Raw genomic sequence first — 57,671 nt, 5'->3', positions numbered from 1 at the left:
TACCATCTAAAATATGAAATCTGTCATTTGTCCAAGTTTCATCAGCTGTAATAAAACCAGAATGTGTTTCGTCTGCTTGTGGGCTATCAACAGTCCAAGTTGGATTGTCGTAAGATAAACCATCAATAGCAGCTGCCATTTGGCTCGCTGTGTACGTCCATCCAAATACATTTAAATCAGCACCTGTAGTTTGTGCACCTTGTGCAACTGCAGAAGACCAAGCATCTGCATCGTCAGAGAAACTAATAGTTGGTGATACATCGTCATCACTACCTGAGTTATCATCATCACTACTACAGTTAAATGCGATAAGCGAAAATGTAAGTAAGAAAAATAAGTTTTTAATTGTTTTCATTTTGTTTTTGTTCATTAAATGTTATGCTGCAAAGAAACTCTGATTATGGTTTTTTAAGGTTATTTGAAAATTAAAGATTCGTGACTAAAAGGTTAGGTGATTGTTAGCTTAGTATTAAGCGATTTCATATTTAGGATACAATTACATAACATTACAATTTCTAATATCTATATAAGCTTTATGCAATCAATTGTATAGCAATTTATATATCTTGCATCTTCTAATAATTAAATTATGAACTGGGAACAATTACTCTCTTTAAAACGCTTTGGTGATACCAATAAAAGATTAAGAAAAGAACAAGATGAAACTCGTTTGGGTTTTGAAGTTGACTATGACCGTATCATATTTTCTTCAGAATTTAGAGGGCTTCAAGATAAAACCCAAGTGGTGCCTTTGTCTAAAACCGATTTTGTGCATACGCGGCTAACACATAGTTTAGAGGTGAGTGTTGTAGGACGGTCTTTAGGACGTAGAGTTGGACAGTTGTTATTAAAAAAACATCCACAATTAGAAAATGTTCATGGTTATAAGATGAATGACTTTGGTGCAATTGTAGCAGCAGCAGCTTTGGCACACGATATCGGAAATCCACCTTTTGGTCATTCGGGCGAAAAAGCAATAGGCTCGTATTTTAGTGAAGGTAGTGGTGCTGCTTTTAAATCGCATTTAACTGAAAAAGAATATCAAGATTTATGTGATTTTGAAGGTAATGCCAATGGTTTTAAAATATTAACGGAAAGCCGAGAGGGAAGAGAAGGTGGTTTAAGATTAAGTTATGCCACACTTGGTGCTTTTACAAAGTATCCTAAAGAGTCACTACCTAAGAAACCAACCTCTCATATTGTAGATAAGAAATATGGCTTTTTTCAGAGTGAAAAGCGAATGTTTGAGAGCATCGCGTCGGAGTTAGGTTTAAAAAAACGAAGTGATGAATATTTAAGCTACCATAGACACCCTTTAGCATTTTTAGTTGAAGCAGCTGATGATATTTGTTACACTATTATTGATTTTGAAGATGGTATTAATCTAGGTTTAATTGATGAAGATTACGCGTTAGAATATTTAATAAATTTAGTAAGAGGTAGTATTAAAACGGAAAACTATCATGCATTAAAAACTACCGAAGATCGTGTAAGTTATTTACGTGCTTTAGCTATTGGAAGATTAATTGATGAGGCGGCAACTTTATTTATGACACATGAAGAGGATATTTTGGCTGGTAAATTTGAAACAGCCTTATTAGATGTTAGTCAGTATAAAGCACAAATTAAAGATATTATCAATATTAGTATTAAAAACGTGTACTGCTCTAAAGAAGTTATAAATAAGGAGATTGCAGGTTATAAAATATTAAATCAATTGTTAGAGTCATTTGGTAAAATGGCACAACATTATTTTGAAGATAAGATGTCTAATTACGATAATTTACTACTTAGTATTCTGCCAGAGACAGTGAAATTAGGTAATGAATCTTTGTATAAGAATCTATTAGCAGTGTGTCTTTATATATCTAAACTTTCGGATACTAATGCTATGCTATTGCATAAAAAATTACAAGGCCAAATATTGTAGATGTGCATTTCGTCGAATAAATTTGTTTTTCAGCGGTTTTTTGATTTAATTTACCTCATAATCAACCCCTTAAAAAACCTACTTATGAAAAATAATATACTTGGAGGGCTTGTCATTTTCTTAGTGGTAGTGACTTGTTTATTGATGTTAGACGATATTTCAAGCAAAAAAATGGAGCAAACGACTTACGAGGCTGTTAAAAATGAGAAGGTAGAAACTCATACGGATTTAGCCATTGTTGATAAGGAAAAATAAATCTTCAATTTCCTTTGTAATAGATGCAGCATCTAGTTTTTGCAATTGCATTAATTGGTTTGTCGAGCCATGTTCTATAAATTGATCTTCAATACCTAAGGTTACAATCTTGTGCTTGTAGTCGTGTTTATTTGCAAATGCCAAAATAGCACTACCAAAGCCACCAACGATGGTGCCATCTTCAACTGTAATAACAGCTCTATGGTTTTTAAATACCTTATGCAAAAGGACTTCATCTAAGGGTTTTACAAATTGCATATCGTAATGACTAATAGCATCTGCGATATCTAAACCAACAATGGCATCTTCAATAGTTTTAGCAATAGTACCTATAGATAAAACAGCAATTTGAGTGCCTATTTTTAAACCATTGCCTTTTCCTATTTCAATAGCTTTAAATGGTTTTTTCCAATTAAGTAAGTGACCACGACCTCTTGGATAACGTATAGCAATTGGGAAATCTATGCCTAATTGCACAGTGTACATTATATTTCTTAGGGCTATGGCATCTTTTGGTGCAAAAATTACCAAATTAGGAATGCAATTAAGATAAGCTAAATCGAAAATACCATGATGTGTAGCACCATCTTCACCGACTAATCCTGCACGATCCAAACAAAAAATTACGGGTAGATTTTGTAAAGCGACATCATGTATAACTTGGTCGTATGCACGTTGTAAAAACGTAGAGTAAATATTGCAAAACGGGATAAGACCTTGTGTCGCCATACCAGCAGCCATCGTTACAGCATGTTGTTCTGCAATACCAACATCGAATGCACGATTTGGAATCCTGGACATCATATACTTTAAGGAACTGCCAGTTGGCATCGCAGGAGTAATACCAACAATGCTTTCATTTTGTAAAGCCAGTTCTACAATAGTTTCTCCAAATACATCTTGAAATTTAGGTGGTTGTTTTTCCTTAGATTTTAAAGGTAACTCACCAGTTTTAGCATCAAATTTACCAGGAGCATGGTATTTTACTTGGTCTAATTCTGCTTGTTTTAAACCTTTTCCTTTAGTCGTAATGATGTGTAAAAACTTAGGGCCTTTTACCGTTTTAAGTCGTTTTAACTCGGATAGAAGTGTAGGTAAATCATGGCCATCAATAGGACCTGAATAATTAAAGTTTAAGGCTTCAAATATATTGTCTTGTTTTTCAGTGCCCTTTTTTACGTTGGTTAAGTATTGTTTTAAAGCACCAACACTCGGATCAATTCCGATAGCATTATCGTTAAGAATAACGAGTAAGTTAGCATTAGTTACTCCAGCATGATTTAAGCCTTCAAAAGCCATTCCGCTTGCAATTGAAGCATCACCAATAACGGCAATGTGGTGCTTGTCTTCCCCTTTTAATTGTGAGGCAATCGCCATTCCTAATGCAGCGGAAATTGAGGTGGATGAATGTCCAACGCCAAAAGTATCATACACGCTTTCACTTCGTTTTGGGAAACCGCTAATACCTCCTAGTTGTCTATTGGTATCAAAAACAGCTTTTCTACCAGTAAGAATTTTGTGTCCATACGCTTGGTGGCCTACATCCCAAATAAGTTGATCTTCTGGAGTGTTAAATACATAATGTAAGGCAATTGTTAATTCTACAACACCTAAACTAGCTCCTAAATGGCCTTCTTTTGTAGCCACGATATTTATTATAAAATTGCGTAACTCTTTTGCCAGTTGCGGTAAAGCTTTTTGTGGTAATTGACGTAAATCCTCTGGCAGATTAATATGGTTAAGAAGTTTTTTCATTTAAATACAAATGTACTATAAGCAATTTATTTTATTATTGATTTAGAATCGTATTTTTACAACTATGATAAACCCATTTGACGACACTTACTTTATGAAAAAAGCACTTCAGGAGGCTGAGATGGCTTTTGAAAAAGGTGAAATACCAGTTGGAGCAGTAGTTGTAGTAGAAGATAGAATCATTGCGCGAACGCATAACCTCACCGAATTACTAAACGATGTTACCGCACATGCCGAAATGCAGGCCATTACTTCTGCAGCAAACTTTTTAGGAGGGAAGTATCTTGCAAAATGTACATTATACGTTACTTTAGAGCCGTGTCAAATGTGTGCGGGAGCGTTGTATTGGAGTCAGGTTGCTAAAATTGTCTATGGCGCAGCAGACCACCAACGTGGCTTTAAAACCATGGGAACACAGTTGCACCCTAAGACTGAAGTAGTTGGTGGTATTTTAGCAAATGAAGCTGCTGCATTAATGAAACGATTTTTTATTGAAAAACGCAATTTGAATTAATAGTTATTAGGATTTAAAATAAAGATATACAATGAAAACACATACCATAATAATATTATCTTTAGTATTTGTTTTGGGTTGTAAAAGCAATCAAAATAATGCTAAAATGAAAACGATAGAACCAATTGTAATTGCTAAAGGAAATTTGCATGGAGCAGGATCTGAAGGAATAGATAAGCAAAATATAATTATAGATAACCAAGCCGATTGGGAAAATTTAATATCTAAAATGGATAAGGTAAACAAGGTCTCTGAACAGTTTACAGAGACTAAGATTGACTTTTCTAGTTATACTGTTATCGCTGTATTTAATGATGTAAAGGGGAGTGGAGGACATCGTATAACATTAGATATTTTGGCAAATTCGGAAAGCACCTTAGTGGTTACAAAATTTCATAGTCCTTCAGGAAATGCTACAAGTGTAATGACACAACCTTATTATATTGCTAAAATATCTAAAACAGAACGTCCTATAATTTTTCAGTAGATTATAAAAATCTAAGAACCCATAGTTAAAATTTAGGCAAAAAAAACGCCCAACCATAGGTTGAGCGTTGAAACTTTTAAGATATATGCTTATAGTACTTGCACGTTAGCAGCTACTAATCCTTTTCTTCCTTCTTCTTCATCGTACTCTACATTGTCACCTTCGCGTAATTCTACGCCATTAAGGTTTGATACATGTACGAAGATGTCTTTTCCTGTTTCTTCGTTGGTAATGAATCCAAATCCTTTTGAATCATTAAAAAATTTAACTGTTCCAGTCATTATAATATAAATAAAAATTAAAGTACAAAGATAAAATAAAAATCCATTGGTGAAAAATTGTTTCTTGTTTTATGATTTTTTTGTTGAATTGTTGGTTATTCTGTTATTTTTTTGAATGACCTTGATTATCACGCATTTTCTCAAGATTTTCTTTAGTGAGCATATAGTCTTTAACGTCTTTATCCTTCCATCTATAGTATGAAAACAATGGGAAAACAACGAAAAATAAGCCCATCACTCCAAAACCTATTAGTTTCTGATCGTAATCAAGATCTAAAATTAAGCCACAAACGATACTTGTAAACGAAGCTAAAAAGGCAATAAATGTGATTATTTTTATGGGTTTCATGGTGTTAAATTTATCTATAATCTATTGTGATTTTAGGATGTAAAATTAATTAATTCGGTACGATATGCCGTTAATAACTTTGATTTAGACACAAAACCGTAGTATTTATTGTCTTTTATAACCGGAAGATTCCATGCTTTTGAAGTATGAAATTTTTTCATAACCTTATGCATATCATCTTTTTCATATATAATATAATCTGGAGCTTGATGCATAAAGGTTTCAACGGTTGTTGATTCGTATAAACTTTGATCAAACATAACAGAGCGGATATCATCAAGGAGAATTATACCTACAAACATGCCTTTAGAATCCGTAACAGGAAATAAGTTTCTACTCGACTTTGAAACGGCATGTTTTAACATATCTCCAAGACTCATGGTTGGATGCAACGCTATAAAATCTTTCTCTATCACCGAATCTAAGGTCATGACGGTAAGAACCGTTTGATCTTTATCGTGAGTTAATAAATCGCCGCGTTCTGCTAACTCTCGTGTGTAAATAGTATGTTCCATATAGGTTTTTGTAATCATATATGAAATTGCAACTGTAATCATTAATGGTAAAAAGAGAATATATCCTCCGGTAATTTCGGCGATTAAGAATATCGCTGTTAATGGTGCGTGTATAACGCCAGCGATTAATCCTGCCATACCAATTAAAGTAAAGTTGGCTTCAGATATTTGGTGTCCTAGACCAATGTTGTTTATAATTTTGGCAACTACATTTCCTAGGGCGCTTCCCATCACCATGGTGGGTACGATAACTCCACCAACACCACCAGCGGCAAATGTGGTAGTCATAGCAATGGCTTTAAATATGGTGAAACCAATAAGAAGTACGATAACGATCCAAATATTATCTGCATAATTGTCAAACGGATTTGACCCTAAGGCATGTAGATAATTACCTTCAAATAGATCTTTGGTAAAACTTAAACCTTCACCATATAAAGGTGGAATAAAATATAGCATTATACCAATTGCGATACCACCAACGATTAACTTGGTAAATCGTGAGTTAAAACGATCAAAAAACGCATATATGGCAAAATACATTTTGGTAAAATATATAGAGGCTATTCCTGTTGCTAAACCTAATATCATATAAAAAGCTGTATCTCTTGGGTTAAACTTTTCCGTAACATTGAAGTTAAAAAGTAATTCATCACCCAAGAAAAAGTAGGATGTTAAAACAGAAGATATAGACGCAATTAATAAAGGAAGCAGCGATGCAAATGTAAGGTCTAAACTAAAAATTTCTACGGCTAATACTATAGCAGCAATAGGTGATTTAAACATAGAGGCCACAGCTGCTGCAGTAGCACAAGCAATAAGTAAGGTGCGTGTTTTTTTATCAACGTGCAGAATACGACTTAAGTTGGAACTTAGCGAAGAACCAGAAGTTATTGCAGGTCCTAATAATCCAACGGATCCACCAAAACCAACAGTAATAGGAGCCATTATTAAAGGATGATAAATAAGTTTGTAAGATAAAAGTCCCTTTTGTCTTAGTAAAGCATAAAGTAATGATGGTATAGCTCGTTTTATATATGGTGGAATAGAGGGTGTCATACTTTTATGAAACATATATTTTGCTAAAAGATAGACCAGAAATAAACCAATTACAGGAAGTATAAAATAGAGCTGATTTTTAGAAAATATGATCCCTTCTTCTAAACCAGATTGAATGGCATAAGTAATGTTTTTTAACGTGACCGCAGCAACACCAGTTAATAAGCCAACAGCAGTACTTAATATATAAACAAAGTTTTTTTGCGATATATATTTGTACCGCAATAAAAGCAATTGTCTTATGAATGATTTTGTTGGCATCGTTTAAAAAAGACCTGTTAGGTTGTACATTTTAGCATTGCTAAATACACAACCTACAGGTCTACCTATTTATTTTATTGAGTATGTAAACTCATATACCAAATATACAATTTTGAGAAAGCATTTCCCAATAGGTATATTATGGTTTCAAATTAAGCTTTAAATTAAGCTCGTCTAGTTGTTCTTTATCGATTGGAGCCGGAGCATCAATCATTACATCACGTCCAGAGTTGTTTTTAGGAAAAGCGATAAAATCTCTAATGGTTTCTTGTCCACCTAAGATTGCAACTAATCGGTCTAAACCAAAAGCTAAACCACCATGTGGAGGTGCTCCATATTCAAAAGCATCCATTAAAAATCCAAATTGCGCTCTAGCTTCATCTTCAGAAAACCCTAAGTGTTTTAGCATTATAGCCTGTGTTGCTTTATCGTGTATTCTAATAGAACCTCCTCCGATTTCGTTTCCGTTTAACACTAAATCGTAGGCGTTTGCTTTCACTTCTCCAGGATTGGTGTCTAATAATTCTAATTGTCCAGGTTTTGGTGAAGTAAATGGATGGTGCATCGCATGGTAATGCCCTGTCTCTTCATCTAATTCTAATAAAGGAAAATCAATAACCCACAATGGAGCAAATGTTTTAGGATCTCTTAAGCCTAAACGTTCTGCTAATTCCATACGTAGAGCACTTAATTGAGCTCTTACTTTATTGGTCTCGCCAGATAATACACAAACTAAATCTCCGGGTTTTGCTCCTGTAATTTCAGCCCATTTAGCTAAATCGTCTTGGTCATAAAATTTATCTACAGAAGATTTAAACGTACCGTCATCATTACAGCGTGAATAAATCATACCCATAGCGCCAACTTGCGGGCGTTTTACCCACTTAATTAAGTTGTCTATTTCTTTTCGTGTAAAGGCATTTCCGCCAGGAACAGCAATACCAACTACTAATTCTGCTGAATTAAATACTCCAAAATCTTTGTGCTGAGTGACTTCGTTTAATTCGCCAAACTCCATTCCAAATCTAATGTCTGGTTTGTCGTTTCCGTATAAACGCATGGCATCATCATATAGCATTCTTGGAAATTTGTCAACCTCAACACCATTAACTTCTTTTAGTAAATGACGAGTTAAGCCTTCAAAAACGTTAAGTATATCTTCTTGCTCAACAAACGCCATTTCACAATCTATCTGTGTAAATTCTGGTTGTCTGTCTGCTCGTAAATCTTCATCTCTAAAACACTTAACAATCTGAAAGTATTTATCCATGCCACCAACCATCAATAATTGTTTGAAGGTTTGTGGTGATTGAGGAAGTGCGTAAAATTGTCCTTCGTTCATACGAGAAGGGACTACAAAATCACGTGCTCCTTCTGGTGTAGATTTAATTAAATATGGTGTTTCAACTTCAATAAATCCATCGTTGGATAAATAGTTTCTAACCTCTTGAGCCACTTTAGCTCTAAAAATTAAGCTGTTTTTTACAGGATTACGACGAATATCGATATAACGATACTTCATGCGCAAATCATCACCTCCATCTGTTTTGTCTTCAATAGTAAAAGGAGGCACTAAAGAACTGTTTAAAATTGTTAATTCTGAAACAACGACTTCAATATCACCAGTTGGTATATTAGGATTTTTTGAAGCACGCTCAATAACATTACCTTTAACTTGGATTACAAACTCGCGTCCTAACTTTGACGCCTTGTCCATAATGGCTTTTGGTGTGCGTTCTTCATCAAAATAGAGTTGGGTGATACCATAGCGATCGCGAAGATCTACATAAATCATAAAACCTTTATCTCGGACACCTTGAACCCAACCGGCAAGTGTAACTTCTGTATTGCTGTGTGATGCTCTTAATTCACCACAATTGTGACTTCTGTACATAGATTTTTATTAGAATTGCAAAAGTAAAAAATCCGAAGTAAAGACTTCGGATTTTTCTGTTTAAATAATGGATTTCAATTAATCTTCAATGCCAAGTTGAGAAGCTTCTTCTATTTGAGGATTTTGATGAGCTTCAAACGTCCTTAAGGGTTGTGAGGTTAGTTTTCTTCGTCCCCACATTTTAAGCTTCACACTTAAAAAGAATAATATTGGTACTACAATTAAAGTTAAAAAGGTAGCTACAAGTAAACCATAAATAACAGTCCAAGCTAAAGGTCCCCAAAAAACCACATTGTCACCACCCATATAAATGTTGGCATCAAAATCTGCGAACAATGTAAAGAAGTTTATGTTTAGGCCAATGGCTAATGGAATTAATCCTAAAATAGTTGTTATAGCAGTTAATAATACAGGTCTTAACCTTGCTTTACCAGCTTTAACAATGCTTTCAAAAAGATCTTCGGTTTTTAAATAATCATCTTCTTTGAGGTTTAATTCATTCTTTTTACGGTCAATTAATAGTTGGGCATAATCTAATAGTACCACACCATTGTTAACCACAATTCCCGCTAATGAAATAATACCTACCATGGTCATCATAATTACAAAGGCACTACCAGAAATTACAATACCACCAAAGACACCAATAAAACTTAAGAAAATAGCAATCATAATGATTGTAGGTTTCGATATGGAGTTAAATTGAAATATTAAAATGAAGAAAATTAATCCAAGACCTGTAAAAAAGGCTCCCATTAAAAAGGCCATTTGCTTGTTTTGCTCTTCAATCTGCCCAGTATAATCAATATGAATATCATCGGACAAACCTTCATAACTTTTCATTTCATTTTGAATTTGAGCTACAATGGCTCCTGCATCTGTATAACCAGGAGATAATGCGGAATAGACTGTAACCACACGTTTGGTATCTTTGTGCTTTATGGCACTAAAACCAGAGTTGTTTTTTTGTTTTGCTACTGTAGATAACGGAATTTCTTTAATCTGACCTGTATTATCTCTAAAGGTAATATTCTGATTAAAAAGTGCACTTTTATCATAACGATTTGCCTCATTAAAACGCACATAGATATCAAAGTCATCACCATCTTCTTTGTAAATACCAGCTTTAGATCCGAAGATGGAATTACGTAATTGATCACCAATCTGTTTGGCTGACACTCCTAATTCACCTGCTTTTTTTCTGTCAATTTCAACCAACATTGTTGGTTTGTCTTTATTTACATCGATTTTAAGTTCGTCTATACCTGGAATGTTTTTTGAATTGATAAACGAACGCATTTGTTCTGCTGTAGCAATTAATTCATTGTAATCGTTGCCTTGCAGTTCAATGTTAATAGGAGATCCTGCGGGAGGTCCATCTGCATTTTTCTCTACTGAGATTAAGACACCAGGATAAATGCCAACAAGTGCTTCTTGTACTTTTTGGCGTAGTAATTCACTATCCTCTCCACGTCTATACTTATATTCTCGCATAGAAGCCGTAATCTTAGCCTTATGTGGCATTTCTGCTCCAGAGCCCATGTCTGTTTGTGGGTTTCCTGCTCCTTCACCTACTTGAGATACAGCACTTTCTACTAAAAAGTTTCTGCCATCGTCCATAAAGCGATCAGCATTGATGACTTCATAGACGCGTTTCTCAATTTGTTTGGTGATCGCATTTGTTTTTTCTATAGCTGTACCTTGAGGATATTCTATATAGACAATAATTTGATTCGGTTTATTATCTGGAAAAAATTCTACACTAGTACGTTGTGTGGATAGTGAAATACCAAAAGCGATAAATGCAGCTATCAACAACAAAAATGTACTGATGGTTAAAATGTAAGGTTGTTTTTTAGATAACGCATTTCGTAAACGACGCTCGTACCAATTTTCTAACCGCACTAAGGCTTTAGTCTGAAATTTGTTAGCCCATCCTCTAATAAAAAGTCGGTATGCCCAAAGCATAATTGCTGTAAACACCATAATGGTTCCCATACCACGGTAAGGACCTCCCATGATGAGAATTAAGATTCCAAGACCGGCTACAATGATAGAAATTTTAATAATTTGCTTCAACGGCATATCCTTGTCCTCAGTGGTCATATAGCGCGATACAAGTACTGAATTAAAAAATATAGCAACCGCTAATGACGAGCCTAAAACAATGGATAAGGTTATAGGTAGAATCTTCATAAATTCGCCCATAATTCCTGGCCAAAGTCCTAATGGTACAAAGGCAGCGACCGTTGTTGCTGTTGAAATGATGATAGGAAAGGCAATTTCTCCAATACCTTTTTTAGCCGCTTCCACACGATTCATACCTTCATCTTCCATTAAACGATAGACGTTTTCAACCACCACAATACCATTATCCACTAACATACCAAGTCCCATGATAAGTCCAAAAAGTACCATAGTATTTAAACTATAGCCAATCATGCCTAAAATCATAAGCGACATAAACATAGACATAGGTATAGCAAACCCAACAAATAGGGCATTTTTAAAACCTAAAAAGAACATTAGTACGGTGACCACCAAGATTACCCCAAAGATGATATTATTTACTAAGTCATCTACCTGTCCGATAGTTACAGACGATTGGTCGTTGGTTATGGATACTACAACATCTTGTGGAAATTCATTTTCAATAGCATCTTGTACAATAACTTGAATTTGTTCTGCTGCAGCCACCATGTTTTTACCAGCACGCTTTTTTACATCTAGCATAACTACTGGTTTTCCAGATTTTCTGGCATACGTGGTTTTGTCCTCTTCTTTAAAAGATACAGAAGCTACATCTTTTAAATAGATAGGATTGTTATTATCCGATTTTACTACAAAATTTTCAAGTTCCGAAGGGGTTTCAATTTCACCAATAATTCTTATAGTTCGTCTTTGTCCACTGGCTTTTAAGTTTCCTGCCGATTGTGTAATATTTCCATTACCAATAGCACCAAGAATATCATTAAATGTAACTTTGGCTGCCATCATTTTATAAATATCAACAGCAACTTCTACTTCTTTTTCTTGAGCACCTCTAATGTCTGCCTTTTTAATTTCTTGTAAATCTTCTATTTCATCTTGAAGATATTCGGCATAATCCTTTAATTTTTCAATTGGATAATCACCCGAAATATTAATGTTTAAGATGGGCATTTCTTCCGAAAGACTCAATTCAAAAACATCGGGTTCTACTTTTGCTCCGTTAAAGGTTGGCCAATCTTCACTGGCAGTTTCTGAATCTATTTCGTCCTTAACCTTTTGTTTGGCTTGTTCTACCGTGATGTTTTCGTCAAATTCTATGACTACCATAGAGTAATCTTCTTGTGATGTTGATGTAATTTCTACAACATTACTAACGGTTTTTAATTTATCTTCAACCGGATCTGTTATAAGTTTTTCAATATCTTCAGCGGTGTTTCCAGGATAAATGGTACTGACATATATTTTTGTTTCATTAACCTCTGGAAAAGATTCTCTTGGCATGTCGAAAAAAGCCGAAATACCCAAGTAGAAAAAGACAGCAATAAGCACATACATTGTGGTTTTATTATTAATTGCCCACGATGACCATCCAAATTCCTTTTCGGTGTTTTTTTTGTTGTTTTTAGTCATTTGTCTTTATGTTTTAGACGTTTGAATTATTGGTTGATGTTTTGAAGATTAAGTGCCATTAGCATAGGCTTTTAATTCTTCTCGTCTATGTTAAGTACCTCTACAGACTGCCCATCTCGTACTCTTCTTGCTCCTTCTTTAATAATCTCTGCTCCATCATTAAGTCCTTCTAAAACTTCAATAATATCGCCTTGTGTTTTTCCTGTTTTAATGATAACACGTTCTGCTGTACCAATACCTCGAGCGTCTTTGTCTGAAACGACATACACGTATTGTTCTCCTTCTGAATTTTCAGAAACCACACTTTGTGGAATTAATATGGCTTTTTCGTTGGTATAATCGTTAATTTTTAGTCGAGCAGATAGGTTGGGTTTAATAGATTTATCTTTATTAGGTATTTCAACTTCAACTTTAAATGTTCGGTTTGCAGGATTAATAAAATCACCAGCTTGACGAATTTTTGTTTCTATCGTTTTTCCCAAAACAGGAATATTTACACTTACATTTTTACCTTTTGTAACATCCGAAACGTAACGTTCTGGCACTTCAGTTTCAATATACATATTGTCTAAATTTACAATACGCATAAGTGGTGATTGCCCTGCAGCCACTACTGAACCCTGTTCTGTAATGATATCGTCTATAGTACCAGAAAAAGGAGCTTTAACTGTAGTTTTAGCAATTTGTTGCTTTAATTGATTAACCGCTTCTTCTTGTGATTCGTAAGTAGATTTTGATTGTAAAAACTGAATTTCACTACCAATATTTTGTTCCCATAAACGTTGTTGACGCTCGTAAGTAGTCTTAGCCAATTCTGCCTGGATTTTTAATTGTGATAGTTGCTGACTTAAGCCACCATCATCAATCTTTGCTAATGTTTGTCCTTTAGTTACTTTTTGGCCCTCTTTGACATACACATTCGTTAAAATACCGCTGTACTCTGGCGTAATCGTTAATAGGTCTTTAGTGGTAACATTTCCTTGTAATTCTAATACGTGATTAAATACTTCTGGTTCGGTTTTAATCGTTGTAATTAATGGAACATGTTTTACCGTATCTAAGGTTTTTATTTTTTCATCTAAGAGTTTAATCTTATCGTTTATGGCTTGCTGTTCTCCTACAAGCTCTCCTCGTTTTGCTCTTAAGGTTTCGAGATTACCAGTTTCAATGACGTTTTCTACAGAGTTTTTCTTTTCGCCAGAGCAAGACACTGTAAGAAGTGCAAGTATGAATAGAGAGAATATATATTTCATTTTAAATAGTGATTTTTTAATATTATTTGATTGGTGTGTTTAATACGGTTTCTAAAGCCGCTTTAGAGTTTATAACATCTAACATAGCTTGCAATAATTCTTGTTGTGCAGAATAGAGTTGTGTTTGTGCCTGTCTAAGCTCGAAACTAGAACCTATGCCTTCAAAAAATTTAGTCTGATTTTTGGTTTCTATACGTTCTGCAAGAGATAAATTCTGTCTTTTGTTATCGTAATCTTCAATAGCAAATTGATAATCGCTTTTAGCAGATGCAATTTCAAGTTTAATGCGTTGTTCTGTTTCTGTTAAATCCGTTTCAGCTTTTTCAAGATTGATTTTTGCACGTTGTGTTGACGCGCTTCGCATACCAGAACTAAAAATTGGAATACTTAGAGTAACACCAAATGCCGAGGTTCCGATCCAGCGTTGATCTTTATCAAAATAGCTAAATTCGTTACTGTTACCAACATAGGCGCCATTAATATAGGCACTTAAAGTTGGAAGTGCTTTACTTTGTTCAAGTTTTACAAGTAATTCTTTAGAAACTTTATCGTTGTTTGCAATTTTATAATCTATATTATTCTCTACATTAGTTTCTGTATTAAGAATGTCGAGATTAATGTTTTTGTCGGTTAAGGTTTCTAAAGTGTCTGTTAAAATAGTATCGTTATACACATCAATACCCAAATTAATATTTAACATTTGGAGAGCGATATGTTGAAGACGTTCTGTTCTATTTAAATTACTTTTTAAACCAGACAATGTAATTTGTAATTGCTCTACACTTTCTTCTTCTTCTAATCCGTTTTGAAAGATTTTTTCGGTTTCAAAAAGGTTTTTTTCTAAGACCGCTACGTTTCGTTTTAAAATCTCAACACTTTCATTGGCTAATAGTACATTGCCATAAGCATCGATAACGGCTTTTCTTACCTCTAAGTCTGTTTTGGTTTTGGCGTTTTCAGAGATTTCTAAAAATACTTTTGCAGATTGTAATCCTACAATATAAGAACCGTCAAAAAGCAACTGATTTAAGGTTACTGATGGGTTCATAGTTTGTTTGGCACCAAAATCTACCACACCATCCTGGTCAAAATCAATAGCATCAAACTGTTGTTTAATGTTATTGGTATAGTTGATACTGGCATCAATTTGTGGTAAACCTGTTGCTGTGGTTTCCCATTTTTGCTTTTTTGCGGCATCAATATCTCTAGCAGCATTTATGGCAGATCTATTATTCTCTAAAGCGTAATCGATGGCTTCTTGCAACGATAAACGAATAGGCTGCTCTTGTGCAAAGCCAGTTTGGAAAATAATAAAACCTATTATTAGCGTTATTGTTTTTTTCATAGGTTATTCGAGGTTGGAATTTAATTCTGTTAGTGTTTCTAATCCTTTGGTTGAGCAAATGCCTCTTACATGGTATTCTATATAATTATTCATGAGGTCTTTCATAGTATATGTATCGCGTGGAAAAATAGTCTGATCCTTTAAAGAAAGCATACCATTAAAGTACATACGCGCTATAAAATCTACATCTATAGTGTCTCTGTAAAGTTGCAGACTTACACCACGTTCTAAATTGCGCGTAACGCAATTAATCATCTTTTCAAATTGTTTGCCTTTTAATGATGCATAGATTTTTGGATAGTACTTTTGAAGTTGATACTGTGGAGACGATTTTTCGTCTTTTAGATTCAACATTACAAATCGTTTTATCTCATAAATTTCTTCTATCGGATTTTGATTGAGATTGCAAATACAATCTATACCAGTTGAAATTTTTTCAAAAACATACATAGCAGTGGCTTCTACTAATTTAGTTTTATTCTGAAAATGTTGGTAAATGGTTTTTTTAGAAATACCCATTTCATTTGCAATATCATCCATGGTGACACTCTTAAACCCTAAGTTTAGGAACAATTCAGTGGATTTTATTATAATTTTATCTTTCATTAGTGGTACTTCGCGATTTGGTTGTCGCATTAACGAGGGCAAAACTACGGCAGGAAACTTTAAAAACCAAAAAAGTTTCCAAAGTTTTAATGATTTTTTAACACCGCTAACATTAGTTTAAAATATGTTTAATGCATTATTTTTGTCTTATGGAACATATTGAGAAGTACCAAAAGTCCTTTCTAAAGTATTTGGAAAGTTTTACAGTAGATAGAGAACCTAAAAATTTATACAATCCTGTTAATTATATTTTAGAATTAGGAGGAAAACGATTACGACCTATTTTAACATTAATGGCGGCTGAGGTCTTTGGCGAAACTACGGAGAACGCATTGGATGCCGCTTTATCTATAGAGGTATTCCATAATTTTTCTTTAGTACATGATGATATTATGGACGATGCACCATTGAGACGCGGGAAACAAACGGTTCATGAAAAATGGGATTTAAATACCGGAATTCTTTCTGGTGATGCTATGTTAATTATGGCCTATCAGTTATTTGAGAACTATGATGCCGAGACCTTTCAAAATTTAGCAAAGCTATTTAGTAAAACCGCCTTAGAGGTGTGTGAAGGGCAGCAATATGATATCGATTTTGAAACACGTGAAGATGTTACAATTGCTGAATATCTAAAAATGATTGAATGTAAAACAGCTGTTTTGGTTGGTGCAGCTATGCAAATGGGTGCTATTGTAGCTAGAGCTTCTGTTGAGGATCAAAAAGCTATTTATAATTTTGGACGCCTTCTAGGTATCGCTTTTCAGTTGCAAGACGATTATTTAGATGCCTTTGGCAATCCTGAAACGTTTGGCAAACAAGTTGGTGGAGATATTATTGAAAATAAAAAAACGTATTTATATCTAAAAACTTTGGAGTTAGGCACTACTGACAATGGTGCAAACTTACAAGCGTTTATGTCTCAGTCAAATCTGTCTAATGCCGATAAAGTAGAAAAAGTTAAAACGTTATTTAATTCCTCTGGTGCAGCGGAAGCTACGCAACAGGCGGTAAAAAACTATACCAATAAGGCGTTTGATGTTTTAGAAACACTTCAAATCTCTAATGATAAAAAGCAATCACTACGATTATTTGGCGAACAATTAATGACTAGACGCGTTTAAGGCCCAATGAATTTACCATCAAATTTTGAAGATTTAATTCTTGAAGCAGAAACACTACAGTTATATAAAAAACTTATTATTCAACTCAATAAGGATTTGCTTTACGCTAATATCGATTTAGAATTTGATGTAGAGACATTGCCAACTAGTCTAAAATTAGTGTTTCAAGAGACTATTTTTAATCTCATAAATTCTAAATTTTCAGATTATCTAAATCTACTTTATATAGTAGATGTACCCGAAGCTAAAATTAAAGCGTTAGATGGTAGCGATGTTATAAAGTTATCTGAAGACGTTACGTTTATTATCTTACAGCGCGAATGGCAGAAGGTATGGTATAAATCTAAATATTCTTAAAAGCGATTTATATAGGATAATATTGTCCTATATAAAAAATAATTGTATTTTTGTTATTCAAAATAACAGTCAAAATGTTTTCAAAAGCGTGTGAGTATGGAATTAAGGCAGCGATATTTATTGCTATAAATTCCTTTGAGAATAGGAGAGTAAGCCCTAAGGAAATTTCAGAAGAGATAGATTCTCCTCAGGCATTTACGGCTAAAATTCTACAAGCTTTAGTAAGACATAACGTTGTAAAATCTGTGAGAGGCGCTCACGGTGGTTTTGAAATAGATAAAGATAAAATAGCGAAAACAAAGCTATCGCAAATCGTCTATGCCATTGATGGTGATAGTATTTATAAAGGTTGTGGGCTAGGATTACATACTTGCGATGAAAACCGTCCGTGCCCTGTTCATAACAAGTTTAAGGTGGTTAGAGAGGAGCTGAGAGCTATGTTAGAAAATACGAGTTTAGAGCAATTAGCTTTAGATATAAAATCGGGAGTTACATTCTTAAAGCTCTAAAAAAAATTTGAATACAAATAGGATAATATTATCCGAAATAAAAAATAATATGGAAACACTTCAAAAAAACACACTCAAAGAAATAGGGCAATTTGTTGCCGAAGATTTTAGAACTGCAGCGATTTTTTCTAAATATAAAATAGATTTTTGTTGTCAAGGTCACAGAACAGTAGAGGAGGCTTGTATTAAAAAGGGTATTGACAGTACTGTACTCATAGATGAACTCAATGCGGTTTTAGATTCTAAGGGAGGAGAAACGATTGATTATAAAGCATGGCCAATAGATTTATTGGCAGAGTATATTGAAAAGAAACATCACAGATATGTAGAAGAAAAAATACCAGTTCTACGTCAGTTTTTAGAAAAGCTTTGTAAAGTTCATGGAGAGCGTCATCCTGAATTATTTAAAATCAATGAACTATTCACTGTGTCTTCTGGCGAATTAGCATCGCACATGAAGAAAGAAGAACTTATCTTATTTCCTTTTATAAAAAAAATGGTTAAAGCCCAATTGGACAATGATGTTGTGCAATCTCCTCAATTTGGCACGGTAGAAAATCCTATTGCCATGATGATGGAAGAACATGATAACGAAGGTGCGCGTTTTAGAGAGATAGACGAACTAACTAATAACTATTCTCCGCCTGCAGATGCTTGTAATACTTATAAAGTAACATATGCCATGTTAGAGGAATTTGAAAAGGATTTGCACCTACACATTCATTTAGAGAATAATATTCTATTTCCTAAGGCTATAAAATTAGAGCGACAATTTGGTTAATAGCAATCCTTTTTTATTTCTAAGTTTTGAAAATCCTGAGATGTTAGTCCATAACTTTTTGGGGTTTTCATTTTGTAGTACTTATATTTCTATTTCATAACCTAAAAAAATAATGCCCAAAAAATTAGTCATTATATGTTTAATTAATTTTTTAATTGCTGCTTTAATGGGCTTAGCATTGCGTTTTTCGTTTTTAGAATCTATAGGTTTAAATTATAGATTTTTAACGCATGCACACTCTCATGTTGCAATGTTAGGTTGGGTGTATTTAATGGTGTTTACGCTTTTTGTTCATTACGTGGTTCCGGATAAATCTAAGAGTTTTGCGCGCTTATTTTGGCTAACAGAAGTTGCTGTGGTCGGTATGATGATTAGTTTCCCAATACAGGGATATGCTGCGGTTTCAATAACTTTTTCAACATTACATATTTTTTGTAGCTATTATTTTGTGTATCTCATTTGGAAACATCTTAAAACTATTTCTTCAGTAACTGAAAAACTCATAAAATCATCACTCATATTCATGGTTATATCTACTATTGGTGTATGGTGTTTAGGACCAGCTGTTGCAATATCTGGCGCAGCGTCTTCGTTCTATCATATTGCGATACAGTTCTTTTTGCATTTTCAGTTTAATGGTTGGTTTTTAATTGGTGTTATCGCGGTGTTTTTTCATGTATTAAAAGTAAAACACTCTAAAACGTTCCGGCAATTCTATTCATTGTTAATCGTATCAACCATCTTAACGTTTGCATTGCCAGTACAGTGGTTTGCATCTTATCGAGGTCTGCTTTGGATTAATGGAGTGGGAGTGACACTTCAAATTATGGCGCTTTATAAATTTTTACAACTTGTAAAACAGAATAAAAATTTGATTTTTTTTAATGCAAATAAGCTGGTGAGCCATATGTATCGTTTTGCACTTGTTTGTTTTATATTAAAAGTACTGTTTCAATCAGTTTCTATTTTACCTCAGTTTTCTACAGTTGTTTATTATCATCAAAACTTTGTAATTGGGTTTATACACTTGCTTATGTTAGGTGTGATTTCAGGATTTTTATTTGCTTTTATTTTAAAAAGCGACTTAGTTACTATTTCTAAAACCTTAAGTATAGGTGTCTATAGCTTTCTTTTAGGTTTTGTATTCACCGAATTCCTATTGTTAATTCAGGGAGTAATGTTTTACAGCGGTAGTGGGATGCTTCCGTATTATTACAAGCTATTATTTCTATGTAGCATTTTGTTGCCTGTAGGGATTGGATTTATCTTATTAAATATGATTAAACATAAAATATATGTCACTAAAACCTCAAAAGCGTCATAAAGCACTTCAGCCTCTAAGCCGAGAACATCATCACGGTTTGTTATTATCATGGAAAATTAGAGCCGGATTTAGTAAAGATATCGACCCTAAACGTATTAGGCATTATGCTACTTGGTTTTTTGAAAATCATTTAGTGTTTCATTTTGAATTAGAAGAATCACATGTCTTTTCGATTTTAAATTCTGAAAACGAGTTGGTGAAACGAGCTTTAGCAGATCACAGACGCCTAGAGCGGTTGTTCAATTATAAAGGAGATGATTTAAAAACGCTGAGTAAAATTGAAGAAGAACTAGAACAACACATTCGTTTTGAAGAACGGATTCTTTTTCCAGAAATTCAGAATAAAGCTACAGAAGCTCAGTTGCGTCTTATTGAGAATATACATCAACCTGAAAATTTTAAAGACAATGAAACTGATGTGTTTTGGAAGTAGAGATGCAATACATGATTAATGTCATTGTGGGTATTTAGGGATTTATTTAGTTTTAAGAACAAGTTCATTTATTATGAAAAAGATTCTTTTACTTACTGATTTTTCTGAGAATGCGAATAATGCCATAACTTATGCAATGCGGTTTTTTGAATCTCAATCTTGTACATTTTATGTGATGTATGTGCATAAAGTAGGTGGTTATGTTAGCGATGATTTACTGATGTCTCCTACACACTCTATTCACGATTCTATAACTGAAAAACCCACGAAGAAACTAAATACTTTAATCGAAAAATTAAAAAAAGACCATTATAAACAAGATTATCATTTTGAAATTATTATAGATTATGATGTGTTTACCGATGCCATTAACCAAGCTGTAAGCAAATTTTCAATCGATTTTATAGTTATGGGAAGTAATGGCGCTTCTAATGTAAAAGAAGTGATCTTTGGAAGTAATACTATTAATGTTATAGAAAAGGTAAAGTGCAAAACTATCGTTGTGCCTAATAATTATAAGTTTTTACCTGTTACAGAATGTCTGGTGTCTTTAAATAAAAATTGTAAGTTAACGAGCAGTATACGAGATATTATTATAGATCTTTTAGAGGATTTTAATTTTAAGATGCATGTGCTTAGAGTAACTTCAGAAAAAGAAAGCGTTCAAATAGCCTTAGAAGATAGAGAGCGCTTATCATTGCTGAAAGTTAATTATTCTAATATTGAAGATGTACCTGTAGACTATGCAGTGTCATGTTATCTTCAAACTCACCCAATTAATATGACGGCATTTATTGCGCAAGACAAATCGCTGTTACAGCGATTATTTAGTCATTCATCAAGAAAAGTGTTAAGTTCTAGAATGAAATTACCACTGTTAGTTTTACACAGTCCATAAGGATTGTCATTAAATAGGTTTAAAAGTGTATAAGTCATGATCAAAATTTTAGATAAAGAAGCGTGTCAATTATTGCTGAGCCAAAATTATATTGGCCACTTAGCGTATGTATATCAAGGGCATCCTTTTGTGGTGCCCATTACTTATTTTTATAGAGATAATAGGATTATTTGTTATTCTGGTGAAGGACATAAATTAAATGCTTTGCGTCAACATAATTCGGTGGCTTTGGAGGTGGCTGAGATAAATTCTATTACCAACTGGAAATCTGTTGTAGCTCATGGTCAGTTTATTGAGTTAGAGCGGAGCAGTGCAAAAGCGATGTTGCACGAATTTTCATTGGGTGTTAAAGATGTTGTGTTGCGCAAAGAATTACGCGATCTTGATTTTATAAGTGAATTTTCAGCTAAAATTGATTCTGAAGAAACCGCTGTAGTTTTTATAATTGATATAAACGAGTTAACAGGTAAATTACGGCACGATTAAAATAGTTTTTCAAAATTGAAAAACCAAAGGTGCCCTCTTTTAATTCTTAAATGTTGTTTTAAATAAGCTAGGGTTTATTGTAACCATAATCCAAGCCCAATTATTGTTATTGTCTTTGTTTCCTTCTTTTAAAACTTCCATGGTTTCGGTAGCAAATAGTTGAGAATATCCTGCTTCAAATTTAATTGTCTCACTCCATTTATAGCCTAAAACCACATCTAACTCTGTGCCTAAACTCGTATTCATCTTATTACCTGAAATGTCAATCACTTTGGCTGCTGAAGAAAATATATGAGGTGTTAGTGCTATTGAAGCGTTATGTTTTTGCCAACTTAAATTGGCATGGATATCTATAAGACCTACCGAATTAATATGGTTTCCGACATAAAAGTAATCCATAAGACCATTGAATTTGTGATTGGTTCCAAACCATGGATTAAATGATTTTAGAGTGTTTTCTGTTGAATTCATATCTGTCCCAGAAAGATATTCAATACCTATGCCTGTTTTTAATTGGGTATTCAATTTATAATAAGCATTCGCAGCTATATTGATGGCATTTAAATCACTGTCAGCAATTTTTCCAGTCTGAAAATATAAAGAAGCGTCCAGATCTAATCTATTGTTTTTATAAGCAACTCTAGATCCTATAGTTTGGTTATAATTGACGTTTTGCTCGTTATTGTCATCTTCATAAGTTAAGCCGTTATTTAAGATTAAAAAACTAAGACTAACAGCGTTTAATTTAGTGTGATACCATACATATTGAAAAGCTTTATAATCATTAACCAAGTAGTCTTCTTCAAAAAGTGTTTCCGCATTTTCATTCATTGCTAAACCGAAGTCAATTTGGTTTTTAGCGTTGGGTTGGTAGGTTAATATCAAAGCATCATGGCTTCTTGCTTGTTGCGCCCAACCGACATTTCCAAATATTCTATGATCATCATATTTTAGTTCTTGTCTACCTAATTTTAAAGCGATTTTAGAATTTAGTACTAGCTGAGCCCAGGCTTCGTGAATAGTTATCCCGTTAGCATCTGAAGTTGATAAGGTGGCAACATCTCCCCAAACTCTTACATTTTGAAAAGCGATATAGGTATGGAGCTTTTCACTTTTATACTTTAAATTTAAGCGTGTGCGTTGCGATATAAGGGTCGCTGCATCACTGTTGTCTGGGAAAAGTGTTTTATAGCCATGTCGGTATTCAAAACGTGGTCTTAACTCGCTTGAAATTTCAAATTCTTGAGCATAGGATGTCATTACAACACCTAAACATAGGATTGTTAACAGTGTTTTCATCTTGGTCGTTTTAATGGGAGAGTTGCAGAATAGTTTCTATAGTGTCTTTGTTCTCTACTCCTAAACCTTCTTGTTGGTATTGTAATTCTCCTTTGGCATTAAACACGCTAATAATATTAGAGTGCGAAAAATCTATAGGAGAAATTTCCTTATATTTTACAGAAAGTACATTTGCAAATTCTCTCACTCCACTTTCTGTGCCTTGTAAAAAGGTCCATTGCGCTCCATCCATTTCATTTTCTATGGCAAATGCCTTTAAACGTTGTGGTGTATCTGTTTCTGGGTCAATAGAAACCAAAGCAAACTGCACATTATTTATGTTTTTTGCAGGAATTTTAGCTTCAATGTTTCGCATATCTGCCACCAATCTTGGACAAGCTGCTTTACAAGAAGTGTAAATCATTACCACAACTAAGGTTTTTCCTTTAAGGTCTTTAAGCAAAATTTCGTTGCCTTCTTCTGTGTGCCATTTACTTGTAAGATTGAAAATAGATGCCTCTGAAATGTCATCAGTTTCTATGGTTTTTGAAGTGCCTTCTAATTGTTTTAAATCCATTTTGCAAATAGGACAACTCCCTTCTTTGCTATAGGTTTTGTTTCCCTCACATTGCATAGGACACTGAAAAAATGCTAAATCTGCAGTTGTATGTTTGGATGTATTTGAATTACAAGCCGTAAGTGATACGAGTAATACAAAAGTGGATAGTATTATTTTTAAATGTTTCATCGTTGTTCTTTTAAATCTTGTACACATCGGAAGCCTAAGTTTTTCATGGAATATTTCGCTTTAAGGCTTCCTCTTATAGCGTAACGCATAAATGCGGCATAATTCATGAGGTCAGTGGCATTAACTGCTGCACTTCCACAGAATAGATTACTGTCTTTGTCCACGTCTTTTCGTGATTCTCCAGTGATTAATACTGAATTAAAATCTAAAGTCCATTCCCAAACCAAACCATGTAAATCGTATACTCCCCAAGCATTCTTTTTTGTTTGGCCAACTTTGTTTTCCTTTGTTCTTGGTGCTTCATACCATGCTAAAATTTGCTGATTATAATCAGGCTTCACTCTGGCATCTTTGGTGGTTTCATCTGCCATGGCAACATATTCCCATTCATCTACTGTTGGCAAACGTTTACCTTGGCATTCGCAATAGGCTTTTGCAGCAAACCATGATACATAGGTTATTGGATTTTTTTCGGAAATAGAATCCCTAATTTTTAAATCCATTTTCCAATCTGCCAAATAGCTCTTGTCAGCAAATAATGAAATCACTTTAGATTTTCTCCACTTTGGGTGTGTTTCTACAAATTGAATGTATTCTGCTGTGGTCACAGGGTAAATATCCATTTTAAAATCTTTGACTTCAACAACTGTAGAGTCGCGTCCATATAAAGGGATATAACGACTACCTTCTATAAGCACCATGTCTTTAGTTTGTCCAATCATTATGGATTGAACCATTAAGCATAGTGTAAACAAACTAAAGACCGTAGCTTTCATAATTATTATTTCTTTTTAACGTCGTCAACCATCTTTTTGGTCACTACTTTTTTAGAATTTCCCCAACTGTTGTAGACGTAGGTTAATACGTTGGCAACATCGTCTGACGAAATCATTTGCTTCGTCATAACACTATTATAGGTGTTACCATTAACTGTAATTTCGCCGCTTAGCCCATTGACCACAACTCCAATTGCTCTATTTACATCGGCATTTAAATAATCTGATTTTGCTAATGGAGGAAAGGCATTAGGAATACCTTGACCTTCCGCTTGGTGACAAGCAAAACAGGTTTGCATATAAATTTGTTTTCCAAACTTCATTTGTTCTTTAAAAGATTTTGCTGGAATTTCAGATTCTACAATTTCATCGGTAGTTGGCATGTTTTGTATTCCTGGACCTTCAGGCAGATAGATGCCTTCTCGTATTTCACCTGAATAGATTTTCTTTTCTTCTTCACCTTCAACTTTTAGCATGCCTAAAGCTCCTTTGTTAAACGCTCTAAAAATGGAGTGATCTACTAAAATAAAAGTCCCAGGAACATCAACTCTAAACTCTACAATCGCTGCACCTCCTGCAGGAATCAATGTCGTTTGTACGTTTTCATTAATTAATTCGCCACCTTCAACGTGTACTTTATCAAAAATTTCACCAATAACATGAAAAGAAGAGACGAGGTTGGGACCACCATTTCCGACAAAAAGTCTAACCGTTTCTCCTACTTTAGCGGTTATGGCCTTGTCACCTGTAAGCGCTCCTACACTTCCGTTAAAGACAACATAATCGGCATTTTCATCAACGGCTTTTTGCATGTCAAAAGGCTGTAAGCCGCGTTCCCCATTTTTGCCTTTGGTGTAAAAATCCCCTTGCATTATGTAGTATTCTTTATCAACTTGAGGTAAGCCACCCTCTGGTTCTACTAAAATAAGACCGTACATACCATTGGCAATGTGCATACCTACAGGTGCTGTAGCACAATGGTAAACATATAGACCTGGGTTTAGGGTTTTAAACGAAAATGTTTTTTCGTGTCCTGGTGCAACAAAAGAAGATTCTGCACCACCTCCTGGTCCGGTTACGGCATGTAAATCTATATTGTGAGGTAATTTATTGTCTGGGTGATTAGATAGCGTGAATTCAACTTCATCTCCAACTCTGGTTCTAATAAAACTGCCAGGCACAGAACCACCGAAGGTCCAATAGACATACTTTACTCCATCTGTTAACTCTCCTTCCTCTTCAAGAATTTCCATATTAACTATAAGCTTTTTTGCTTTTCGTCTTCCAACAGGTGTTGGTACATTAGGAGGTGCAGTTAACTCTGCTAACATCTCTCGACTCACAGGAATATCAGAAGTTATGGTATGCTGTTCTTTTTTTTCCTCGTCTCCACAACTTAACAAGATTAAAGCTAAGCCAAGAAGAATTGTTTTTAGTGTTTTCATAGGTTTACGTGGTTTGATTTAGTCAAAAATAAACGGATAAATCATGAGATAATATGACAAATATCATATTTAGGATAATTTTGTCCTAATTAATCAGATGTGAAGCTAATGGATTGAAGTTTTGTTTAATAAGAGGTGAAGAGGTGGCTTGGTTTAAAGGAGTTAAAACCTAAAACGTACAAATGGCATCCAAGCTTCAGAATAGATGCTTTTATCTTTGTCGTATAATACATCATATCTAATTCCAATAGTTACATTGTTATTAGAGTAACCTGCGCCTAAAAATAATGCCGGATACCAATAATCTTCTTCAAGATTAGTGATAAATCTATCGTCAAATGTTCGGCTAACGTGTAACTGTTCAAATTCTGTTGAGATTTGTATTTCTCTGTATGGATTAAATAGTCCGATAATACTTCCTCCTAAAACGGTGGATTTATATACGTCTTTTTGGCTGCTATAAGAAAAGTTTAGTCCAATTCCTGAAGCGATATAAGGATTAAACCTATATACGGCATTGGGTGTCAATGAGCCATTGAAAAACCCATCACCAAAATTTAAACCTATGCCTCCTCCGTATTCTACAGAATTCCAAAAATTAGTCTTAGATGAGGTTGGAGATTGTGCAAATGCAAATAATGTAAAAAAATACATTAAAGTTGTGCATAGTATTATTTTATAGGTTATAAAATACTTCAAATTTGTCATAGCATTATTAGTTCTATTCAATATGTTATAAATATAATAAATCCTTATCTATATTTGCCAAAAGTTGTATTTTTGACTAAATTATGTTGAAACGACAACGTCTCAAAAAGTAAAATGGATAAATATTCCTTTCTCAACGCGGCACATACGGCATATTTTGCTGATTTATACGACCAATATTTAAAAAACCCAGATTCTGTAGAGCCAAGTTGGCGTGCCTTTTTCCAAGGCTACGACTTCGGATCCGAAACTTTTGGATTAGATGGTGAAATTATAGAGGGTGTTTCTACCCAAATCCCAGAACAGGTTCAAAAAGAATTTCAAGTTCTAAAACTTATTGATGGTTATAGAAGTAGAGGGCATTTGTTTACAAAAACAAACCCTGTACGAGCAAGACGTAAATACGCACCAACCTTAGAAGTTGAAAACTTTGGTTTATCAAAAAATGATTTACAAACCGTATTCTCTGCCGGAGAAGTACTAGGTTTAGGGTCGGCAACTTTGCAAACTATTATAGATCATTTAGAACGCGTATATTGCGAATCTATTGGTGTAGAGTATATGTATATCAGAAAACCTGAAGAAATTAAGTGGATTCAGCAGAAGCTGAATGTCAATGATAATCATCCGCAGTTTTCACCAGATCAGAAGAAGACAATTTTAAGAAAACTCAACGAAGCCGTATCATTCGAGAATTTCTTGCATACTAAATATGTAGGTCAGAAACGATTTTCTTTAGAAGGAGGTGAAGCTTTAATTCCGGCTTTAGATGCATTAATTGAACATGCATCGGGTTACGATGTAAAAGAGTTTGTTATGGGTATGGCACACCGTGGCCGTTTAAGTACTTTAACAAATATCTTTGGAAAATCTGCAAAAGATATTTTTAGCGAATTTGATGGTAAAGATTACGAGCAAGAGGTTTTTGATGGTGATGTAAAATACCATTTAGGATGGACGAGCGATCGTGTGAGTGATGCAGGTAAAAGAATTAACCTAAATATAGCTCCAAACCCTTCGCATTTAGAAACAGTTGGTGCTGTTGTAGAAGGTATAGTTAGAGCAAAACAAGACGATAAATATCCTGATAATCCATCGCAAGTATTACCAATTATTGTACATGGAGATGCTGCTATTGCAGGTCAAGGTTTGGTGTACGAGTTGATACAGATGGCCAAATTAGATGGTTATAAAACCAACGGAACCATTCATATTGTAGTTAATAACCAAATCGGGTTTACTACCAATTATTTAGACGCACGTTCTAGTACGTATTGTACAGACGTTGGTAAAGTGACACTTTCACCAGTGCTGCATGTTAATGCAGATGACGCTGAAGCCGTTGTACATGCCACATTATTTGCGCTTCATTTTAGAATGAAGTTTAAGCGCGATGTGTTTATTGATATGTTAGGTTATAGAAAATATGGACATAATGAAGGGGATGAGCCTAAGTTTACTCAGCCTTTATTATATAAAGCAATTGCAAAGCATAAAAATCCGAGAGATATTTACGCCGAACGTTTAATCGCTGAAGGTGTTATTAATAGTGATTTTGTAACTGAAATAGAGAAAGAGTACAAAGATAAGCTTGAAGAAAAGCTTGAAGATTCTCGAAAAATAAAGAAAACTGAGATTACACCATTCATGCAAAATGAGTGGACCAATTTTACAACAGCTCAAGAGGATAAAATGATGCAGCCAGTGGATACATCATACTCTAGAGAAGGGCTTAAAAAAATTGCGGAAACCATCTCTAGTTTACCAGAAGACAAAAAATTTATAAGAAAAATACAACGCTTAATAGAGTCAAGAAAAACGATGTTTGAAGAAGATCGATTGGACTGGGCAATGGCAGAACATTTAGCTTATGGTTCTATCTTGTTAGACGGAAATGACGTGCGTATGTCTGGACAAGATGTAGAACGTGGTACTTTTTCACATCGTCATGCAGTAGTTAAAGTAGAAGATAGTGAGGAAGAAATTATATTACATAACAAACTAAGTGACGACCAAGGTAAGTTTTATATATATAACTCTCTGTTATCTGAGTATGGTGTGGTTGGTTTCGATTATGGTTATGCCATGGCGAGTCCTGAAACATTGACAATTTGGGAAGCACAGTTTGGTGACTTTAGTAATGGAGCTCAAATAATGTTAGACCAATATATCTCTGCTGCAGAAGATAAGTGGAAACTACAGAATGGCTTAGTGATGTTATTACCTCATGGTTATGAAGGTCAAGGAGCAGAACATTCATCTGGCCGTATGGAGCGCTATTTACAACTCTGTGCTAAGGATAATATGTTTGTTGCCGATTGTACAACACCTGCGAATATGTTCCATTTATTACGTAGACAAGTAAAAGCAGACTACAGAAAACCATTAATTGTATTTACTCCAAAAAGTTTATTACGCCATCCAAAAGTAATTTCTACAGTAGATGAATTTGTAAACGGAAGTTTCCAGATGTTAATAGATGATGCTACGGTACAAGTAGAAAAGATAAAAACGTTAGTTTTTGTTACAGGTAAATTTTATTACGATTTATTAGAAGAACGAGAACTATTAGAAAGAGATGATGTTGCTTTAGTTAGAATAGAACAATTATTCCCTTTACCTTCTAAAGATATGAGAGCTGTATTGGATAAATATAAACATGCAGAGGACATTGTTTGGGCTCAAGAAGAACCAAGAAATATGGGAGCTTATGGCCATATGCTAATGAACTTTGATGAAGCAAAACAATTTAGAGTGGCTAGTAGAAGACCTTATGGAGCTCCAGCAGCAGGAAGTTCAGTGCGTTCTAAGATTAGACACAAAGAAGTTATAGATTACGTTTTTGATAAAGCCAAAAACAACCAAAGATAAATAGAATAAACACAACGCAAATTAGAGCTTAAATAAAACAATAAAGCATGATTTTAGAAATGAAAGTGCCTTCACCAGGCGAATCAATTACTGAGGTAGAAATTGCAGAATGGTTAGTGCAAGATGGTGACTATGTAGAAAAAGACCAAGCAATAGCTGAAGTAGATAGTGATAAAGCAACCTTAGAGTTGCCAGCAGAAGCTAGTGGAACAATTACACTAAAAGCCGAGGAAGGTGATGCTGTTGAAGTTGGTGCAATTGTTTGTTTAATAGATACTGGTGCGGCCAAACCAGAAGGTAGTGACGCTCCAGCAAAAGAAGAAAAGAAGGAAGAGTCTCCTGCAAAAGTAGAAACTCAACCTGCCACTTCTAATGCTCAAACGTATGCAACAGGAACTGCAAGTCCTGCCGCAAAGAAAGTATTAGCTGAAAAAGGAATTGATGCCAGTGCGGTTTCTGGAACAGGAAAAGATGGCAGAATTACTAAAGACGATGCTGTAAAAGCTGTACCATCTATGGGAACTCCTACAGGTGGAAATAGAGGAACAACGCGTAGTAAAATGTCAATGCTCCGTCGTAAAGTTGCCGAGCGTTTGGTTGAAGCAAAAAATACAACAGCAATGTTAACCACATTTAATGAGGTTAATATGACACCAATTTTTGAGTTGCGTAAGCAGTATAAAGAAGACTTTAAAGCAAAACACGGTGTAAGCCTTGGGTTTATGAGCTTCTTTTCTTTAGCTGTAGTTAGAGCACTACAAATGTATCCTGCCGTTAATTCTATGATTGATGGAAAGGAAATGTTGTCTTACGATTTTGTAGATATTAGTATTGCCGTTTCAGGTCCGAAAGGTTTAATGGTACCTGTAATTAGAAATGCAGAAAATTTATCATTTAGAGGTATAGAGTCAGAAGTAAAACGTTTAGCTCTTAGAGCTAGAGATGGACAAATTACGGTAGATGAAATGACAGGTGGTACATTTACCATTACCAATGGTGGAGTATTTGGTAGTATGTTATCTACACCAATTATTAATCCTCCACAAAGTGGAATTTTAGGAATGCATAACATAATCGAAAGACCTATAGCCGTAAATGGTAATGTTGAAATTCACCCAATGATGTATGTGGCATTGTCTTATGACCACCGCATTATTGATGGTAAAGAATCTGTTGGATTCCTAGTTGCTGTAAAAGAAGCACTAGAAAACCCGGAAGAGTTATTAATGGATAATAATGTTAAGAAGGCTTTAGAGCTGTAAATCTTATCTAACATATAAAAATGAGAAAGCGCAACTCCAGAAGAGTTGCGCTTTTTTTTTACTCCTAACTAACAAGAGTGCTTAACTAACTAAAATTAATTAAAGAAGTTAACAGCGATATTTGCTGAAATAACAATTACTGAACTAACAATTAATAAGATTACAAAGATCTTATCGCTTTTTGTACTCGATTCTTTTTTCATTGTTTCCATGGACTTATTGTGTTATTATAAACTCTGAATTATATTTTAATTTCGAGCTTATAGGATTATAATTTGAAGTTTGAATTAATAGCTGATGTAAAGTTGCAATTAATTATAACACAATACAATACGTGACTTTACGTATTTTTTTGTCTTTTTTGTAAAAAAAAAAGGCCCTGAACATAAGTTCAAGGCCATAATAATCCCTAAGAATTAATCAATTCTATGATGTTTTAGAATTAACTAATAGCAAATTGTATGTTACAACCCCTACATTTGTAACATGGTGTAAAGGTCATAAAAAAAATAATATGATACTATACGTAACTTTACGTAGTTTGTGACTTTTTTTAAAATAGGATCATAAATGATGTGAATTTTCCTTTGCCCAGATGAGTAAACTGTTTTGTTTGCGCTCTAATTTTAGCTTTTTTATAATATTACTTTTATGTTTTTCAACGGTTCTCGGAGAAATTAAAAGTATATCGGCAATTTCAACACCAGTTTTGTTTTCAGAAATTAATTTTACGATACCTTTTTCGTGTTTGGTAAGTAACTCAAAATTTTCAGGCAACTCATTTAGTTCTAAAAACTTTAATAGTTCTGGACTAAAATAAGAGTTGTTTTTTACTACAGATGAGATGCAGTTTTCAATTTCTACCAGTGCAAATTCTTTTAGAACATAACCGTAAATGTCTAAAGCTTTTGCTTCGCGGTATATTTTTTCATCTTTCTCAAAAGTAATAAGTACAATTTTAGTCGGAAGCTTATCCTTTTTACATTTCTCGGCAATTTCTAAACCAGAGTAAAACGGCATTTTAATATCTAAAATGGCAATGTCTGGAGTATGTGCTTTAATCAGAGTTAAAGCTTCTTTACCATTTTTTGCACTTGCTAATACGTTATATTCTTTTTCTATTAAAAAATCATGCAGACCTTTGAGGACCAGAGGATGGTCATCTGCTATAATGATAGTAGGATTCATTTTTTGCTATTAATTATTTAAAGGTAATAAGAAACTTTAGTAAAAAAAACTTCTCCATGCTATTTACAATTAAAAAGATTCTACAACTTTAAATACAAGTATTTTTTCTCATAGTCTATAATCCCTTTACCCTTTTTTAAGATGTCTGCTCCAATAATACCATCTACAGGGTCGGCATTATGATTCATTAAACCATTATTGACATGGGATAAATTAAAAAGAATGAGAGCGACTCGGTTTTTTTTCCATTTTCCTACTTTTATGGCATTAGATGATGAGATTTGCGTCAACATGTCAGAGGCACCTGCGCCAACCGCTTTAATTTCAGAGTCTTTTACTTTAAGTTTAAAACGTTCAATAGCTTCAAAGCCAACACAACTACTCGATGCTCCTGTGTCTAGGATAAAGCGTCCTTTTACACCATTAACACTAGCTTTTATTTCAAAATGATTGGTTTTAGTGAGTTTTAACTTCACTTTTGAATAGCCTTTATTAAGGAGGAAGTCCTTTAATGTTTCCATATGTTTTGTTCGATTTTTAATAACCAAAATAGATTATGCAATTATCAAGCCTAAAATGAGATGGTGTAATAAGCAAGAGTTGTTTAAAGTTTAATATGTGGTTATTGACAATAATATATAAAAGTCTTTAATAATAAGGATAATTATTGCTAAACCAAATGTCTTAATTGTTTAAAATTAGCACATAATTTTCCTCATAAGCAATTAAAATAAAGGCTATACTTTTAGTAAGATGTCATCCTTATATAATAGAGAACGTTGTTTTGTGTTAATATGATATATAGGCTTCTAAAAAGACCTTATAAATTGTTATTCGTTTTACATAAAGATTTTTTAAATTCGTTGAAAATAATGGGTTCATGAGGGAAAATAAATTACACGAAGACCAAAAATATATTGATGGATTGGCCAACAATAATACTACGGTTATTAAGGAGATTTATGTTAAGTTTTCATCTCGAGTAATTCAATATATCAACCAAAATAATGGTGATGCTTATCATGCCCAAGATGTTATTCAAGAAACTATAATTGCTATATATAATCAGGCCAAACAACAGAAGTTGCACTTAACCTGTCCGTTTGAAACATATTTCTTTTATTTATGTAAGCGTAAATGGTTAAACCGGTTGAAGGAAAATGTAGATGTTGTCAAGATAATGGATGAAAATGAATTAAATACAGATAATACTGCTAAGGTATTATCTGTTGAGACTTCTGTTTATGAACAAAACCACGCGTTGTATAATGAAGTGTTTCAGCATCTAGATGATGCTTGTAAAGAGATACTAAGAGCTACTTTTTCAACGAAGCCCAAGGTCGAAGTCGCTAAAAGCTTAAAAATCAATTATGCTGACGCGGTTAATCAAAAAGTATTATGTATTGGTGAATTAACCCAATTAGTACAGAACGCACCAAAATTTAACCTACAGTTTTACTAAACTTATGGAAAAACAAGATTTTATACAGTTCGAAAAGTTCTTGGTTGGTGATTTAACTAAAGATGAGTTGTCTATTTTTAATAAGCGTTTGCGATCTGATGCTCAGTTTAAGCAAGCTTTTGAAATATATAAAGACATTTCCGATCATCTGACACATGAAATTACAAATGAGCGACCAATATCTGATTTTAAAGCAAATCTTGATGTTATTTCTAGTCAGTATTTTAACGCCATATACGATGAAGATATTAATAGTATAGCGTCTTCCAAATCGCATTCTTATAAATTTATGATTGCCTTATGTGTTATCATCTTTATTGTTTTCTTAGTTTTTAATCTAGTTGTGAAATCTTAGTAAGACCACTATTCTCCTTTCAACATTATAATAATAGCGGATGCTAAGAGTTTTAGGAGAATGAATTAATGTTAAAGGTAAAGCAGAGTGTTACTTTTTATTACAAATACTAAAATGAAAGTCATTAAATCCAAGTTGACTTTTTTACTTTTGCAAAATGATAATTACCGATACCCATACCCATTTATATAGTGAAGCTTTTGCCGAAGACAGAGCAGAAATGATTCAACGTGCTATTGATGCTAATGTTACACGTTTTTTTATTCCAGCAATAGACTCTACATATACAGAATCCATGCTCCAATTGGAAAAAGATTTCCCTGAGCATGTATTTTTAATGATGGGACTGCACCCTACTTCTGTAAAAGATAATTATAAAGAAGAGTTGCGTTTGGTGGAAGATTTCTTGGCGAAACGCAAATTTTGTGCTATCGGAGAAATAGGAATTGATTTGTACTGGGATACCTCTACTTTAGATATTCAAATAGAAGCTTTTAGGTATCAAATAAAGTTAGCAAAACAGTATAAACTTCCTATTGTTATTCATTGTAGAGAAGCCTTTGATGAAATTTTTGAAGTTTTAGAAGCGGAACAATCTGATGATCTATTTGGTATATTCCATTGTTTTACAGGAACCTTAGAGCAGGCGCAAAAGGCCATTTCCTATAATATGAAATTAGGAATTGGAGGTGTGGTTACTTTTAAAAACGGAAAAATTGATCAATTTATTAATCAAATAGAGCTTAAACACATTGTTTTGGAAACCGATGCACCGTATTTGTCACCAAAGCCATATAGAGGGAAACGAAATGAAAGTGCTTATATTAACAAGGTATTAGAAAAATTAGCGGAGCTTTATAATACAGGTGTAGAAGACATCGCAAACATAACAACAGAAAATTCAAAAGCTATATTCGGAATCTAGATGACTAAACAACCACATATCCTATTAATTTATACAGGTGGTACCATCGGTATGGTTAAAGATGTTGAAAACGGAGCACTTAAGGCTTTTAACTTTGATAGTTTGCTTGTTAAGATTCCAGAATTGAGATTATTAGATTGTACCATTGATACCATTTCATTTGATGAACCAATAGATTCCTCTAATATGAATCCCAAATATTGGGGAGACATTGCGACCATAATTGGTGAGAATTACCTAAATTATGATGGCTTTGTGGTGTTGCATGGCAGTGATACTATGAGTTACTCTGCATCAGCACTAAGTTTTATGTTAGAAAACTTAGCAAAACCGGTCATCTTTACGGGTTCGCAGTTACCGATAGGAGATTTGCGTACAGATGCAAAAGAAAATTTAATAACCTCTATTCAAATGGCTTCTTTAAATATAGAAGGAATACCTATAATTAGAGAAGTAGGATTGTATTTTGAATATAAATTATACAGAGGTAATAGAACTACCAAACTAAACGCAGAACATTTTGAAGCGTTTGAGTCGTTAAACTATCCGCATCTTGCAGAATCTGGTGTACATTTAAAAGTGAATTCCGAATATTTATGGAAGCCTACACCAAACACAAAATTAATTTTACGTACTGCAATGGATACAAGTATTGGTGTGCTTAAGCTATTTCCAGGTATTTCTAGACCCATATGCGAAGCCATTCTCACAAGTAAATTAATTAAAGGACTTATCATAGAAACCTATGGTTCTGGTAATGCTACCACGGAAGATTGGTTTTTAAATTTACTAAAAGATGCCATTGCAAGAGGACTTCATATAGTCAATGTCACACAGTGCGCAGGAGGCAGTGTAAATATGGGGCAATATGAAACCAGTTCACAGTTAAAAACACTAGGAGTTATTTCAGGAAAAGACATCACTACAGAAGCTGCATTAACCAAATTAATGTACCTTTTAGGAGAGAAAATAGAGGCAAAAGAATTCAAAACTATTTTTGAAACGTCCTTAAGAGGGGAAATGTCCTAAAAATAACAGAAAATAACATTATAAATTTTAGTGTTTGAAGATTTTTTTGTTATTTGGCACAATGTAATTTTTGACTAAATTTAGAGAGAGGTGGCCGAGTGGTCGAAGGCGCACGCCTGGAAAGTGTGTATACCTCAAAAGGGTATCGAGGGTTCGAATCCCTTCCTCTCTGCTGATATTTATGCGCGATTATTGCATATTTTTTTTTACCTTTAACACTTTAACTAATAAAATTAAGATTCAGAACAATGAAAAGATTATTTTCTATCCTTGCCATAACATGTTTAATGGCTATCGGAACTGTTAATGCCAATGCAACAACAGCCTTTGCAAGTGCAACAGCAACTGTAACTAGTGTAACTCAAGCAGAAGAAACAGCTTCCGAAGATGTGAGTTTCCATCAAGAATTAAAAAAGCGTTTTATCGAAGGTGGTCCAGGCTTCATGGGAATTGTACTATTATGTTTAATTCTTGGTTTAGCTATCGCTATAGAGAGAATTATCTTTTTAAATCTTTCGACAACAAACACTAAAAAATTAACACAAAATGTAGAAGATGCCCTGAATTCTGGTGGTATCGAAGCTGCAAAAGAAGTTTGTAGAAATACAAAAGGGCCTGTTGCTTCTATTTTCTATCAAGGTTTAGACAGAGCCGATGAAGATATTGATGCTGCTGAAAAAGCTGTTGTAGCTTATGGTGGCGTGCAAATGGGACAATTAGAAAAGAACGTGTCTTGGATATCATTATTTATCGCTTTAGCACCAATGCTTGGTTTCATGGGTACGGTAATCGGTATGATTCAAGCCTTTGATAAAATTGAAGCCGCTGGTGATATGCAACCTTCTTTAGTAGCAGGTGGTATTAAAGTAGCACTTTTAACAACGGTATTTGGACTTATTGTAGCGATTATACTTCAAATCTTTTACAATTACATCATTGCTAAAATTGATAGTATTGTAAATGATATGGAGGATGCATCAATTACATTGATGGATTTATTAGTAAGACACAAAAAATAAAAAACAATTATGCACAAAATATTAAAAATAGTAGCTGCTATTATCAGTGTACTTGGCATTATCTTTCTTGGAAGAATAATTGCGGTAGGTGATGATGAAATAAAAGCAGCGGCATTAGCAGGAGATACTGCTATTGTAGATCCGATAGCTATTACAGCTTATATTATATTAGGACTCGTTTTATTATTTGTGGTGGTTTTTGTCTTAAAGAATCTATTCACAAATACAGCAGGACTAAAAAACACACTTATTGGTGTAGGAGCTTTTGCAGCCGTATTAATCATTTCATATGTGATTTCTGGTGGAGACGATATGCAGTATAAATTACAAGATGGTATTGCAACAGAAAGTCAATCTACAATGGTAGGAGCTGGTTTAGTAGCTTTTTATATATTATTAGCTGTTGCTGCAATAACTATGATTTTTTCAGGAGTTAAAAAAGTAATCAGTAAATAATATAACATGGCAAAAAGAGCAGCACCCGAAGTTAATGCAGGATCAATGGCTGACATTGCCTTCTTATTACTTATATTTTTCTTAGTTACCACAACTATTGAGAAGGATAAAGGATTATTAAGAAGTTTGCCGCCTATTGATGACACCGAAGTTGAACCACCTGTAATTAAACAGAAAAACCTATTTACAGTTAATATTAACCGTAATAATCAACTTTTAGTTGAGGAAGAAGAAATTCCTATTAGCGAGTTAAGACAAGCGACTATAGATTTCTTAGATAATGGTGGCGGAACGAACCAAGCTGGTGAGCGTTGTGATTATTGTAAAGGAAAACGTTTAGAGGATTCCTCTGATCACCCTGATAAAGCAATTATCTCAATGAAACACGATAGAGAAACCACTTATGAAAAGTACATGGATGTACAAAATGAGTTGGTTGCAGCTTATAATTTCTTAAGAGAGCGAGAAGCATCTAGACTTTATAAAAAGTATTACCCAGATGCAGAAAAAGTATTTACGGCTATGCTTGAAGAGAAAGAGAAGAATCAATTTAGTAAGGATGAAGTTCTTAATGAGCGTATAGAAACCATTAAGAAGTTATTCCCAATGAAATTGTCCGAAGCAGAACCAGATAAAAAATAAAAAGTAACAATTATGTCTAAATTTAGAAAGAAAGATAAAGGTGATTTGCCTGCAATTTCAACGGCATCATTACCAGATATTGTATTTATGTTGCTTTTCTTTTTTATGGTTGCAACTGTAATGCGCGATAGTTCATTAATGATTGAGAACCAATTACCAAGTGCAGACCAAGTAGAAAAGCTGAAAAAAGATAGAACAATTTTTATCTATGCAGGTAAACCTAGTAGTCAGTACAAGCAATTTGGTGAAGAACCAAGAATTCAGTACAACGATGCATTTATTACTGTAGAAGATGTTCAGTCTTCTATTAATCAAGGTATTGTTGAAATGAATGAAGAACTACAAAGTAAAGTTGTTGTAGGTCTTAAAGTTGATAAAAATACCAACGCAGGTTTAGTATCTGATATAAAACAAGAACTGCGTAAAGCAAATGCATTAAAAGTAATGTATATTGCGAATACAAAAACTGAAGAGTTTTAATATATTCTTAATTTTATTGAAGAAGCGTCCTGAGTAATCAGGGCGCTTTTTTGTATTATAGATATTAAAGATTTTGTAGCTTTAGGCATCCATAACAAGAGGTATTCAATGTCTAGTATATATATTAAATTATTGAGATTGCACATGAAACGTTATCTGTTACCAATCCTTATATTAATGAGTTTTTTGGGCTTTTCTCAAAAGTATGATACCAATACGCCAGAGCTTTATACCAAGTACAGAGAAGATCAGTTTTATGCAGCTGTGACCTATAATTTACTTAATGATAAACCTAGTGATATTTCTCAAACAGGTTTTTCTTCTGGTTTTCATCTGGGCTTTATACGAGATATGCCCATTAATAAAAGGCGTAATGTAGCCTTGGGTTTAGGTTTAGGTATTTCCGCAAATTCATATAACCAGAAAAATGTTTTAATTCAGGAAATTGATAATACTATTAATTTTACTAAAATTGATGAAGGTGATTATGATGTATCCAAAAATAAGTTTGCGACCTACCTAGTTGAAGTTCCTTTTGAGTTGAGATGGAGAACATCAAGCCAAAGCGAATATAATTTTTGGCGTATTTACACAGGATTTAAAGTGGGTTACGTGGTTTATAATACAACAAAGTTTAAGAGCGAGGTCACTACAGAAAAGCTCTCTAATATCAATAGTTTTAATAGTATGCAATATGGATTAACCTTGAGTGCTGGTTATGGAACATGGAATTTTCATGTATATTATGGACTTAATTCTATATTTGATGGTACGACGTCTTTTGAAGGTAATAGTTTAGACATGACCTCCTTAAAAATAGGATTAATGTTTTACATTCTATAACCAATAATGTAGTAGAATACTCTGCGGAACCAAACCAGTAATTATACCTACAATTAACTCTTGAGACGTGTGCGCTTTAAGATGTAAACGTGAGGTAGCTATGGCACCAAGAATAACCATCATTAATGCAATTGTACCATTTATATTGATGTGGTAATGCATGCTTATAGCAACAGCAAACATAAAGAAACCCGAAGCTGCTATCATATGAATACTTGCCTTAATTTTGAAAACAGCTAGTATAAAGCACGTCAATGTAGATAATAGAATACCTACAAAGAAGTAGTACAATTCAATAATTTCTTCTGGTGGTAATACACGTATTAAAATCAATAAAGTAATCACACAATTAATAAAAAGTGGTATTAATCGTTCTTTGGTACTCTTTAAATAGATAGAGTTGACTTTATTAATTGTTTTAAGTAAGAAAAACAGAAGAATGGGAAGTATAATGGTAAGAATAACAATCGAAAATATTTTAGCATTTCTTACAGGCTCTGGTATATAACGTGGTGTCTTAGAAAAATAGAAAAGTATACCCAATAACGGCATTATTAATGGGTGAAAAACAAATGATATACCTTTTAAGATAAATTCCTTCATGTGTAATAACAAATGTAAAGTATTATCTTCATAAAAGTCAGTCTATATTTTAGCTTTTGATCAACGCTTATTGACGTCAGCATTAGTATAAAAGTTGTTATTCGTATTCAACTCAAAGCTCTTTTCGTAATCGAGCTACAGGAATGTCTAATTGTTCTCTGTATTTGGCGACAGTTCGTCTTGCAATAGGATAACCTTTTTCCTTTAGAATTTTAGAAAGGGCTTCGTCTGTTAATGGTTTCTTTTTGCTTTCTTCGTCTATAACGGTTTCAAGAATCTTTTTAATTTCTCTGGTAGAAACTTCTTCACCCTGATCGTTAGTCATAGATTCTGAAAAGAATTCTTTTATCAATTTTGTACCATAAGGAGTGTCAACATATTTGCTATTGGCCACACGAGAAATAGTGGAAACATCCATTTCAATTTCATCGGCAATATCCTTTAAGATCATTGGTCGCAAATTACGCTCGTCCCCTGTTAAGAAATATTCCTTTTGATAGTGCATAATAGCGCTCATAGTCACAAATAATGTTTGCTGACGTTGTCTTACAGCTTCTATAAACCATTTGGCAGCATCTAACTTTTGCTTTATAAACATTACGGCATCCTTTTGGGCTTTAGATTTATCTTTTGTCTCTTTATAGCCTTTTAGCATGTTATTGTATTCTCTAGAGACGTGAAGCTCTGGTGCATTTCTACCATTGAGCGTTAATTCTAATTCGCCATCCACAATCTTTATGGCGAAATCAGGTACAATATGTTCTACAATTTTATTGTTACCAGCATAAGAACCTCCTGGCTTAGGATTTAGCCTTTCAATTTCTTCAATAGCATCTTTAAGGTGTTCCTCGTTAATGTTAAATTTTTGCATTAACTTTTTGTAATGCTTTTTAGTAAATTGCTCAAAACCATTATCTATAATAGTCGTTGCTAATTCTACATCTGGATGCTGTTCTTTGCGGTGCAATTGTATACTTAAACACTCTTGCAGATTACGTGCGCCAACTCCTGCAGGATCTAATTGATGAACGACTCCCAAAACCTTTTCAACTTCCTCTTCTGTTGTGTATACATTTTGCGTAAACGCTAAATCATCGGTAATGTCAGATAAGGAACGACGTATATAACCGCTTTCATCAACACTACCAACAAGGAAATAGGCAATTTCTTCTTCTTGGTCAGTTAACCTGAAGGTATTTAACTGATTAATTAAATGCTGTGTAAACGAAGTCCCTGCGGCATATGGCACAGATTTATCGTCATCATCCGCACTGTAGTTATTGGCTTGTGTTCTGTATTCAGGTATTTCGTCATCACTTAGATATTCATCAATATTAATATCGTCAGCTTCTATAGTTTCATTATCATCGTATGTTTCTTCAGAATTATCAAACTCATCAAAACTGTCTTCAGACGTCTCTGATTCTTTTCCAGTGTCTAAGGCAGGATTTTCTTCTAACTCTTGTTTTAAACGCTGCTCAAAAGCTTGTGTAGGCAATTGAATCAACTTCATAAGTTGAATCTGTTGAGGAGACAACTTCTGAGAGAGCTTAAATTGTAAAAACTGCTTTAATGACATATGCTTTTAATTGATAAGATAAAAATAATAAAAAAACCTATCAGGCTTTGCAACCTAACAGGTTTAAATATAATAATTAAAACTCTGCGTTTTGTGGTGTTCTAGGATAAGGTATTACATCTCTAATATTTCCCATCCCAGTAGCAAACATTACCAAACGCTCAAACCCTAAACCAAAGCCAGAGTGTACTGCAGTACCATATTTTCGTAAATCTAAATACCACCATAACTCTTCTTCTGGTATATCTAAAGCTTTCATTTTTTCTTTTAATACGTCTAAACGTTCTTCACGTTGCGATCCTCCTACCATTTCTCCTATTCCTGGAAACAGGATATCCATAGCTCTAACGGTTTTGCCATCTTCATTTAGACGCATGTAGAAGGCTTTAATATTGGCTGGGTAATCAAATAATATTACCGGACATTTAAAATGTTTTTCAACTAAATAACGTTCGTGTTCAGACTGTAAATCTGCTCCCCATTCTTCAATGATGTAGTTGAATTTCTTCTTTTTATTTGGCTTACAGTTTCTTAAGATATCAATAGCTTCCGTATAGCTTACGCGTTTAAAGTTATTATCTACTACAAACTTAATTTTTTCAATTAAGCTCATCTCGCTACGTTGGGCCTGAGGTTTTGTTTTTTCCTCATCTAAAAGACGTTTCTCTAAAAATTCTAAATCTTCTTTATTGTTTTCTAGGATATGACTTAAAACAGATTTCATAAAATCTTCCGCCAAATCCATATTACCAGCCAAATCCATAAAGGCAACTTCTGGTTCAATCATCCAGAACTCTGCTAGGTGACGTGTTGTATTAGAATTTTCGGCTCTAAATGTTGGTCCAAAGGTGTAAACTTTGCCTAAAGACATGGCATAGGTTTCAGCTTCAAGCTGGCCAGACACCGTTAAATTAGTTTCTTTTCCGAAGAAATCTTCTTTGTAATTTACGGAGCCATCTTCGTTTAATGGAGGATTTTTTGCATCTAAACCTGTTACTCTAAACATTTCTCCTGCACCTTCAGCATCACTTCCGGTTATAATAGGTGTATGCATATAGTTAAAACCGTTCTCATTAAAATATTTGTGAACCGCAAATGATAATGACGAACGTAAACGCATTACAGCACTAAAAGTGTTTGTTCTGGTACGTAAATGTGCGTTTTCTCTTAAGAATTCAAAAGAGTGTTTTTTGGGTTGAATAGGGTAAGTTTCAGGATCGGAATCTCCTAAAATTTCTAATGTTTTTACAACAATTTCAACCGATTGTCCTTTTCCCTGGCTTTCTACCAACTCTCCAGTAACATGTATTGCTGCACCTGTAGTGACGCGCTTTAAAAGGGCTTCGTCGAAATTTTCAAAATCAACAACACATTGAATATTATTAATAGTAGAACCATCATTTAAGGCAATAAATCGGTTTGCCCTAAAAGTTCTTACCCAACCTTTAATAGAAACGTCTTGTAAGGTGACATCTTGTGATAATAATTGTGCGACAGTTTTTGAAGTCATTTTTATAAATAATTTTAAATGCTTAAATATGTTGTTAGTCTTTACTTTTTTTTGAGTCTTCGTCTATATCCTCCGATGCAATAATATTAATAGAAGGTTCTCTTAATACTTCTTTATTAGCAATATTTCGCTCTAAAGATAATAATAGCGAAGGTAATAACAGTAAGTTAGATAGCATAGCAAATAATAAGGTTATAGATACTAAAGCTCCTAAAGCTACTGTGCCTCCAAAATTAGATATTGTAAATACCGAAAATCCAAAGAATAATACAATAGAAGTATAAATCATACTCACTCCGGTTTCTCGCAGTGCAGCGTATACAGATTTTTTAATTTTCCAGTTGTTAGCTTGTAGCTCTTGGCGGTATTTTGCTAAAAAGTGAATGGTGTCGTCTACAGAAATACCAAAAGCGATACTAAACACTAAAATTGTAGATGGTTTTATTGGGACACCAATATAACCCATAATACCTGCCGTAACTAATAGCGGCAGTAAATTTGGCATTAACGACACAATAATCATTCTAAAAGAACGGAATAAATAGGCCATAAATAAGGCGATAAGTACTATGGCTAAGGTTAATGATATGGCTAGGTTTTTAACCAAATATTTTGTTCCTTTCTGAAAAACGAGAGCTTTACCTGTAATAATAACGTCGTAACGTTCTTTAGGGAAAAGTTTGTTTATTTCATCTTGAAGATCTTCTTGAATACGTTCCATTTTGTCCGTACCAATATCTTTCATAAATGTGGTAATGCGTGCATATTGTCCTGTGCTATCCACAAAATTATTAAGCATATCAACATCAGTTGCTGAATTTTTAGCATAAGATAAAATGAAACTATTTTCTTGACTTGTTGGTAGTTGATAGTATTTTGGATTGCCATTATAATACGCTTGCTTACTATATTTTACTAAGCTTACAACTGAAATAGGCCGCGATAATTCTGGTATGTCCTCAATTAATTCTTCAAGCTCATCCATACGTTTTAAAGTGGCTAATTTCATAACCCCTTTTTTACGTTTGGTATTAATCATTATTTCTAACGGCATAATACCATTAAATTCAGACTCAAAAAATCGAATGTCTTTAAAAAAGGTAGTGTTTTGAGGCATATCCTCTATAAGGCTTCCAGAAATCTTAATTTGATGAATACCAATAATACTTGCTACAATTAAGATTAGAGTGGTGATATAGATGGTAATTTTTTTGTTTTTTACCATAGATTCCATCCAATTCACAAAGGCACCAATCCAACGCTTATTTAAATGCTCTAGATGGCGTTCTTTAGGGTAAGGCAAAAACGTATACATTATAGGAATAATCATTAAGCACAATGTAAAAATTGCCAAAATGCTCAATGATGCTACAATACCAAACTCTTTAAGCAGCGTACTTTCCGTAAGAATAAATGTCGCAAAACCAGAAGCTGTTGTGACATTGGTCATTAGTGTAGCGTTACCAACCTTAGTAATTACACGCTGTAAAGATTTTACTTTATTACCGTGAGATTTAACTTCGTGCTGAAATTTATTAATTAAGAAAATACAATTCGGAATACCGATAACGATAATTAACGGTGGAATTAAAGCGGTAAGAACCGTAATTTCGTAGCCAAGGAGTCCGAGAATTCCAAAAGTCCACATTACACCAATACATACAACCACTAGCGAAATAAAAGTAGCTGTAAATGATCTAAAAAATAAGAAGAAAATTAATGAAGTTACAAACAGTGCGCCTCCAATAAAAATAGGAATCTCATCAATAATACTCTGAGAGTTTAAGGTACGTATATATGGCATTCCAGAAACCCTAACATCTAAACCAGTTTGAGCTTCATATGTATCAATTTTTTCTTGCAAGTGATTTATAATAAACGCTTTTCTCTCAGGAGTGTTAATAATATCCTTTTTTAAGTAAATAGCCGTTCTAACCGTTTTGGTCTCAGGGTTAAATAAGAAATTGTCGTAAAAAGGGTATTGTTCAAAAAGTTCTGTTTGAAGTTGATTGACCTGTGCAAGACTCGATATAGAATCTTTAATAAAAGGCTCTAACTCAAATTGTACTTTTTCGGTATTTTTAACTAGTTTCTGAAGGTCTTTTATAGATACAACTGCTTCAACTTCCTCATAACCTTTAAATGAATCTGCAAGAGCATTCCAGGCATTCAGTTGTTTTACAGAAAATAAGGTAGAATCTTTAATACCTAAGACCACTAAATTACCTTCTTCGCCAAAGATGTCTAAAAACTCGTTATATATTAAGTTAACCTCATGGTCATCTGGCAATAAATTAGCTTCAGTTGATGAAAAACGCATGTGTTTCCATTGAAAGCTAAAAAAGATAGTCGCCAAAATTATGGAGATAAGTATAAAAATTTTGTTACGTAGAATAAGTCTCGCAATTGCTTCCCAAAAACCTGTGGTAAAAAGTTTTAACATGTTTTAGTAACTTCCTCAGAGTGAGATCGTGAGGTATTAATTAAAATTTATTAATTTTTGAAACGATAGGCTTATAATATTGAATATCGCTAATGGACAAAAATAAGTGGTAAAGGTAGAAAAAACCTAAGGATTTGTAGGTTAATTAACAGTAATATAATTTGGATTATAATGAAATATTGAAGGTAAACTTAAAGGCTATGTTATCTTCAAAATCTTCGAGGTGGTAACCACCATACCTATAGGCAAAACTCAAACCAAAACCGAAAAGCAATTTGTTGATTTCAATACCAGATTCTGAATAGAGCTTATTCAATGTATTGAACTGTATGCCTTGGTGTCTTTCTATATTATTCATGTTACCAATAGCGTATCGCGATATTAATACTAACTGTGGTTTAAAACGGTCCGATATTTTGAAGGGTTTAAAAGTGTGTTTTATCTGTAATGTCGAAAATCTATCGCTAAAAAATTCATTAAAATACATAGTTTCAAAACTGTTTAAACCTGCTACAGAAAAGCGTTGCATTATAGTTTCTTTAGTGATGTTGTTCGGAGAGGCATGATACAAATGTGTGATGGGAACATCTCCTTTGGCAAGTCCGGCCACAAGCGTAAGTTTAGTGTTGGCCTCATTCTTATGTTTAAATTCTTGAATGGTTCTAAAGTCTATTTTTGAAAACGTAAAATCACTACCTAAAACAGATTTAAACCCTTGGGTATATTGTAATGTAAATTTGGGAAAACCATTTTTTGTTTCTTCAAATTTGCCATTGATTTCTGAAAATTCGCTAAACGGACTCCATTGTAAGCTTGTTTTAGCAGTGCTTAAATCAAAATTAGAATAGATTTTATTATCTATTAAAAAATTGTAAAAGTATGTTGGTTCAACTTTTGAAGTCGCTAACTGGGATTCTAATAGTAAATGATTAGAGAATTTATGTTGTAGTCCAACTGATTTAGTGATGTGTTTATGAAACAAATCGATGTTGAGTAATCTGGGTTCAAAAAAGGTAAAAAAACGCTTATCTGTTAAAAATTTGGAACTTCCAGTTTCTTGCAGATCATCTATATATGCGAGGTTAATCCATGTGTTTGAAGATTTGTTAATTCTAAAGCCTCCACCAATTTTGTATTTAAATCGTTTGTCTTTAAAACCGTAAACAACATATCCATCAACACGGTATCGGTCTGAAAAACGATCGTTTGTAATGCCGCCTAATCCACTTCGTAAGCCTTCGTATTGGTTGAATTTAATAAGATATTTTAAATCGAGATTAAAGTAATTAAAAGGCAAAAAACCGTTTCCTATATTTTTTAAGAATTCTATTTTCTTAATGGAATCCTGAACTGTTTTTGTAGAATCTTTTTTACTTTGGAGGCCTCGCTGTGCATAACCGTGCGATGCAAGCGTTAAAAGTAAAACGACAAACAGGTGCTTTCGCATGTTATAGGTTTAATTTTATATGTAAAAAAACATCCCAAAAAAAGACTTGGGATGTTATGCGTTTTTTGAATGTTGAAATTACACCGTCATAATTTCACTTTCTTTTATCTCTAGAGTTTCATCGATTTTCTTAACGTAAGTATCCGTTAATTTTTGAATTTCTATCTCTGCATTTTTTTGTAAATCTTCAGAAACATCTAAGTCTTTTATTTCGTGATTAGCGTCTTTACGTGCATTTCTAATACCAATTTTAGCATCTTCAGCTTCAGATTTGGCCTGTTTTGCTAAATTACGTCGTCTCTCTTCAGTTAATGGTGGCACGTTTATAATGATAGTATCACCATTATTCATAGGATTAAAACCAAGATTTGCAATCATAATACCGCGTTCAATTTCTTGAAGCATATTCTTTTCCCAAGGTTGAACAGATATAGTTCGTCCGTCTGGTGTATTTACATTTGCTACCTGACTTAATGGTGTTTGCGAACCATAATAATCTACCATAACACTACCTAACATTGCAGGACTAGCTTTACCAGCTCTAATATTAGTTAATTGTTTAGCTAAATGCTTTAGAGCAGCATCCATAGCTTCTTTTGCACTATCGATTATAAATTTAATGTCTTCGTTCATTGTATTAACGTTTTAGTTGAGAGTTATCAAAGTTTAAGCCAAAGTTTTTAAACATTAACTTCTGTTCCTATATTTTCTCCAGAAACTACTTTTAATAAGTTTCCTTTTTTATTCATATCAAAAACAATAATTGGTAATTCATTTTCTTGACTTAAAGTGAATGCTGTCGTATCCATAACCTTTAAACCTTTAAGCAAAACATCTTTAAAAGATATTTGATCAAACTTTACAGCTGTGCTATCTTTTTCTGGGTCTGCAGAATAAATACCATCTACACGTGTACCTTTTAAAATTACATCGGCTTCGATTTCTATAGCGCGTAATACGGCTGCAGAATCGGTAGTAAAGTAAGGATTTCCGGTTCCGCCACCAAAGATAACAACACGGCCTTTATTAAGGTGGCTCATTGCTTTTCTTCTTATAAACGGTTCTGCAACTTCATTTATTTTAATGGCTGTTTGTAAGCGTGTTTTAATGCCAGCATCTTCTAAGGCATTCTGTAAAGCTAAACCATTAATAACTGTAGCCAGCATACCCATATGGTCTCCTTGTACACGATCCATACCATTCATAGCACCTGCAACACCTCTAAAGATATTTCCGCCACCAATAACGATAGCAACTTCTACACCTAATTCAGTTATTTCTTTAATATCCTTGGCATACTCTGAAAGGCGCTCTGGATCTATACCATATTGACGGTTACCCATTAAGGCCTCACCAGATAATTTGAGTAATATTCTTTTGTATTTCATTAGATTGTTTCTATTGCTATTTAATGGCGTTACGTAATAATCTAATACAAAATAAAAATGAAATTAATATATCATTTTTATTCTGATGTTAGATGATTTAAAGGTTGGGCAAAGCTACGTAATTATTAGCATCTGTAAAAGTGAAAAAAAAGCAAAAAAAAGTCATTACTCAAATTAAGAGTAATGACTTTTATAACGATATAGATTTCTGCGTTTACAGAGTAATATATTAACCTACTGTAGCACGTTTAAAACCAGTAACAGCAACATCACCATAAGAAGCAACGTAATCAGCAACTGTTTGCTTTTCGTCTTTAATAAACTTTTGGTCTAAAAGACATTGTTCTTGGTCTAAAGTTGTGTTATCAGAAATAAAACGTTCCATTTTACCAGGTAAAATTCTGTCCCAGATTTGCTCTGGCTTACCTTCAGCTTTTAATTCTGCTTTTGCAGCTTCTTCAGCTTCAGCTATCACTTCCGGAGTTAATTGTGCCATAGAGATGTATTTTGGTACATTCTTTAAGGTTTTACCTAAACGTCCTAATTCAATATTATCTTTTTCAATTACAGCGATACGAGCTTCTGTTTCAGAGGCAACATAAGCTGGATCAAAATCTTTGTAAGATAATGAGGTTGCTCCCATAGAAGCAACTTGCATAGCAACATCTTTAACTAAAGTTTCAGCATTATCTACTTTTGCAGATAACCCTACTAAAGCAGCAATTTTGTTAATGTGAACATATTGTCCAACATAAGGAGCATCTAACTTTTCGAAAGCAGTGATGTCTAATTTTTCACCGATAACCCCAGTTTGTTCAACTAATTTTTCAGCTACAGTCATACCATCAAAATCAGCAGCTAAAAATGCTTCTTTAGAGTCATGGTTTAAAGCGATATCAGCTAATTGGTTAGCTAATGCTACGAAATTTTCATTTTTACCAACAAAATCAGTTTCACAACCTAATACTATAGCTACACCAGATGTATTATCTGCATTAATTTTTGCGATTGCAGCACCTTCAGAAGAATCTCTGTCGGCTCTTTTTTCTGCAACTTTTTGTCCTTTTTTACGTAAAACTTCAATGGCTTTATCAAAATCACCACCAGCTTCAACTAAAGCTTTTTTACAATCCATCATACCAGCACCAGTAGCTTTTCTAAGCTTGTTTACTTCTGCTGCTGTAATTTTTACAGTATTTTCCATAATTTTTAAATTTAAAAAGTCATTTAATTAATTTTCAAAACGAAAAGAACTAAATGACTTTTAATATTGTATAAATGTTATTTATTCTTCTTCCTCAGATGCAACTGCTGCGTCTGCTTTTGGAGCAGGTTTTGCTTTTGCGTCTGCTTTTTTAGCTTTACCTTCTTTTTCTGAACGTTCTGCTTTTCTTTCGTTTAAACCATCAGCAATAGCAGAAGTTACGATAGATAAGATTTTGTCTATAGATTTAGAAGCATCATCGTTTGAAGGGATTAAATAATCAACTTCACGTGGATCAGAGTTTGTATCTACCATTGCAAAAATTGGAATGTTCAATTTTTGAGCTTCTTTAATTGCAATATGCTCACGCATAATATCTACAACAAAGATTGCACCTGGTAAACGTGTCATATCAGAAATAGAACCTAAGTTCTTTTCTAATTTTGCACGTAAACGATTTACTTGTAAACGTTCTTTTTTAGATAAAGAGTTGAATGTACCGTCTTTCTTCATTCTATCAATAGAAGCCATTTTCTTTACGGCTTTTCTGATAGTTACAAAGTTGGTTAACATTCCACCTGGCCAACGCTCAGTAATATAAGGTTGGTTTACAGCACCTGCTTTTTCAGCAACGATGTCTTTGGCTTGTTTTTTAGTGGCAACGAATAAGATTTTCTTTCCTGATGCTGCTATTTTAGCTAAGGCTTCAGAAGTTTCTTCAATTTTTGCTGCTGTTTTGTAAAGGTTGATAATATGGATACCGTTACGTTCCATATAAATGTAAGGGGCCATGTTTGGGTTCCACTTACGTGTAAGGTGACCGAAGTGTACACCTGCGTCAAGTAATTCTTTTACTTCTACTTTTTCCATGTTGTAATAGTTTACGTTCTGTTAAATTAGCAATGTTCCGTTGGGCTTTTAGTTATTAGCTATTGGCTGTTGGCTTCATTTAGATGCTAAACTTTTAGTCCTGAATTTATTTCAAGATCTGTTTTAATTGATTCTAAAGTATTTCAGAATCTTTTCAATAAAATAAAATAATTCAGAACTCGTAAATACAAGTTCTGAATTAAGTGTTGTTTGGATATTAACGTTTCGAGAATTGGAATTTCTTACGCGCTTTCTTCTGTCCGAATTTCTTACGCTCTACCATTCTTGGGTCTCTCGTTAATAGACCTTCTGGCTTTAATACTAGTCTGTTTTCAGGATCTAGTTCGCACATAGCGCGAGATAATCCTAAACGTATTGCTTCTGCCTGGCCGGTGATACCACCTCCATATACGTTAACAGTAATATCAAAGTTGCCATCATTGTTAGTCAAGGCTAAAGGTTGGTTTACTTTGTATTGCAATGTTGCAGTACTAAAATAATCCGCCATGTCTTTTTTGTTCACTGTGATTTTGCCAGTACCTTCGGCAACGTACACACGAGCAACAGCCGTCTTTCTACGGCCAATTTTGTGAATTACTTCCATTTAGTTAATTTCATTTAATTTCATTGCTTTAGGTTTTTGCGCTGCATGTGCATGCTCTGTACCTGAAACAACAGTTAAGTTTCTAAAAAGGGTTGCTCCTAATTTGTTTTTAGGCAACATTCCTTTCACTGACTTTTCTACTAATCTGGTTGGGTCTTTCTCAAACATTTCAGTAGCTGTCAGACTTTTTTGTCCACCTGGATAACCTGTGTGACGGATGTAACTTTTTTCCGTCCATTTGTTACCAGTTAAGTTGATTTTTTCTGCATTGATAACAATTACGTTATCACCGCAATCAACGTGTGGCGTAAAATTAGGTTTGTGCTTACCTCTTAAAAGTATTGCGACTCTTGAAGCTAAGCGACCTAAAGTTTGTCCTTCAGCATCAACTAAAATCCACTCCTTATTAACGGTAGCTTTGTTAGCTGAAACTGTTTTGTAGCTTAATGTATCCACACTAATTTGATTTATAATTGTGCCTTAAATGACACAATAGATTAAACATTCCTCTTCAAAAAAGAGTTTGCAAATTTACGATAAAGTATTGATTTACCAAACCTTGATGCATATATTTTTGCGCTGAAAATCAGCGTGTTTAAAAAAAGGCTTTTTTGCTTAGTGTTTTGTAGCTCTAGTAAGTCGGTCGTTTATAGATTTTCCTAAACCGTAATCTGGAAATTCTTCAGCAATAATAATATCGAGATGCATCTTATCTAACTGATGAAGCACATCATATAAATTTGAAGCCGATTCAACTAAAACACCAGATGTTGATAGTGCTATTTGAACCTCAATATTAGGATGATCAATTTCAGACTGAAACGTTAATAGTCCAATACGTTTGTTTTTATGAAGATTTATTGATTCTAAAATATTAGTTGTTAAGATGGTTTTTGTTTTTGGTGCGTAGTGACGTTCTAACATGCCTGGTGCATCGGGAATAGCTTCCGTTTGACTTTTAACCGAATTTTTAATTTCAATCGTTCCAACTATGGCTTCAATATCTTCTAGTGATTTTGAACCGAGTCTATATATCATAGGTTCGTCATTTTCAAAACCAATAATAGTGGATTCAATACCACTTGTACACGCTCCACCATCTAAAACCATTTTAATAGCATCTTTAAAATAAGCTTCTACATGCTGCGCTGTAGTTGGGCTAATACTACTAAAAGGATTGGCACTTGGTGCTGCTAATGGAAAATCTAAGCGATTTAATAATTCTAACGTTGTTGGGTGATTAGGCACACGCACGGCAACGGTATCTTTTCCTCCCGTTATTAAATCTGGAATAATCCCTTTCTTTTTTAAAACCAGTGTTATTGGTCCTGGCCAAAAGGCTTCTGCTAATAATTGTGCTTTTGCTGGGATGTGTTCAACTATATTAGAAAGCTCGTCTATAGAAGGAATATGAACAATAAGCGGATTAAAAAATGGTCGCCTTTTCGTTTCAAAAATAGCTTTTATCGCTTTTTCACTATAGATATTACCTGCTAAACCATAGACTGTTTCTGTTGGAATAGCAACAATATCCTCAGCTGTTAAGAGTTGAATCGCTTTTGATATGTCTTTTGAAATAATACTCATCTTTGTTTCCATGTGACAAAATTAATCTAATATATTAAATTTATTCTTGGGATTTCTAATTAGAAAATAGTGATGGATTATAAAATAATCGTATATTGTGTAATCAAATTTTTTTTAATGAAATTAAAACACACTTTACTTACTGTTGCTATTACCTTTTCGTTACTTGGTTTTGCTCAAAAACTAGACAAGAAGGTTACTATAACTATTACAGTTAAGGATTCTTTAGACAATGCAGTTCATAATGCAATAGTTTTTTTAGATGACGTTAAAAATAGAAAAACAACTAATAAAAAAGGTGAATTGAAAATAAAAGTGAAAGAACTGCCAACAACTATCTCTGCTTATTCTGAAAAGGAAGGTTTCGAGAGCATTGTTTTTAAAGAAAATAATAAAGCAACCATTACTTTTACTAAAGAAAGTTTAAATAAAGGTGATTATATTGAATTACTTGCTTTAGATAGACAAAAAAAAGCAAGAAAAACTAAACCCGATCAATATTTTGCTACTATATATGATTACCTTAGAGCAAAAGCACCAATGCTAAAAATATCTTCTGACAATCAAATTAGAATAAGGGGATATGATATTAGTTTTAATGGGTCGAGCGAACCTCTATTTATTGTTAATGGATCGCCAACCAGTGTAATTTCTAGTCTTGTACCTTCAAATATAAAAAGTGTTAGTATTCTTAAGGATAGTTCAGCTGCGTCTTATGGAGTTAGAGGAGCAAATGGTGTCATCATAATAACAACTAATTAATTTTTTCAATATATAGGTTACCGGCTAATGCATAGACTGTTTCTGTTGGGATAGCAACAATGTCTTTTGCCGTAAGAAGTTTAACGGCTTCTTATATATCTTTTGAAATAATACTCATTATCTTATAAAGACGATTGCAAAATTACTTCAAAATCTCATACCACTAAGATTTAAGACGTTTATTTTTATTTTCTTGCTTTTGTTGATATAATGCATATCCTAATACTGCCATTTCTAAACCTAAGATAGCGATTTTTGCTTTTTTACTTTTAGTTAATGCACTAGTTAATCCTAAGACTTTTGTGATAATCATAATGGTTCAAATTTAAATTAATACTATGTTTTTAAAATTAGCTTTTAAGTCGTAGAGTGGTTAACGGAAATAGGATTAGAATTAACTGAAATAGGACCTTATACAATTTTCGTTATATGTATAAATAATGACGTTCCATTTAGTAGTTTTGCAACTTCAAAATTTCGATTATGATTTCAGTAGATAATTTGGCAGTAGAATTTAGTGGTCACACTTTGTTTAGCGATGTGTCGTTTACAATAAATGAAAATGACAAAATTGCTCTTATGGGTAAGAATGGTGCGGGAAAATCGACCATGATGAAAATTATTGCAGGTGTACAAAGTGCCACACGTGGTAATGTGAGATGCCCTAAAGATGCTGTTATCGCCTATTTGCCTCAACATTTGTTAACGGAAGATAACACCACTGTTTTTGATGAAGCTTCTAAAGCTTTTAGTCATGTATTCACCATGCGCGACGAAATGGAAGATCTAAATAAACAATTAGAAACTAGAACGGATTACGAATCTGACGACTACATGAAAATCATTGAGCGTGTGTCTGATTTGGGTGAGAAATATTACGCTTTGGAAGATGTGAATTATGATGCTGAAGTTGAAAAAGCATTGAAAGGTTTAGGGTTTAAACAAGACGATTTTACAAGGCAAACCAATGAATTTTCTGGAGGTTACCGTATGCGAATTGAATTGGCTAAGATTTTATTGCAAAAACCTGATTTGATTTTATTAGATGAGCCAACCAACCATATAGATATTGAATCGGTCATTTGGCTCGAAGATTTTTTACTGAATAAAGCGAATGCTGTTGTCGTCATTTCTCACGATCGCGCGTTTGTAGATAATATTACCAACAGAACGATTGAAGTGACTATGGGTCGTATTTACGATTATAAGGCTAATTATACGCATTACCTTCAATTGCGTGAAGACCGACGAGTACATCAAATAAAAGCGTATCAAGAGCAGCAGAAGTTTATTGCCGATAATATGGCGTTTATTGAACGCTTTAAAGGGACCTATTCTAAAACCAACCAAGTGTCTTCTAGAGAGCGCATGTTAGAAAAACTAGATATTATTGAAATAGACGAGATTGATACGTCTGCTTTAAAATTGCGTTTCCCACCGACACAGCGTTCTGGTGATTATCCGGTGACGGTAAAGGATGTTTCTAAATCTTATGATGACCATGTGGTATTTAAAGATGCTAACATGTCTATTGCAAGAGGTGAAAAAGTCTGTTTTGTGGGACGAAACGGTGAAGGAAAATCTACCATGATAAAAGCTATTTTAGGTGAAATTGATGTAGAAGGCACGTGCACTCTTGGTCATAACGTTAAGGTGGGGTATTTTGCCCAAAATCAAGCGGCTTTATTAGACGAAAGTTTAACTATTTTTCAAACCGTTGATGAAGTGGCGCAAGGTGATGTAAGAACTCAGATTAAAAGTATTTTGGGAGGTTTTATGTTTAGAGGAGATGATGTTGAAAAGAAAGTGAGCGTGTTATCTGGTGGAGAAAAAACCAGATTAGCCATGGTGAAACTCTTATTAGAACCTGTAAACTTATTGATTCTCGATGAGCCTACCAATCACTTAGATTTAAAATCGAAGGATGTTTTAAAAGAAGCACTTCAAAATTTTGATGGGACTTTAATTCTCGTGTCTCACGATAGGGATTTCTTACAAGGACTCTCAAATAAAGTCTTTGAGTTTAAAGAAAAACGCGTTGTTGAACATTTTGAAACTATTGATGATTTCTTAATTAGGAATCGTGTTGAGAGTTTGAAAGGATTGGATCTTTAGTAATAGGCGTTATAGCCAATTTGTAGAAGTCTTAGAACTTTTAATTTACTCAAGTACTACACCATGATAAAGTCGTTAAAGGAGCTATTAGAGTTAAAACTAATTGAGGAACCTTACAAAATGATAACTTTAGATCATATCCTTAGTATTTATTTTAGGTTGTGGCCTATTTCCGGTTGATTCGGAGTACATACGGAGTACATACGGAGGGGCTATGGGTGAACCCTTGGTTTGATTTGTATTAAATTCAGTAGTTTAATGACATAATTTCTTAACTATCTTTTTTGCTAAAACTTTCTTAGTATGGATTGTTCACTTTTAGGAATACTGAGCTTAAAGAATTCTTTCGTGGAAATACCGAGCGTAACTCTTTAGGGGTGTAAAAAGCAGCGTCATAAAGTATGTAAAATGAAAAACAAAATCATTCCATACAATCCAGAATTAAAAGCACTGGCTAGACAACTCCGGAAACATAGCACTTTGCCTGAGGTCTTGCTATGGCAACATATAAAACAACGTGCTTACGGTGTTCAGTTTCATAGGCAAGTGCCAATGCTAAATTACATTGTAGATTTTTATTGCCATGAAATAGGTTTAGCTATTGAAATAGATGGAGATAGTCATGAGCATCGTTTTTTATATGATGCAAAACGGCATACTAAATTAGAGGCTTATGATGTTACTTTTTTAAGGTTTTCTAATGACGAGGTTAAAAAGAATATGTTTAGTGTGTTGTTGGTTATTGAAGAGAAGGTTAGGGAATTGTTAGGAAAACACCCCTAATGAGCTACGCTCGGTATCTTCAATGAAAATATATTTTCATCTCAATAATCCTCAAGGGGACAATCCTAACCAACAAGCAAAAGTTTTAAAAATTAAAATTGATTTTACCATTACTCAATCTGATATCCTATGAATATTCTATTTTCCTTAATCAAATGTCCCTTTGAGGGGACCTTAGGGGTGTGAAATAGAATTGCTATTTAAAACAGTTTTAATGATGTGTTGCCTTTTAATCAGGGTAGGCGTGAGGATAAAGTGCGCTTTAGGGAAAGAAACACCATATGAAAAAGCGTCGATAGTTCTAGGGTGTTGGCTTTATTCTAATTGAAGTTTTTTAGTATTTGTTATTGGCCTTTTAGTTTAGGATAGGGCGGTATATACCCGAGGATAACCCGCTTATGACCCGCTTAATACCCGAGGTAAATATGGGTGAACCCTTGGTTTGATTTGTATTATATTCAGTATTAGTGACATCATCCCTTTGGTAGTCTAGACGTTCTTTTTTACTGAAAGTTCCTTAGTATGGATTGTCTGTTTGAGGATTATTGAGCTGAAAAGTCTGCTGTCGTATAAAGTTCTTAGTATAGCTTTTTAGGGGTGTAAAAGACGCGTCATAAAGTCTGTAAAATGAAAAACAACATCATTCCATACAACCCAGAATTAAAAGCACTGGCTAGACAACTCCGGAAGCATAGCACTTTGCCTGAAGTCTTGCTATGGCAACATATAAAACAGCGTGCTTATGGTGTTCAGTTTCATAGGCAAGTACCAATGCTAAATTACATTGTAGATTTTTATTGCCATGAAATAGGTTTAGCTATTGAAATTGATGGAGATAGTCATGAGCATCGTTTTTTATATGATACCAAACGGCAAAGTGCACTAGAGGCTTATGATGTTACCTTTTTAAGGTTTTCTAATGAGGAGGTTAAAAAGAATATGTTTAGTGTTTTGTTGGTTATTGAAGAGAAGGTTAGGGAATTGTTAGGAAAACACCCCTAAAGTCCCCTCAAGGGGACAATCCTAACCAACAAGCAAAAGTTTTAAAAATTAAAATTGATTTTACCATTACCTAATCTGATATCCTATGAATATTCTATTTTCCTTAATCAAATGTCCCTTTGAGGGGACCTTAGGGGTGTGAAATAGAATTGCTATTTAAAACAGTTTTAATGATGTGTTGCCTTTTAATCAGGGTAGGCGTGAGGATAAAGTGCGCTTTAGGGAAAGAAACACCATATGAAAAAGCGCC

At 33.8% G+C, this 57,671-nt stretch carries 57 protein-coding genes and 1 tRNA gene (1 of these 58 cut by a window edge); 28 read left to right on the top strand and 30 right to left on the bottom strand.

Features of this window, described 5'->3' with window-relative positions; all coding sequences use genetic code 11:
- Positions 1-355: the 5' end (the start) of a hypothetical protein gene (locus tag C8N41_RS01395; protein WP_147298916.1), read on the bottom strand. It extends 950 nt beyond the left edge of the window; the window shows 355 of its 1,305 coding nt (coding positions 1-355); it begins with the start codon at positions 353-355; its stop codon lies off the left edge, out of view.
- 234 nt (positions 356-589) lie between these two features.
- On the opposite strand from C8N41_RS01395, the gene C8N41_RS01390 reads away from it, so the two are divergent.
- Together C8N41_RS01390 and C8N41_RS16860 are read left to right on the top strand one after the other, a co-directional pair.
- Positions 590-1,930: a deoxyguanosinetriphosphate triphosphohydrolase gene (locus C8N41_RS01390; RefSeq protein WP_115837918.1), complete on the top strand. Its 1,341-nt coding sequence runs from the start codon at positions 590-592 to the stop codon at positions 1,928-1,930.
- An 84-nt stretch (positions 1,931-2,014) separates the two neighbouring features.
- A complete protein-coding gene (locus C8N41_RS16860) occupies positions 2,015-2,185 on the top strand; it encodes a hypothetical protein (protein ID WP_170137069.1) in 171 nt (56 codons plus the stop codon).
- On the opposite strand, the gene C8N41_RS01380 is transcribed toward C8N41_RS16860, so the two are convergent.
- Positions 2,159-3,940: a 1-deoxy-D-xylulose-5-phosphate synthase gene (locus C8N41_RS01380; protein WP_115837914.1), complete on the bottom strand. Its 1,782-nt coding sequence runs from the start codon at positions 3,938-3,940 to the stop codon at positions 2,159-2,161. The genes C8N41_RS16860 and C8N41_RS01380 overlap by 27 nt on opposite strands.
- 64 nt (positions 3,941-4,004) lie before the next feature.
- Between C8N41_RS01380 and C8N41_RS01375 the strand changes: the two genes are divergently transcribed.
- Both C8N41_RS01375 and C8N41_RS01370 read left to right on the top strand, forming a co-directional pair.
- The gene (locus C8N41_RS01375) at positions 4,005-4,454 is read left to right on the top strand and encodes a nucleoside deaminase (RefSeq protein ID WP_115837912.1); all 450 of its coding nucleotides are present in this window, start codon (positions 4,005-4,007) and stop codon (positions 4,452-4,454) included.
- A 106-nt stretch (positions 4,455-4,560) separates the two neighbouring features.
- A complete protein-coding gene (locus C8N41_RS01370; RefSeq protein WP_249033215.1) occupies positions 4,561-4,941 on the top strand; it encodes a hypothetical protein in 381 nt (126 codons plus the stop codon).
- 89 nt (positions 4,942-5,030) lie between these two features.
- On the opposite strand, the gene C8N41_RS01365 is transcribed toward C8N41_RS01370, so the two are convergent.
- The 8 genes from C8N41_RS01365 to C8N41_RS01330 all read right to left on the bottom strand — a co-directional run bounded on the left by C8N41_RS01365 (position 5,031) and on the right by C8N41_RS01330 (position 16,125).
- A complete protein-coding gene (locus C8N41_RS01365) occupies positions 5,031-5,222 on the bottom strand; it encodes a cold-shock protein (RefSeq protein WP_092446448.1) in 192 nt (63 codons plus the stop codon).
- 103 nt (positions 5,223-5,325) lie between these two features.
- Complete coding sequence (locus C8N41_RS01360; protein WP_092446450.1) at positions 5,326-5,571, bottom strand: hypothetical protein; 246 nt, start codon at positions 5,569-5,571, stop codon at positions 5,326-5,328.
- A gap of 32 nt (positions 5,572-5,603) precedes the next feature.
- Positions 5,604-7,406, bottom strand: a complete 1,803-nt coding sequence (locus C8N41_RS01355; protein WP_092446452.1) for a chloride channel protein — start codon at positions 7,404-7,406, stop codon at positions 5,604-5,606.
- Between the two features lie 139 nt (positions 7,407-7,545).
- Positions 7,546-9,300 (bottom strand): aspartate--tRNA ligase, encoded by a 1,755-nt coding sequence (aspS, locus tag C8N41_RS01350; protein WP_115837908.1) that lies wholly within the window; start codon positions 9,298-9,300, stop codon positions 7,546-7,548.
- A gap of 78 nt (positions 9,301-9,378) precedes the next feature.
- Positions 9,379-12,921: an efflux RND transporter permease subunit gene (locus C8N41_RS01345; protein WP_115837906.1), complete on the bottom strand. Its 3,543-nt coding sequence runs from the start codon at positions 12,919-12,921 to the stop codon at positions 9,379-9,381.
- A gap of 71 nt (positions 12,922-12,992) precedes the next feature.
- Positions 12,993-14,174, bottom strand: a complete 1,182-nt coding sequence (locus C8N41_RS01340) for an efflux RND transporter periplasmic adaptor subunit (protein WP_115837904.1) — start codon at positions 14,172-14,174, stop codon at positions 12,993-12,995.
- A 22-nt stretch (positions 14,175-14,196) separates the two neighbouring features.
- Positions 14,197-15,519, bottom strand: a complete 1,323-nt coding sequence (locus C8N41_RS01335; protein ID WP_115837902.1) for a TolC family protein — start codon at positions 15,517-15,519, stop codon at positions 14,197-14,199.
- Positions 15,520-15,522: 3 nt separating this feature from the next.
- Positions 15,523-16,125: a TetR/AcrR family transcriptional regulator gene (locus C8N41_RS01330; protein WP_115838758.1), complete on the bottom strand. Its 603-nt coding sequence runs from the start codon at positions 16,123-16,125 to the stop codon at positions 15,523-15,525.
- A gap of 149 nt (positions 16,126-16,274) precedes the next feature.
- On the opposite strand from C8N41_RS01330, the gene C8N41_RS01325 reads away from it, so the two are divergent.
- The 8 genes from C8N41_RS01325 to C8N41_RS01290 all read left to right on the top strand — a co-directional run bounded on the left by C8N41_RS01325 (position 16,275) and on the right by C8N41_RS01290 (position 22,037).
- On the top strand, positions 16,275-17,249 hold the full coding sequence (locus tag C8N41_RS01325) for a polyprenyl synthetase family protein (RefSeq protein WP_115837900.1): 975 nt from the start codon (positions 16,275-16,277) through the stop codon (positions 17,247-17,249).
- A gap of 6 nt (positions 17,250-17,255) precedes the next feature.
- The gene (locus tag C8N41_RS01320; RefSeq protein WP_115837898.1) at positions 17,256-17,606 is read left to right on the top strand and encodes a hypothetical protein; all 351 of its coding nucleotides are present in this window, start codon (positions 17,256-17,258) and stop codon (positions 17,604-17,606) included.
- Between the two features lie 74 nt (positions 17,607-17,680).
- Positions 17,681-18,115, top strand: a complete 435-nt coding sequence (locus tag C8N41_RS01315; protein ID WP_092446465.1) for an RrF2 family transcriptional regulator — start codon at positions 17,681-17,683, stop codon at positions 18,113-18,115.
- 49 nt (positions 18,116-18,164) lie between these two features.
- Positions 18,165-18,896 (top strand): iron-sulfur cluster repair di-iron protein, encoded by a 732-nt coding sequence (gene ric, locus C8N41_RS01310; RefSeq protein ID WP_115837896.1) that lies wholly within the window; start codon positions 18,165-18,167, stop codon positions 18,894-18,896.
- A gap of 112 nt (positions 18,897-19,008) precedes the next feature.
- Positions 19,009-20,220, top strand: coding sequence for a hypothetical protein (locus C8N41_RS01305; RefSeq protein WP_115837894.1), 1,212 nt, complete (start codon positions 19,009-19,011; stop codon positions 20,218-20,220).
- Positions 20,192-20,653, top strand: a complete 462-nt coding sequence (locus C8N41_RS01300; protein ID WP_115837893.1) for a hemerythrin domain-containing protein — start codon at positions 20,192-20,194, stop codon at positions 20,651-20,653. Before C8N41_RS01305 ends, C8N41_RS01300 begins: the two co-directional genes overlap by 29 nt.
- Before the next feature lie 73 nt (positions 20,654-20,726).
- The gene (locus C8N41_RS01295) at positions 20,727-21,551 is read left to right on the top strand and encodes a universal stress protein (protein ID WP_115837891.1); all 825 of its coding nucleotides are present in this window, start codon (positions 20,727-20,729) and stop codon (positions 21,549-21,551) included.
- 36 nt (positions 21,552-21,587) lie between these two features.
- Positions 21,588-22,037 (top strand): pyridoxamine 5'-phosphate oxidase family protein, encoded by a 450-nt coding sequence (locus tag C8N41_RS01290; RefSeq protein ID WP_115837889.1) that lies wholly within the window; start codon positions 21,588-21,590, stop codon positions 22,035-22,037.
- Positions 22,038-22,076: 39 nt separating this feature from the next.
- Here the strand turns inward: C8N41_RS01290 and C8N41_RS01285 are convergent, their stop codons facing one another.
- From C8N41_RS01285 to C8N41_RS01265, 5 genes are all read right to left on the bottom strand, one after another.
- Positions 22,077-23,336, bottom strand: a complete 1,260-nt coding sequence (locus C8N41_RS01285; RefSeq protein ID WP_115837887.1) for an alginate export family protein — start codon at positions 23,334-23,336, stop codon at positions 22,077-22,079.
- 10 nt (positions 23,337-23,346) lie between these two features.
- Entirely contained in the window at positions 23,347-24,063 is a 717-nt protein-coding gene (locus C8N41_RS01280; protein WP_115837885.1) for an SCO family protein, read from the bottom strand.
- Positions 24,060-24,839, bottom strand: coding sequence for a formylglycine-generating enzyme family protein (locus tag C8N41_RS01275; protein ID WP_115837883.1), 780 nt, complete (start codon positions 24,837-24,839; stop codon positions 24,060-24,062). Before C8N41_RS01275 ends, C8N41_RS01280 begins: the two co-directional genes overlap by 4 nt.
- 5 nt (positions 24,840-24,844) lie before the next feature.
- On the bottom strand, positions 24,845-26,284 hold the full coding sequence (nirK, locus tag C8N41_RS01270; RefSeq protein WP_115837881.1) for a copper-containing nitrite reductase: 1,440 nt from the start codon (positions 26,282-26,284) through the stop codon (positions 24,845-24,847).
- A 162-nt stretch (positions 26,285-26,446) separates the two neighbouring features.
- A complete protein-coding gene (locus C8N41_RS01265; RefSeq protein WP_249033214.1) occupies positions 26,447-26,992 on the bottom strand; it encodes an alpha-ketoglutarate decarboxylase in 546 nt (181 codons plus the stop codon).
- A 114-nt stretch (positions 26,993-27,106) separates the two neighbouring features.
- On the opposite strand from C8N41_RS01265, the gene C8N41_RS01260 reads away from it, so the two are divergent.
- Positions 27,107-29,863 carry a 2-oxoglutarate dehydrogenase E1 component gene (locus C8N41_RS01260; RefSeq protein WP_115837879.1) on the top strand — a complete coding sequence of 919 codons (2,757 nt, stop codon included), beginning with the start codon at positions 27,107-27,109 and terminating at the stop codon, positions 29,861-29,863.
- 47 nt (positions 29,864-29,910) lie between these two features.
- Positions 29,911-31,125: a 2-oxoglutarate dehydrogenase complex dihydrolipoyllysine-residue succinyltransferase gene (gene odhB, locus C8N41_RS01255; RefSeq protein ID WP_115837877.1), complete on the top strand. Its 1,215-nt coding sequence runs from the start codon at positions 29,911-29,913 to the stop codon at positions 31,123-31,125.
- Positions 31,126-31,689: 564 nt separating this feature from the next.
- Here the strand turns inward: odhB and C8N41_RS01250 are convergent.
- Together C8N41_RS01250 and C8N41_RS01245 are read right to left on the bottom strand one after the other, a co-directional pair.
- Entirely contained in the window at positions 31,690-32,313 is a 624-nt protein-coding gene (locus C8N41_RS01250; RefSeq protein ID WP_092446491.1) for a response regulator, read from the bottom strand.
- 80 nt (positions 32,314-32,393) lie between these two features.
- Positions 32,394-32,834 carry a retropepsin-like aspartic protease gene (locus C8N41_RS01245; protein ID WP_092446492.1) on the bottom strand — a complete coding sequence of 147 codons (441 nt, stop codon included), beginning with the start codon at positions 32,832-32,834 and terminating at the stop codon, positions 32,394-32,396.
- 359 nt (positions 32,835-33,193) lie between these two features.
- Between C8N41_RS01245 and C8N41_RS01240 the strand changes: the two genes are divergently transcribed.
- The 10 genes from C8N41_RS01240 to C8N41_RS01195 all read left to right on the top strand — a co-directional run bounded on the left by C8N41_RS01240 (position 33,194) and on the right by C8N41_RS01195 (position 39,524).
- A complete protein-coding gene (locus tag C8N41_RS01240; protein ID WP_115837875.1) occupies positions 33,194-33,775 on the top strand; it encodes an RNA polymerase sigma factor in 582 nt (193 codons plus the stop codon).
- Between the two features lie 4 nt (positions 33,776-33,779).
- Complete coding sequence (locus tag C8N41_RS01235; protein WP_115837873.1) at positions 33,780-34,130, top strand: hypothetical protein; 351 nt, start codon at positions 33,780-33,782, stop codon at positions 34,128-34,130.
- A 157-nt stretch (positions 34,131-34,287) separates the two neighbouring features.
- Positions 34,288-35,055, top strand: coding sequence for a TatD family hydrolase (locus tag C8N41_RS01230; protein ID WP_115837871.1), 768 nt, complete (start codon positions 34,288-34,290; stop codon positions 35,053-35,055).
- Entirely contained in the window at positions 35,056-36,084 is a 1,029-nt protein-coding gene (locus tag C8N41_RS01225) for an asparaginase (protein ID WP_092446496.1), read from the top strand.
- Positions 36,085-36,168: 84 nt separating this feature from the next.
- Positions 36,169-36,256, top strand: a tRNA-Ser gene (locus C8N41_RS01220).
- 76 nt (positions 36,257-36,332) lie between these two features.
- Positions 36,333-37,103, top strand: coding sequence for a MotA/TolQ/ExbB proton channel family protein (locus tag C8N41_RS01215; RefSeq protein ID WP_092446497.1), 771 nt, complete (start codon positions 36,333-36,335; stop codon positions 37,101-37,103).
- Between the two features lie 9 nt (positions 37,104-37,112).
- Positions 37,113-37,559 carry a hypothetical protein gene (locus tag C8N41_RS01210; protein WP_092446498.1) on the top strand — a complete coding sequence of 149 codons (447 nt, stop codon included), beginning with the start codon at positions 37,113-37,115 and terminating at the stop codon, positions 37,557-37,559.
- 6 nt (positions 37,560-37,565) lie between these two features.
- Positions 37,566-38,201, top strand: a complete 636-nt coding sequence (locus C8N41_RS01205) for an ExbD/TolR family protein (RefSeq protein WP_092446499.1) — start codon at positions 37,566-37,568, stop codon at positions 38,199-38,201.
- Between the two features lie 12 nt (positions 38,202-38,213).
- On the top strand, positions 38,214-38,681 hold the full coding sequence (locus C8N41_RS01200) for an ExbD/TolR family protein (RefSeq protein WP_092446500.1): 468 nt from the start codon (positions 38,214-38,216) through the stop codon (positions 38,679-38,681).
- 144 nt (positions 38,682-38,825) lie between these two features.
- Positions 38,826-39,524: a porin family protein gene (locus tag C8N41_RS01195; RefSeq protein WP_092447787.1), complete on the top strand. Its 699-nt coding sequence runs from the start codon at positions 38,826-38,828 to the stop codon at positions 39,522-39,524.
- Here the strand turns inward: C8N41_RS01195 and C8N41_RS01190 are convergent.
- The 12 genes from C8N41_RS01190 to C8N41_RS01135 form a co-directional block, all read right to left on the bottom strand.
- Positions 39,519-40,127, bottom strand: a complete 609-nt coding sequence (locus C8N41_RS01190; protein ID WP_092446501.1) for a hypothetical protein — start codon at positions 40,125-40,127, stop codon at positions 39,519-39,521. The two genes, C8N41_RS01195 and C8N41_RS01190, sit on opposite strands and share 6 nt — an antisense overlap.
- Before the next feature lie 112 nt (positions 40,128-40,239).
- Positions 40,240-41,706 (bottom strand): RNA polymerase factor sigma-54, encoded by a 1,467-nt coding sequence (gene rpoN, locus C8N41_RS01185; protein WP_115837869.1) that lies wholly within the window; start codon positions 41,704-41,706, stop codon positions 40,240-40,242.
- Between the two features lie 76 nt (positions 41,707-41,782).
- A complete protein-coding gene (gene asnS, locus C8N41_RS01180) occupies positions 41,783-43,216 on the bottom strand; it encodes an asparagine--tRNA ligase (RefSeq protein ID WP_115837867.1) in 1,434 nt (477 codons plus the stop codon).
- A gap of 34 nt (positions 43,217-43,250) precedes the next feature.
- Entirely contained in the window at positions 43,251-45,659 is a 2,409-nt protein-coding gene (locus C8N41_RS01175; protein WP_115837865.1) for an efflux RND transporter permease subunit, read from the bottom strand.
- Positions 45,660-45,825: 166 nt separating this feature from the next.
- Positions 45,826-47,106, bottom strand: coding sequence for a DUF5686 family protein (locus C8N41_RS01170; RefSeq protein WP_115837863.1), 1,281 nt, complete (start codon positions 47,104-47,106; stop codon positions 45,826-45,828).
- Between the two features lie 78 nt (positions 47,107-47,184).
- On the bottom strand, positions 47,185-47,739 hold the full coding sequence (gene frr / locus C8N41_RS01165) for a ribosome recycling factor (protein ID WP_092446506.1): 555 nt from the start codon (positions 47,737-47,739) through the stop codon (positions 47,185-47,187).
- Positions 47,740-47,786: 47 nt separating this feature from the next.
- The gene (pyrH, locus tag C8N41_RS01160) at positions 47,787-48,494 is read right to left on the bottom strand and encodes a UMP kinase (RefSeq protein ID WP_092446507.1); all 708 of its coding nucleotides are present in this window, start codon (positions 48,492-48,494) and stop codon (positions 47,787-47,789) included.
- Positions 48,495-48,723: 229 nt separating this feature from the next.
- Positions 48,724-49,698, bottom strand: coding sequence for a translation elongation factor Ts (gene tsf, locus C8N41_RS01155; RefSeq protein ID WP_092446508.1), 975 nt, complete (start codon positions 49,696-49,698; stop codon positions 48,724-48,726).
- A gap of 81 nt (positions 49,699-49,779) precedes the next feature.
- A complete protein-coding gene (rpsB, locus tag C8N41_RS01150; protein WP_092446509.1) occupies positions 49,780-50,568 on the bottom strand; it encodes a 30S ribosomal protein S2 in 789 nt (262 codons plus the stop codon).
- A gap of 217 nt (positions 50,569-50,785) precedes the next feature.
- Entirely contained in the window at positions 50,786-51,172 is a 387-nt protein-coding gene (gene rpsI / locus C8N41_RS01145) for a 30S ribosomal protein S9 (RefSeq protein ID WP_092446510.1), read from the bottom strand.
- A complete protein-coding gene (gene rplM / locus C8N41_RS01140) occupies positions 51,173-51,628 on the bottom strand; it encodes a 50S ribosomal protein L13 (RefSeq protein ID WP_092446511.1) in 456 nt (151 codons plus the stop codon). It lies immediately after the preceding gene.
- A 159-nt stretch (positions 51,629-51,787) separates the two neighbouring features.
- Positions 51,788-52,759 carry an L-threonylcarbamoyladenylate synthase gene (locus C8N41_RS01135; protein WP_115838757.1) on the bottom strand — a complete coding sequence of 324 codons (972 nt, stop codon included), beginning with the start codon at positions 52,757-52,759 and terminating at the stop codon, positions 51,788-51,790.
- 117 nt (positions 52,760-52,876) lie between these two features.
- Between C8N41_RS01135 and C8N41_RS01130 the strand changes: the two genes are divergently transcribed.
- Positions 52,877-53,521: a TonB-dependent receptor plug domain-containing protein gene (locus C8N41_RS01130; protein WP_115837861.1), complete on the top strand. Its 645-nt coding sequence runs from the start codon at positions 52,877-52,879 to the stop codon at positions 53,519-53,521.
- Between the two features lie 163 nt (positions 53,522-53,684).
- Here the strand turns inward: C8N41_RS01130 and C8N41_RS16855 are convergent, their stop codons facing one another.
- A complete protein-coding gene (locus C8N41_RS16855) occupies positions 53,685-53,834 on the bottom strand; it encodes a hypothetical protein (protein ID WP_170137068.1) in 150 nt (49 codons plus the stop codon).
- Positions 53,835-54,004: 170 nt separating this feature from the next.
- Between C8N41_RS16855 and C8N41_RS01120 the strand changes: the two genes are divergently transcribed.
- The 3 genes from C8N41_RS01120 to C8N41_RS01110 all read left to right on the top strand — a co-directional run bounded on the left by C8N41_RS01120 (position 54,005) and on the right by C8N41_RS01110 (position 57,421).
- Positions 54,005-55,636, top strand: a complete 1,632-nt coding sequence (locus C8N41_RS01120; protein WP_115837858.1) for an ABC-F family ATP-binding cassette domain-containing protein — start codon at positions 54,005-54,007, stop codon at positions 55,634-55,636.
- A gap of 408 nt (positions 55,637-56,044) precedes the next feature.
- Positions 56,045-56,419 (top strand): endonuclease domain-containing protein, encoded by a 375-nt coding sequence (locus C8N41_RS01115; protein ID WP_115837856.1) that lies wholly within the window; start codon positions 56,045-56,047, stop codon positions 56,417-56,419.
- Between the two features lie 627 nt (positions 56,420-57,046).
- A complete protein-coding gene (locus tag C8N41_RS01110; protein WP_115837854.1) occupies positions 57,047-57,421 on the top strand; it encodes an endonuclease domain-containing protein in 375 nt (124 codons plus the stop codon).
- Positions 57,422-57,671 lie beyond the last annotated feature (250 nt).

Source organism: Winogradskyella sediminis (genome assembly GCF_003387355.1).
Taxonomy (GTDB): Bacteria; Bacteroidota; Bacteroidia; order Flavobacteriales; family Flavobacteriaceae; genus Winogradskyella; species Winogradskyella sediminis.
The sequence above is the reverse complement of the archived record's forward strand: the minus strand, read 5'-3'. Positions and strand labels throughout refer to the sequence as shown.

What these genes read in the sequence shown, in the direction of transcription:
- C8N41_RS01390 (WP_115837918.1), top strand. Translation starts at nt 590, where the DNA reads ATGAACTGGGAACAATTACTCTCTTTAAAACGCTTTGGTGATACCAAT.
- C8N41_RS16860 (WP_170137069.1), top strand. Translation starts at nt 2,015, where the DNA reads ATGAAAAATAATATACTTGGAGGGCTTGTCATTTTCTTAGTGGTAGTG.
- C8N41_RS01380 (WP_115837914.1), bottom strand. Translation starts at nt 3,940, where the DNA reads ATGAAAAAACTTCTTAACCATATTAATCTGCCAGAGGATTTACGTCAA.
- C8N41_RS01375 (WP_115837912.1), top strand. Translation starts at nt 4,005, where the DNA reads ATGATAAACCCATTTGACGACACTTACTTTATGAAAAAAGCACTTCAG.
- C8N41_RS01370 (WP_249033215.1), top strand. Translation starts at nt 4,561, where the DNA reads ATGAAAACGATAGAACCAATTGTAATTGCTAAAGGAAATTTGCATGGA.
- C8N41_RS01365 (WP_092446448.1), bottom strand. Translation starts at nt 5,222, where the DNA reads ATGACTGGAACAGTTAAATTTTTTAATGATTCAAAAGGATTTGGATTC.
- C8N41_RS01360 (WP_092446450.1), bottom strand. Translation starts at nt 5,571, where the DNA reads ATGAAACCCATAAAAATAATCACATTTATTGCCTTTTTAGCTTCGTTT.
- C8N41_RS01355 (WP_092446452.1), bottom strand. Translation starts at nt 7,406, where the DNA reads ATGCCAACAAAATCATTCATAAGACAATTGCTTTTATTGCGGTACAAA.
- aspS (WP_115837908.1), bottom strand. Translation starts at nt 9,300, where the DNA reads ATGTACAGAAGTCACAATTGTGGTGAATTAAGAGCATCACACAGCAAT.
- C8N41_RS01345 (WP_115837906.1), bottom strand. Translation starts at nt 12,921, where the DNA reads ATGACTAAAAACAACAAAAAAAACACCGAAAAGGAATTTGGATGGTCA.
- C8N41_RS01340 (WP_115837904.1), bottom strand. Translation starts at nt 14,174, where the DNA reads ATGAAATATATATTCTCTCTATTCATACTTGCACTTCTTACAGTGTCT.
- C8N41_RS01335 (WP_115837902.1), bottom strand. Translation starts at nt 15,519, where the DNA reads ATGAAAAAAACAATAACGCTAATAATAGGTTTTATTATTTTCCAAACT.
- C8N41_RS01330 (WP_115838758.1), bottom strand. Translation starts at nt 16,125, where the DNA reads ATGAAAGATAAAATTATAATAAAATCCACTGAATTGTTCCTAAACTTA.
- C8N41_RS01325 (WP_115837900.1), top strand. Translation starts at nt 16,275, where the DNA reads ATGGAACATATTGAGAAGTACCAAAAGTCCTTTCTAAAGTATTTGGAA.
- C8N41_RS01320 (WP_115837898.1), top strand. Translation starts at nt 17,256, where the DNA reads ATGAATTTACCATCAAATTTTGAAGATTTAATTCTTGAAGCAGAAACA.
- C8N41_RS01315 (WP_092446465.1), top strand. Translation starts at nt 17,681, where the DNA reads ATGTTTTCAAAAGCGTGTGAGTATGGAATTAAGGCAGCGATATTTATT.
- ric (WP_115837896.1), top strand. Translation starts at nt 18,165, where the DNA reads ATGGAAACACTTCAAAAAAACACACTCAAAGAAATAGGGCAATTTGTT.
- C8N41_RS01305 (WP_115837894.1), top strand. Translation starts at nt 19,009, where the DNA reads ATGCCCAAAAAATTAGTCATTATATGTTTAATTAATTTTTTAATTGCT.
- C8N41_RS01300 (WP_115837893.1), top strand. Translation starts at nt 20,192, where the DNA reads ATGTCACTAAAACCTCAAAAGCGTCATAAAGCACTTCAGCCTCTAAGC.
- C8N41_RS01295 (WP_115837891.1), top strand. Translation starts at nt 20,727, where the DNA reads ATGAAAAAGATTCTTTTACTTACTGATTTTTCTGAGAATGCGAATAAT.
- C8N41_RS01290 (WP_115837889.1), top strand. Translation starts at nt 21,588, where the DNA reads ATGATCAAAATTTTAGATAAAGAAGCGTGTCAATTATTGCTGAGCCAA.
- C8N41_RS01285 (WP_115837887.1), bottom strand. Translation starts at nt 23,336, where the DNA reads ATGAAAACACTGTTAACAATCCTATGTTTAGGTGTTGTAATGACATCC.
- C8N41_RS01280 (WP_115837885.1), bottom strand. Translation starts at nt 24,063, where the DNA reads ATGAAACATTTAAAAATAATACTATCCACTTTTGTATTACTCGTATCA.
- C8N41_RS01275 (WP_115837883.1), bottom strand. Translation starts at nt 24,839, where the DNA reads ATGAAAGCTACGGTCTTTAGTTTGTTTACACTATGCTTAATGGTTCAA.
- nirK (WP_115837881.1), bottom strand. Translation starts at nt 26,284, where the DNA reads ATGAAAACACTAAAAACAATTCTTCTTGGCTTAGCTTTAATCTTGTTA.
- C8N41_RS01265 (WP_249033214.1), bottom strand. Translation starts at nt 26,992, where the DNA reads ATGACAAATTTGAAGTATTTTATAACCTATAAAATAATACTATGCACA.
- C8N41_RS01260 (WP_115837879.1), top strand. Translation starts at nt 27,107, where the DNA reads ATGGATAAATATTCCTTTCTCAACGCGGCACATACGGCATATTTTGCT.
- odhB (WP_115837877.1), top strand. Translation starts at nt 29,911, where the DNA reads ATGATTTTAGAAATGAAAGTGCCTTCACCAGGCGAATCAATTACTGAG.
- C8N41_RS01250 (WP_092446491.1), bottom strand. Translation starts at nt 32,313, where the DNA reads ATGAATCCTACTATCATTATAGCAGATGACCATCCTCTGGTCCTCAAA.
- C8N41_RS01245 (WP_092446492.1), bottom strand. Translation starts at nt 32,834, where the DNA reads ATGGAAACATTAAAGGACTTCCTCCTTAATAAAGGCTATTCAAAAGTG.
- C8N41_RS01240 (WP_115837875.1), top strand. Translation starts at nt 33,194, where the DNA reads ATGAGGGAAAATAAATTACACGAAGACCAAAAATATATTGATGGATTG.
- C8N41_RS01235 (WP_115837873.1), top strand. Translation starts at nt 33,780, where the DNA reads ATGGAAAAACAAGATTTTATACAGTTCGAAAAGTTCTTGGTTGGTGAT.
- C8N41_RS01230 (WP_115837871.1), top strand. Translation starts at nt 34,288, where the DNA reads ATGATAATTACCGATACCCATACCCATTTATATAGTGAAGCTTTTGCC.
- C8N41_RS01225 (WP_092446496.1), top strand. Translation starts at nt 35,056, where the DNA reads ATGACTAAACAACCACATATCCTATTAATTTATACAGGTGGTACCATC.
- C8N41_RS01215 (WP_092446497.1), top strand. Translation starts at nt 36,333, where the DNA reads ATGAAAAGATTATTTTCTATCCTTGCCATAACATGTTTAATGGCTATC.
- C8N41_RS01210 (WP_092446498.1), top strand. Translation starts at nt 37,113, where the DNA reads ATGCACAAAATATTAAAAATAGTAGCTGCTATTATCAGTGTACTTGGC.
- C8N41_RS01205 (WP_092446499.1), top strand. Translation starts at nt 37,566, where the DNA reads ATGGCAAAAAGAGCAGCACCCGAAGTTAATGCAGGATCAATGGCTGAC.
- C8N41_RS01200 (WP_092446500.1), top strand. Translation starts at nt 38,214, where the DNA reads ATGTCTAAATTTAGAAAGAAAGATAAAGGTGATTTGCCTGCAATTTCA.
- C8N41_RS01195 (WP_092447787.1), top strand. Translation starts at nt 38,826, where the DNA reads ATGAAACGTTATCTGTTACCAATCCTTATATTAATGAGTTTTTTGGGC.
- C8N41_RS01190 (WP_092446501.1), bottom strand. Translation starts at nt 40,127, where the DNA reads ATGAAGGAATTTATCTTAAAAGGTATATCATTTGTTTTTCACCCATTA.
- rpoN (WP_115837869.1), bottom strand. Translation starts at nt 41,706, where the DNA reads ATGTCATTAAAGCAGTTTTTACAATTTAAGCTCTCTCAGAAGTTGTCT.
- asnS (WP_115837867.1), bottom strand. Translation starts at nt 43,216, where the DNA reads ATGACTTCAAAAACTGTCGCACAATTATTATCACAAGATGTCACCTTA.
- C8N41_RS01175 (WP_115837865.1), bottom strand. Translation starts at nt 45,659, where the DNA reads ATGTTAAAACTTTTTACCACAGGTTTTTGGGAAGCAATTGCGAGACTT.
- C8N41_RS01170 (WP_115837863.1), bottom strand. Translation starts at nt 47,106, where the DNA reads ATGCGAAAGCACCTGTTTGTCGTTTTACTTTTAACGCTTGCATCGCAC.
- frr (WP_092446506.1), bottom strand. Translation starts at nt 47,739, where the DNA reads ATGAACGAAGACATTAAATTTATAATCGATAGTGCAAAAGAAGCTATG.
- pyrH (WP_092446507.1), bottom strand. Translation starts at nt 48,494, where the DNA reads ATGAAATACAAAAGAATATTACTCAAATTATCTGGTGAGGCCTTAATG.
- tsf (WP_092446508.1), bottom strand. Translation starts at nt 49,698, where the DNA reads ATGGAAAATACTGTAAAAATTACAGCAGCAGAAGTAAACAAGCTTAGA.
- rpsB (WP_092446509.1), bottom strand. Translation starts at nt 50,568, where the DNA reads ATGGAAAAAGTAGAAGTAAAAGAATTACTTGACGCAGGTGTACACTTC.
- rpsI (WP_092446510.1), bottom strand. Translation starts at nt 51,172, where the DNA reads ATGGAAGTAATTCACAAAATTGGCCGTAGAAAGACGGCTGTTGCTCGT.
- C8N41_RS01135 (WP_115838757.1), bottom strand. Translation starts at nt 52,759, where the DNA reads ATGAGTATTATTTCAAAAGACATATCAAAAGCGATTCAACTCTTAACA.
- C8N41_RS01130 (WP_115837861.1), top strand. Translation starts at nt 52,877, where the DNA reads ATGAAATTAAAACACACTTTACTTACTGTTGCTATTACCTTTTCGTTA.
- C8N41_RS16855 (WP_170137068.1), bottom strand. Translation starts at nt 53,834, where the DNA reads ATGATTATCACAAAAGTCTTAGGATTAACTAGTGCATTAACTAAAAGT.
- C8N41_RS01120 (WP_115837858.1), top strand. Translation starts at nt 54,005, where the DNA reads ATGATTTCAGTAGATAATTTGGCAGTAGAATTTAGTGGTCACACTTTG.
- C8N41_RS01115 (WP_115837856.1), top strand. Translation starts at nt 56,045, where the DNA reads ATGAAAAACAAAATCATTCCATACAATCCAGAATTAAAAGCACTGGCT.
- C8N41_RS01110 (WP_115837854.1), top strand. Translation starts at nt 57,047, where the DNA reads ATGAAAAACAACATCATTCCATACAACCCAGAATTAAAAGCACTGGCT.